At 73.1% G+C, this 40847-nt stretch carries 41 protein-coding genes and 1 pseudogene; 24 read left to right on the plus strand and 18 right to left on the minus strand.

The window, feature by feature from the left end; all coding sequences use genetic code 11:
- Window positions 1-245: DJ-1/PfpI family protein (locus J7F03_RS26050; RefSeq protein ID WP_214953554.1), on the minus strand; the 245-nt coding region annotated here is incomplete at its 3' end.
- 182 nt (window positions 246-427) lie between these two features.
- Between J7F03_RS26050 and J7F03_RS26055 the strand changes: the two genes are divergently transcribed.
- The 4 genes from J7F03_RS26055 (at window position 428) to J7F03_RS26070 (ending at window position 6172) form a co-directional block, all read left to right on the plus strand.
- On the plus strand, window positions 428-1780 hold the full coding sequence (locus J7F03_RS26055) for an aspartate aminotransferase family protein (protein ID WP_214953556.1): 1353 nt from the start codon (window positions 428-430) through the stop codon (window positions 1778-1780).
- A gap of 265 nt (window positions 1781-2045) precedes the next feature.
- On the plus strand, window positions 2046-2732 hold the full coding sequence (locus J7F03_RS26060; RefSeq protein ID WP_214953558.1) for a GntR family transcriptional regulator: 687 nt from the start codon (window positions 2046-2048) through the stop codon (window positions 2730-2732).
- Window positions 2729-5401, plus strand: coding sequence for a glycosyltransferase 87 family protein (locus tag J7F03_RS26065; protein WP_214953560.1), 2673 nt, complete (start codon window positions 2729-2731; stop codon window positions 5399-5401). The genes J7F03_RS26060 and J7F03_RS26065 overlap by 4 nt, the downstream gene beginning before the upstream one ends.
- A 120-nt stretch (window positions 5402-5521) precedes the next feature.
- Entirely contained in the window at window positions 5522-6172 is a 651-nt protein-coding gene (locus J7F03_RS26070) for a hypothetical protein (RefSeq protein ID WP_214953563.1), read from the plus strand.
- A gap of 72 nt (window positions 6173-6244) precedes the next feature.
- Here the strand turns inward: J7F03_RS26070 and J7F03_RS26075 are convergent, their stop codons facing one another.
- Window positions 6245-6970, minus strand: a complete 726-nt coding sequence (locus J7F03_RS26075; RefSeq protein ID WP_214953565.1) for an SLATT domain-containing protein — start codon at window positions 6968-6970, stop codon at window positions 6245-6247.
- A 276-nt stretch (window positions 6971-7246) separates the two neighbouring features.
- Here J7F03_RS26075 and J7F03_RS26080 point away from each other — a divergent pair, with 276 nt between their 5' ends.
- From J7F03_RS26080 to J7F03_RS26090, 3 genes are all read left to right on the plus strand, one after another.
- Entirely contained in the window at window positions 7247-7591 is a 345-nt protein-coding gene (locus J7F03_RS26080) for a YbaB/EbfC family nucleoid-associated protein (RefSeq protein WP_112450812.1), read from the plus strand.
- Window positions 7592-7666: 75 nt separating this feature from the next.
- A complete protein-coding gene (recR, locus tag J7F03_RS26085; protein WP_214953567.1) occupies window positions 7667-8266 on the plus strand; it encodes a recombination mediator RecR in 600 nt (199 codons plus the stop codon).
- The gene (locus J7F03_RS26090) at window positions 8259-8915 is read left to right on the plus strand and encodes a DUF5063 domain-containing protein (RefSeq protein WP_214953569.1); all 657 of its coding nucleotides are present in this window, start codon (window positions 8259-8261) and stop codon (window positions 8913-8915) included. The genes recR and J7F03_RS26090 overlap by 8 nt, the downstream gene beginning before the upstream one ends.
- Window positions 8916-8935: 20 nt before the next feature.
- On the opposite strand, the gene J7F03_RS26095 is transcribed toward J7F03_RS26090, so the two are convergent.
- Window positions 8936-9349, minus strand: coding sequence for a hypothetical protein (locus tag J7F03_RS26095; RefSeq protein ID WP_214953571.1), 414 nt, complete (start codon window positions 9347-9349; stop codon window positions 8936-8938).
- Between the two features lie 83 nt (window positions 9350-9432).
- Here J7F03_RS26095 and J7F03_RS26100 point away from each other — a divergent pair, with 83 nt between their 5' ends.
- The 8 genes from J7F03_RS26100 to J7F03_RS26135 all read left to right on the plus strand — a co-directional run bounded on the left by J7F03_RS26100 (window position 9433) and on the right by J7F03_RS26135 (window position 17064).
- A complete protein-coding gene (locus J7F03_RS26100; RefSeq protein ID WP_214953573.1) occupies window positions 9433-10248 on the plus strand; it encodes a helix-turn-helix transcriptional regulator in 816 nt (271 codons plus the stop codon).
- On the plus strand, window positions 10245-10493 hold the full coding sequence (locus J7F03_RS26105) for a DUF397 domain-containing protein (protein WP_214953575.1): 249 nt from the start codon (window positions 10245-10247) through the stop codon (window positions 10491-10493). The genes J7F03_RS26100 and J7F03_RS26105 overlap by 4 nt, the downstream gene beginning before the upstream one ends.
- 221 nt (window positions 10494-10714) lie before the next feature.
- Window positions 10715-11752: a hypothetical protein gene (locus J7F03_RS26110; protein ID WP_214953577.1), complete on the plus strand. Its 1038-nt coding sequence runs from the start codon at window positions 10715-10717 to the stop codon at window positions 11750-11752.
- Window positions 11749-12333, plus strand: a complete 585-nt coding sequence (locus tag J7F03_RS26115; RefSeq protein ID WP_214953579.1) for a Uma2 family endonuclease — start codon at window positions 11749-11751, stop codon at window positions 12331-12333. Before J7F03_RS26110 ends, J7F03_RS26115 begins: the two co-directional genes overlap by 4 nt.
- A 114-nt stretch (window positions 12334-12447) precedes the next feature.
- Complete coding sequence (locus J7F03_RS26120) at window positions 12448-13722, plus strand: aspartate kinase (RefSeq protein ID WP_214953581.1); 1275 nt, start codon at window positions 12448-12450, stop codon at window positions 13720-13722.
- Window positions 13719-14807, plus strand: a complete 1089-nt coding sequence (locus tag J7F03_RS26125) for an aspartate-semialdehyde dehydrogenase (protein ID WP_214953583.1) — start codon at window positions 13719-13721, stop codon at window positions 14805-14807. Before J7F03_RS26120 ends, J7F03_RS26125 begins: the two co-directional genes overlap by 4 nt.
- A gap of 209 nt (window positions 14808-15016) precedes the next feature.
- Complete coding sequence (locus J7F03_RS26130; RefSeq protein ID WP_214953619.1) at window positions 15017-15697, plus strand: SigE family RNA polymerase sigma factor; 681 nt, start codon at window positions 15017-15019, stop codon at window positions 15695-15697.
- Complete coding sequence (locus J7F03_RS26135; RefSeq protein WP_214953585.1) at window positions 15694-17064, plus strand: hypothetical protein; 1371 nt, start codon at window positions 15694-15696, stop codon at window positions 17062-17064. The genes J7F03_RS26130 and J7F03_RS26135 overlap by 4 nt, the downstream gene beginning before the upstream one ends.
- A 32-nt stretch (window positions 17065-17096) precedes the next feature.
- On the opposite strand, the gene J7F03_RS26140 is transcribed toward J7F03_RS26135, so the two are convergent.
- Together J7F03_RS26140 and J7F03_RS26145 are read right to left on the minus strand one after the other, a co-directional pair.
- The gene (locus J7F03_RS26140; protein WP_214953587.1) at window positions 17097-17891 is read right to left on the minus strand and encodes an SURF1 family protein; all 795 of its coding nucleotides are present in this window, start codon (window positions 17889-17891) and stop codon (window positions 17097-17099) included.
- Between the two features lie 95 nt (window positions 17892-17986).
- The gene (locus tag J7F03_RS26145) at window positions 17987-19819 is read right to left on the minus strand and encodes a prolyl oligopeptidase family serine peptidase (RefSeq protein ID WP_214953589.1); all 1833 of its coding nucleotides are present in this window, start codon (window positions 19817-19819) and stop codon (window positions 17987-17989) included.
- A gap of 211 nt (window positions 19820-20030) precedes the next feature.
- Between J7F03_RS26145 and J7F03_RS26150 the strand changes: the two genes are divergently transcribed.
- The 3 genes from J7F03_RS26150 (at window position 20031) to J7F03_RS26160 (ending at window position 22211) form a co-directional block, all read left to right on the plus strand.
- Entirely contained in the window at window positions 20031-20198 is a 168-nt protein-coding gene (locus tag J7F03_RS26150) for a hypothetical protein (RefSeq protein WP_214953591.1), read from the plus strand.
- Between the two features lie 99 nt (window positions 20199-20297).
- Window positions 20298-21605, plus strand: coding sequence for a cytosine deaminase (gene codA, locus J7F03_RS26155; RefSeq protein WP_251072505.1), 1308 nt, complete (start codon window positions 20298-20300; stop codon window positions 21603-21605).
- A 6-nt stretch (window positions 21606-21611) separates the two neighbouring features.
- Window positions 21612-22211: an HD domain-containing protein gene (locus J7F03_RS26160; RefSeq protein WP_214953593.1), complete on the plus strand. Its 600-nt coding sequence runs from the start codon at window positions 21612-21614 to the stop codon at window positions 22209-22211.
- Window positions 22212-22284: 73 nt separating this feature from the next.
- Here J7F03_RS26160 and J7F03_RS26165 read toward each other — a convergent pair whose 3' ends face one another.
- Window positions 22285-22731 carry a DoxX family membrane protein gene (locus J7F03_RS26165; protein WP_214953595.1) on the minus strand — a complete coding sequence of 149 codons (447 nt, stop codon included), beginning with the start codon at window positions 22729-22731 and terminating at the stop codon, window positions 22285-22287.
- A 99-nt stretch (window positions 22732-22830) separates the two neighbouring features.
- Window positions 22831-23931, minus strand: a complete 1101-nt coding sequence (locus J7F03_RS26170; RefSeq protein ID WP_214953597.1) for a sulfite oxidase — start codon at window positions 23929-23931, stop codon at window positions 22831-22833.
- Window positions 23932-24033: 102 nt separating this feature from the next.
- Here J7F03_RS26170 and J7F03_RS26175 point away from each other — a divergent pair, with 102 nt between their 5' ends.
- On the plus strand, window positions 24034-24432 hold the full coding sequence (locus J7F03_RS26175) for an SHOCT domain-containing protein (RefSeq protein ID WP_214953599.1): 399 nt from the start codon (window positions 24034-24036) through the stop codon (window positions 24430-24432).
- Window positions 24433-24513: 81 nt separating this feature from the next.
- On the opposite strand, the gene J7F03_RS26180 is transcribed toward J7F03_RS26175, so the two are convergent.
- Together J7F03_RS26180 and J7F03_RS26185 are read right to left on the minus strand one after the other, a co-directional pair.
- Window positions 24514-25167, minus strand: a complete 654-nt coding sequence (locus J7F03_RS26180; protein ID WP_214953601.1) for a sigma-70 family RNA polymerase sigma factor — start codon at window positions 25165-25167, stop codon at window positions 24514-24516.
- A gap of 144 nt (window positions 25168-25311) precedes the next feature.
- Window positions 25312-26148 carry a hypothetical protein gene (locus J7F03_RS26185; protein ID WP_251072506.1) on the minus strand — a complete coding sequence of 279 codons (837 nt, stop codon included), beginning with the start codon at window positions 26146-26148 and terminating at the stop codon, window positions 25312-25314.
- A gap of 304 nt (window positions 26149-26452) precedes the next feature.
- On the opposite strand from J7F03_RS26185, the gene J7F03_RS26190 reads away from it, so the two are divergent.
- Together J7F03_RS26190 and J7F03_RS41360 are read left to right on the plus strand one after the other, a co-directional pair.
- Window positions 26453-27607 carry a nitrate/nitrite transporter gene (locus J7F03_RS26190; protein WP_251072507.1) on the plus strand — a complete coding sequence of 385 codons (1155 nt, stop codon included), beginning with the start codon at window positions 26453-26455 and terminating at the stop codon, window positions 27605-27607.
- Window positions 27604-28833: a sugar ABC transporter permease gene (locus J7F03_RS41360; RefSeq protein WP_251072508.1), complete on the plus strand. Its 1230-nt coding sequence runs from the start codon at window positions 27604-27606 to the stop codon at window positions 28831-28833. Before J7F03_RS26190 ends, J7F03_RS41360 begins: the two co-directional genes overlap by 4 nt.
- An 88-nt stretch (window positions 28834-28921) precedes the next feature.
- Here the strand turns inward: J7F03_RS41360 and J7F03_RS26200 are convergent, their stop codons facing one another.
- Window positions 28922-30058 carry an acyl-CoA dehydrogenase family protein gene (locus J7F03_RS26200; RefSeq protein ID WP_308379968.1) on the minus strand — a complete coding sequence of 379 codons (1137 nt, stop codon included), beginning with the start codon at window positions 30056-30058 and terminating at the stop codon, window positions 28922-28924.
- A 277-nt stretch (window positions 30059-30335) separates the two neighbouring features.
- On the opposite strand from J7F03_RS26200, the gene J7F03_RS26205 reads away from it, so the two are divergent.
- Together J7F03_RS26205 and J7F03_RS26210 are read left to right on the plus strand one after the other, a co-directional pair.
- Window positions 30336-32198, plus strand: a complete 1863-nt coding sequence (locus J7F03_RS26205; RefSeq protein WP_214953605.1) for a CoA transferase — start codon at window positions 30336-30338, stop codon at window positions 32196-32198.
- Window positions 32195-33916, plus strand: a complete 1722-nt coding sequence (locus J7F03_RS26210; protein ID WP_214953607.1) for a class I adenylate-forming enzyme family protein — start codon at window positions 32195-32197, stop codon at window positions 33914-33916. Before J7F03_RS26205 ends, J7F03_RS26210 begins: the two co-directional genes overlap by 4 nt.
- A 78-nt stretch (window positions 33917-33994) precedes the next feature.
- Here the strand turns inward: J7F03_RS26210 and J7F03_RS26215 are convergent, their stop codons facing one another.
- From J7F03_RS26215 to J7F03_RS26235, 5 genes are all read right to left on the minus strand, one after another.
- Entirely contained in the window at window positions 33995-34813 is an 819-nt protein-coding gene (locus tag J7F03_RS26215) for a metal ABC transporter solute-binding protein, Zn/Mn family (RefSeq protein ID WP_214953609.1), read from the minus strand.
- Window positions 34768-35643 carry a metal ABC transporter permease gene (locus J7F03_RS26220; RefSeq protein WP_214953611.1) on the minus strand — a complete coding sequence of 292 codons (876 nt, stop codon included), beginning with the start codon at window positions 35641-35643 and terminating at the stop codon, window positions 34768-34770. Before J7F03_RS26220 ends, J7F03_RS26215 begins: the two co-directional genes overlap by 46 nt.
- Window positions 35640-36263 (minus strand): metal ABC transporter ATP-binding protein, encoded by a 624-nt coding sequence (locus tag J7F03_RS26225; RefSeq protein WP_214953627.1) that lies wholly within the window; start codon window positions 36261-36263, stop codon window positions 35640-35642. Before J7F03_RS26225 ends, J7F03_RS26220 begins: the two co-directional genes overlap by 4 nt.
- Window positions 36264-36361: 98 nt before the next feature.
- Window positions 36362-36832, minus strand: coding sequence for a DUF998 domain-containing protein (locus J7F03_RS41365; protein WP_374104392.1), 471 nt, complete (start codon window positions 36830-36832; stop codon window positions 36362-36364).
- Window positions 36833-36953: 121 nt separating this feature from the next.
- On the minus strand, window positions 36954-38468 hold the full coding sequence (locus tag J7F03_RS26235; RefSeq protein WP_214953613.1) for a SulP family inorganic anion transporter: 1515 nt from the start codon (window positions 38466-38468) through the stop codon (window positions 36954-36956).
- A gap of 440 nt (window positions 38469-38908) precedes the next feature.
- On the opposite strand from J7F03_RS26235, the gene J7F03_RS26240 reads away from it, so the two are divergent.
- Window positions 38909-39238 carry a hypothetical protein gene (locus J7F03_RS26240; RefSeq protein WP_214953615.1) on the plus strand — a complete coding sequence of 110 codons (330 nt, stop codon included), beginning with the start codon at window positions 38909-38911 and terminating at the stop codon, window positions 39236-39238.
- Between the two features lie 233 nt (window positions 39239-39471).
- On the opposite strand, the gene J7F03_RS42745 is transcribed toward J7F03_RS26240, so the two are convergent.
- The 3 genes and pseudogenes from J7F03_RS42745 to J7F03_RS26255 form a co-directional block, all read right to left on the minus strand.
- A complete protein-coding gene (locus J7F03_RS42745) occupies window positions 39472-39540 on the minus strand; it encodes a hypothetical protein (RefSeq protein WP_374104393.1) in 69 nt (22 codons plus the stop codon).
- A gap of 53 nt (window positions 39541-39593) precedes the next feature.
- A pseudogene (locus J7F03_RS26250) lies at window positions 39594-40124 on the minus strand (IS110 family transposase); the annotation flags it as partial.
- Window positions 40125-40175: 51 nt separating this feature from the next.
- A complete protein-coding gene (locus tag J7F03_RS26255) occupies window positions 40176-40724 on the minus strand; it encodes a hypothetical protein (RefSeq protein ID WP_214953617.1) in 549 nt (182 codons plus the stop codon).
- Window positions 40725-40847 lie beyond the last annotated feature (123 nt).

The following is a 40847-nucleotide window of genomic DNA, read 5'->3' on the forward strand; positions in this document are numbered from 1 at the left end:
GAGTCCTCGGGGCGCAGGTCGGACAGCGCCAGATCGGGCTGGACGCGCAAGCCGCCCATGGTGGTGACGGGCTCCTTGGCGGCGAGGCCGACCGTGCGGACCTCGTAGCCGCGCTGGGTGAGATGGGCGGTGGTGTGGCCCGTCTCCCAGTCGGCGTAGGTGTCGTAGACGGCCACGTGGACCCGCCCGCCGGTCCCGCCGGATCGCTGGGTTTCCGAATGGATTCCCGACTGGGTTTCGCTCATCGTGCTCACCTCCGGTGCTGTTCCCGTACCTCTTCTGGTCAAGCCCTATGACAGTAGGCTGACATAACGACAGTGTGCTGTCAATAGATCGCACCGCCCCATACAGACTGCCGAGACCCGCCCCCCACCCCCATACAGTCCGCCGATATCGCTCCCCACCTGCGCACTTCTAGCGTGACCGCATGACCCCTCACGTCACCTCGGGCGCCACCGTCAAGGCCGCCGACCGCGCTCACGTCTTCCACTCCTGGTCCGCCCAGGCCCTGATCGACCCGCTCGCCGTGGCCAAAGCCGAGGGGTCGCACTTCTGGGACTACGACGGCAAGCGCTATCTCGACTTCGCCTCCCAGCTGGTCAACACCAACATCGGCCACCAGCACCCCAAGGTCGTCGCCGCCATCCAGGAGCAGGCGGCCACGCTCTGCACCCTGGCCCCCGGTTTCGCCGTCGACGTCCGCTCCGAGGCCGCACGCCTCATCTCCCAGCGGACCCCCGGCGACCTCGACAAGATCTTCTTCACCAACGGCGGCGCCGAGGCCGTCGAGAACGCCGTCCGCATGGCCCGGCTGCACACCGGCCGGCAGAAGGTGCTCTCCACCTACCGCTCGTACCACGGCGCCACCGCCGCCGCGATCAACCTGACCGGCGACCCGCGCCGCTGGCCCTCGGACACGGCCGCCGCGGGCGTCGTGCACTTCTGGGGACCCTTCCTCTACCGCTCGCCCTTCCACGCGACGACCGAGGCCGAGGAGTGCGCGCGCGCCCTCACCCACCTCGCCGACACCATCGCCTTCGAGGGGCCGGCGACGATCGCCGCGATCATCCTGGAGTCCGTCCCCGGCACGGCCGGGATCATGACCCCGCCCCCCGGCTACCTGGCCGGCGTGCGCGAGCTCTGCGACCGCCACGGCATCGTCTTCATCCTGGACGAGGTCATGTCGGGATTCGGCCGGACCGGCAAGTGGTTCGCCGCCGAGCACTGGGACGTCACGCCCGACCTGATCACCTTCGCCAAGGGCGTCAACAGCGGCTACGTCCCGCTCGGCGGCGTCGCGATCTCCGCGGAGATCGCCGAGACCTTCGCCACGCGCCCCTACCCGGGCGGGCTCACCTACTCCGGCCACCCGCTGGCCTGCGCCGCGGCCGTCGCGACGATGACCGCCATGGACGAGGAGGGCATCGTCGAGCACTCCGCCCACCTCGGCGAGAACCTGATCGGCCCGGCCCTCGCCGAGATCGCGGAGCGTCACCCCTCCGTCGGCGAGGTGCGGGGCCTGGGCACCTTCTGGGCGCTCGAACTCGTACGGGACAAGGAGACGCGCGAGCCGCTCGTTCCCTACAACGCCGCGGGCGCGGACAACGCGCCGATGGCCGAATTCGCCGCCGCCTGCAAGACGTCCGGACTGTGGCCGTTCGTCAACATGAACCGGACGCACGTGGTCCCCCCGTGCAACATCACCGAGGCGGACGCCAAGGAGGGCCTGGCCCTGCTGGACGACGCCCTGACCGTCGCCGACCGGCACGTCCGCGCCTGACGTCCGCGCCTGACGCCCGCGCCTGACCGACCCGCATTGCGCAGCGGCCCTGCTCGTGTGACCCGAAAGGGTTCGAGCAGGGCCGCACGCGTGCGTACGGGTTCCCGCACGTCCGTGAGCAGCCCGTTCCGGGCCGGCCCGAGGGGTGAGCGTTCCACCGTCCGGATAACGAGCGCTAAATCCACATAGCGGCCACAGAACGATCAGTTTCAGCCGCGCCGCCTGGCCTAAGGTGTCCGAAGCCCACAGATGGAGACGGACCCCTATGTCAGGCAGCGGCGCTGTCACTCGCAACACACTTCGCCAGCAGATCGCGGACGCGCTGCGTGACGAGGTGCTCGCGGGACGTCTGCCGCCCGGCACGGAGTTCACCGTGAAGCAGATCGCCGAGCAGTACGAAGTCTCGGCGACCCCCGTCCGCGAGGCCCTGGTGGACCTCTCCGGACAGGGCCTGCTCGACTCCGTCCAGCACCGCGGCTTCCGCGTCCGAGTCTTCTCCGTGGATGATTTCCGGGGCATGATCGAGGCTCGTACGCTGATCGTGGAAGGAATCTTCCGCCAGCTCGTGGAACGCGGCACCGCTCCCGGCACAGGTGAGCGGCTGGTCTCGGTGCGCCGTCGGGCGGAGGAGGCGCGGCGGGCGTCGCTGACCGGCTCGCTCGAAGTGCTGATCGGCTACGACTTGCGCTTCTGGAGGGAGCTGAGCGGGCTGGTCGGCAACATCTACATCTCGGAGTTCCTGCACCGGCTCCGCGTGCAGTGCTGGGTCTTCGCGGTCCCCTACCTGAAGGCCGAGCCACACCTGCGCACCGACCTGTGGTCCGGCCACAACGAACTGATCGACGCGGTGACCCGCGCGGACGCCGAGGAGGTACGCCGCCTCGTGCACGCGTACAACCAGCACGGTCTGGACTGGGCCGCGGGCCTCGGGCCGAAGGCGGCCGGCCAGTGAGCCCGGAGAACGGCGCGAGCGCGAGCAGCGCGGCTCCGGCGGACCGGACGGCTCCGGCGGACCGGACGGCTCCGGCGGACCGGACGGCCCAGGCGGACCGGACGGCCCCGGCAGACCCGACGGCCCCGGCCGCGACGCCGTGGCTCGGTGCCGTCGGACTCTCCGTCGTCATCCCCGTCCTCGGCGGGGACGACCGCATCGGCGGGACGCTCGCCACCGCCCCCGGGCGGCTCGACGCCCTGCTCGGCGCCGGGCCCGGCGACTGGGAACTCGTCGTCGTCGGCGACGGCCCCGCCGATGCCGTCCTGGCGGCGGCCGCCGACGAGCCGCGGATCCGGCTGGTGCGCCTCGACTCGCACCCCGACGGGGAACCCGGAAACCACCGCCCCGGCAAGGGAGCCGCGCTGCGTGCCGGAGTGCTCGCGTCCGCCGGCCGGCGGGTGCTGATCACCGACGCCGGCCTCACCACGCCGCTCGACGAGCTGGCCCGTCTGGAGCGCGTCCTGGACCAAGCCGAGGAGCGGGCGCAGGCCCTCGACCCCGGCCCGGACCCGGCCGGTGGCCACACCTCGGTCCACACCTCGGTCCACACGCCGGTCCACACCTCGATCCACACCTCGATCCCCGCCGCGGTCCTCGGCCGGTCCGGGAACCGTCTGGTCCGCGCCATCGGCATCCCGGGCATACCGGGATTCCGCGCCGACACCTGCGGCTTCGCCCTCTTCGACGGCGACCGCGCCCGCGCCGCCTTCGGCGCCTCCACCCTCGACGGCCCCGCCATCGACGCCGAGGTCCTGCGCTGGATCCGCCGCCAGGGCTGGCACGTGGCCGAGGTCCCGCTGCACCGTGCCGCCCGCACCGCGGACAGCACGCGCACCGCAGGCCCCGTACGCCCGGCCCGCACCGGCCGTCCCCGCCGTCCCGCCGGCGAGCGCCGCCTCGCGCTCCGCGAGCTGCCGCGCCTGAACGCCGGCGGCCTCGCCGTCGCCGCCGCCTTCCTCGTGCTCTCCTTCTACGTCTTCCAAGGCCTGTGGGCGGACCTCGACGGCAGCTACCTCGCGGACGCGCTCCAGGACCAGAACCAGTGGGAGTGGTTCGTCGGAGTCACCACCGACAACATCACCCACCTGCGCAATCCGCTCTTCACCTTCGCCCAGGGCATGCCGGACGGCGTGAACCTCATGGCCAACGCCACGATGCTCGGCCTGAACGTCCCGCTCATCCCGGTCACCCTGCTCTTCGGCGCGACCGTCACCTTCGCGCTGGTCCTCACGCTGGGCATGGCCGCCAGCGCCTGGACCTGGTACTGGCTGATCCGCCGCCGGTTCGTGCGCAGCCGCTGGGCCGCCGCCGCGGGCGGGGCGCTCGCCGCTTTCGCGCCGCCGATGGTCTCGCACGCCAACGGCCACCCGAACTTCGTCGTCCTCTTCATGATCCCGCTGATCGTCGACCGGGCGATGCGCCTGTGCGAGGGCCGGAACGTGACGCGTGACGGGGTCCTGCTCGGGCTGTTCGCGACGTACCAGATCTTCATCGGCGAGGAGCCGCTGCTCATCGCCGCGCTCGGCATGGTGGTCTACTGCCTCGCCTGCCTGCTCGTGGACCGCCGCCGCGCCCTCGCGGCCGCGCGGCCGCTGGGAGCCGGCCTGGTCGTCGCCCTCGCCGTCTGCCTGCCGCTGGTGGCCGTCCCGCTGTTCTGGCAGTTCTTCGGCCCGCAGAGCTACCACGCGATCCTGCACGGGGACAACGCCGGGAACAGCCCGCGCGCCCTCATCGAGTACGCCGGGCGCTCGCTCTTCGGCGACCCCGAGACGGCCGCCCGCCTCTCCCTGAACACCACCGAGCAGAACGCCTTCTACGGCTGGCCCCTGCTGGCCTTCGGCGTCGCCGTCTGCGTGTGGCTGTGGCGCAGCAGGACCGTACGGGCCCTCGCGATCACCGGTTTCGTCACGCTGCTGCTGTCGCTGGGCCCGTGGGTGCCCGTACCGCGCACGGAGGTCGTGCTGCCGGGCCCCTGGCGGCTGATGATCGAGCTGCCGCTCTTCGAGTCGGTGATCGAGGGGCGCGTGGCCATGGTCTGCGCCCCCGTCCTCGGCATCCTGCTCGCCCTCGCGCTCGACCGGATCGTGCGGATGCGCACGCGCGAGCTGCGCACGCTCGGCCTGTTCGGGGCGGCGGCCGCGCTGATTCCGGTCCTGCCGCTGCCGCTGACCGTCCGGGACCGTGCGCCGGTTCCCGCCTTCATCACCTCCGGGTCGTGGAAGGACTACGTCAAGGACGGCGAGGCACTCGTTCCGGTACCGCTGCCGGACCCGGGCCAGGCGGACGCGCTGCACTGGCAGGTGGAGGCGGACTTCGGCTTCCGGCTGGCCGGCGGCTACTTCAACGGCCCGTGGGGACCCGACCGGATCGGCATCTACGGGGCCACCCCCAGGCACCTGTCGAACCTCCTGCGCGACGTCCGCTACGGCGCGCAGCCGCCCGAGGTCGACCCGGCCTGGCAGGCCCAGGCCCGCCAGGACCTGGAGTACTGGAAGGCGGGCGTGGTCGTCCTGCCCGTCCAGGAGCGGGACACCGAGCTGCGGGACCTGATCAGCGGGCTGCTGGGCCGGCCGCCGGAGAAGGTGCTGGACGCGTGGGTCTGGAGGGTGGGACCGGCGGCGCCGTAGCCCCCGTGGGAGCCGGTGGCGCGGCGCGGGCTCCGGTGCGAGGTTCTGCTCACCCCTTCGCGGAGCGTGTCCGGCGCACTACGCTGGCCCGATCGGCGAAATCGACTGATCGGAGGCCGAGTGGCCTGTGACCTGTGGCTGGTCCCCCTTGTCGACGTGCTGTGCCACAGCCCCGACAACCCCTTCGCGGAAGAGATCGCCTCGTACGACAAGGTGCTGGGCGAGGCCGGACTGCCGTCCGTGCCGGTGTTCGCGTACATGCCGGGGCTCTCCGGGGACGTCGCCCCGGTGGCCGGTTTCGACTACGACGCCCTGCACTTCCTGCGGCGGGCGTACCTGCTCCAGATCTGCGGGCTGCCGGTGACGCCGGTGGACGAGTTGGGCGGGGACTACGAGCAGCTGCTGGAGATGTTCGAGTCGACGGCCCAGCAGTCGCACCTGGTGTGGCACTACGACCACGCGGGGGCGTACGTCCCCGTGGACTTCGCGGTTCCGCTGGCCAACGAGGAGCTGCTGGCCGGCGGCGGCCCGCTGGGGTCGGCCCAGGGGCTGCTGAGGGAGCTGGCGGTGGTGGCTCCCGCGATCGGGATAGACCCCGGGAATCCGCCGGTGGCGCCCGCCCCGCCGGGGCGGCCGACGTCGCTGGAGGAGCCCGCGGGGCCGATCCCCTACGACGACAGCCCCTTCGCGCGCGAGCGGCACGTGTGGCTGGGTCTGCACGCGGCGGCGACCCGGAGCCTCGGACAGGGCTCGATGATCATCTTCAGCTGAGCCGGACTCGGCCCGGATTCCGCCCGGAGCCGGCTTCCCGGGGCCCAGCCCCGGGAGGCCCGGCCGTGGGTGTCAGCGCGGCTGCTCCGGCGGTCTCTGCCGGGGCATGTTCGGGCGGGTGCCCGGAGGGAGGGGGAAGCGGGCCGGAGGGACGTACGCGTCCGAGCGGGCCCCGCCCGCGCCCAGGGACTGCATCACCAGCGGCGCGGGGCCCGAGCTGAACTCCACCATCCACTCCGCGGTCTCGGAGCGCACCAGCTCCGTGACGTCCTCGGAGAACCGGCGCAGCACGGTGAGACATCGTTCCGCCGCCTCGCTCGCGGTGCCCTCCGTAGGGCCCAGGACCTCCCGTACGTTCTCCGAGGCCCAGTCGAACTGCAGGGTCTGCAGGCGCCGCTGCACGGCCTGCGCCGTCGCGACGTCCCGCATCCAGCCCGAGGTCATGCCGAAGAACCGGTCGCAGGCCAGGCAGGCCGCTCCCAGGAGGAGCGAGAGGTAGCCGTACGAGGCCGCACCGGGCGCCGAGCCGGTCAGCTCCAACAGCGGCATCGCGGCGCCCAGGACCGCGCCCACGGCCGCCCCGGCCCGCAGGACGCGGGCGCCCCGGCGCTTCCAGCCCCGGTCCGCGAGGTACCACTCGGCGGTGCGCAGCGCGTCGGCCTCGACCCGCCGGTAGAGCTCGTCGAGCCGCTCGGCGGGCTCGCCCCAGTCCCCGAGAGGGAACGGCCGGCCGGTAAGGTCGCCGTCCTCTGCGGGATCCCGGGGTGGCCCCTCGGGCTGCATCTCCGGCTGACTCACCCGGCACTCCCTCTGCCTGCGCTGACGTGTGGTGGTGCGCGTGTGCGCAATGGTGCGCATGCTCTTCCTACCTTCGAATGAGGCGCGATGGGCGACGATTCCCGGGATTTCCGCCCGCAAGGAGGGCCCCAGCAGGTACGCGCACGCCTCGTCTCTCACTCGAAAGAGTTGGTCCTCACGGCGTAGGGCGCGGTGCCCGGGGAGCACGTAGGCTCGGATTTGACCGAGCGGTCCGACGCCCGGGCCGACACGACGAAGTTACGGAGTGAGTGACCTGTGATTCCCGGTGGTGGTCAGCCCAACATGCAGCAGCTGCTCCAGCAGGCCCAGAAGATGCAGCAGGACCTCGCCGTGGCCCAGGAAGAGCTGGCGCAGGCCGAGGTCGAGGGCCAGGCCGGCGGCGGACTGGTCAAGGCGACCGTCACCGGTTCCGGTGAACTGCGCGCACTGGTGATCGACCCGAAGGCCGTGGACCCCGAGGACACGGAGACGCTCGCGGACCTGGTCGTCGCGGCGGTCCAGGCGGCCAATGAGAACGCGCAGGCGCTCCAGCAGCAGAAGCTGGGGCCGCTGGCCCAGGGGCTGGGCGGCGGCAGCGGTATCCCCGGCCTCCCGTTCTAGGCATTGCGGCACTAGGCCCGACCGCGAGCCCCGCACCCGCGGGTCCCGCACCCCATATCGAAAGAAGGCAGTCCGTTGTACGAAGGCGTGGTCCAGGACCTGATCGACGAACTGGGCAGGCTGCCCGGCGTCGGGCCCAAGAGCGCGCAGCGGATCGCTTTCCACATCCTGCAGGCCGAGCCCACCGACGTCCGCCGCCTCGCGCACGCGCTGCTCGAGGTCAAGGACAAGGTCCGGTTCTGCGCGGTGTGCGGGAACGTGGCGCAGGAGGAGCGGTGCAACATCTGCCGCGACCCGCGCCGCGACCTGTCGGTCATCTGTGTGGTCGAGGAGTCGAAGGACGTCGTCGCGATCGAGCGGACCCGCGAGTTCCGGGGCCGGTACCACGTCCTCGGCGGCGCGATCAGCCCGATCGAGGGCGTCGGCCCGGACGACCTGCGCATCCGGGAGCTCCTGGCGCGGCTCGCCGACGGCGCGGTCACCGAGCTGATCATCGCGACCGACCCGAACCTGGAGGGCGAGGCGACCGCCACCTACCTCGCCCGCATGATCAAGCCCATGGGCCTGAAGGTCACCCGCCTGGCCAGCGGGCTCCCCGTCGGGGGAGATCTGGAGTACGCGGACGAGGTCACGCTCGGGCGGGCCTTTGAAGGAAGGCGACTTCTCGATGTCTGACGCAACGCTGCACGCCCTGGGGCAGGATCCGGACGACTTCGCCGTCCAGATCTCGGACCAGATCGAGTCCTTCATCGTCGCGGTCACCGAGGTGGCCAAGGGCGAGGACCCGGACAGCGCGGTGCCCTTCCTCCTCCTGGAGGTCTCCCAGCTGCTGCTGGCGGGCGGCCGGCTCGGCGCGTACCAGGACGTCCTGCCCGACGAGCGCTACGAGCCCGACCTGGGCCCGGAGCCGGACGTGGACGACCTGCGCGAGCGGTTCGCGCTGATGCTGGAGCCGGTCGACGTCTACTCCGAGGTCTTCGACCCCTACGAGCCGCGCAAGGCCCCGGTCGCGCACCGGATCTCCGACGACCTGGCCGACGTGGTGGCGGACCTGCGGCACGGGCTCATCCACTACCAGGCGGGCCGGATCACCGAAGCCCTGTGGTGGTGGCAGTTCTCGTACTTCACCAACTGGGGGCCAACCGCCTCCGCCACGCTGCGCGCCCTGCAGTCGCTCGTGGCGCACGTACGGCTGGACCAGCCGCTGCAGGCCCTGGACGGGCTGGACACGGACGAGGACCTGGCCGAGGACGACCTCGCCGAGCAGGCGGGGCAGGTCATGGCCGAGGAGCTCGGCGGTCTCGGCCGCCACAGGCCCGCCTGACGCGGCCGCCCCCGGCCACGTCACGGGGGAGTGGAAACGCCGCCCTCCGGCGCCAGGACGGCGTGCAGGGCCCCCGGGTCCACGAAGGGCGCCACGGCGGACGGCGGCGACTGCCACATCAGCGGCCAGGTGTTGCCGTCCAGGGCCGGTACGCCGATGTAGGCGACGGTCCGCTGCCCGGCCCCGAAGCGCTGCACGCCCAGCGGCCAGGCGTACGCCCGGGAGGTCCCGGGCGGCAGCAGGAAGTACATCCACCGGAAGCCGCTGGCCTCGCACACGATCGGCCCGGCACGCCCGCCGGTCGCCTCGATCAGCCGCGCGGCCACCGCCTCCCCGCGTACGCCCTGGATGCGCACGGCGTCGAAGTGGATGCCGGTGCGGCGCAGGTGGTGGCCGAGGAGGGGGACCCAATCGGGCCGACGTGTCCGGTTCATGCCCGCAGCCTGGCGTGCCGGGTCTACGCTCGACAGTGACCGAGCGGATACAAAGCGTGTCGTAGCTGCCGGAGGTGGCCGCTGTGTCAGTCCCGAACCCCCCTGTACCTGCCTCCTGGCGCTACGCCGGGGACCAGCTCAAACGGTGGCGCATCAAGGCCGGCGTGACCCGCGAGGAACTGGGCACGGCCGCCAAGTACTCCCCGGACACCATCAAGGCGATGGAGCAGGGGGTGCGCATGCCGACACCGCAACTGCTGGACGCGGCAGACGCGTTGTTCCAGGCGGAGGGCCTGTTGAGCGCTGCGGCGGGGTATCTGCGGCGGGAGAAGTTCCCTGCGCGGGCGCAGGACTTCATGCAGCGGGAGAAGGGAGCGCGCAGTCTGTGGTCGTACGAAGTCACGCTCATCCCTGGGTTGTTGCAGACCGAGGATTATGCGCGGGCCTTGATGGCGAACCACTGGCCTCCCGTGGACGACGAGACGGTGGAACAGCGGGTCGCGGCCCGCCTGGAGCGGCAGGCGATCCTCACCGGGAAGCCCACGGTGGCCTTCAGCTTCGTCATCTTCGAGGCCGCTCTGCGCTGCCCGCTGGGTGGTCGCGACGTGCACCGCGAACAGCTTGTCAGCCTTATGTGGGCTGCCAAGTTGCGCAACGTCTCCCTCCAGGTGCTGCCCTTCGTCCGGGTCATGCCAGCGGCCACGATAGGACCCATGGTCCTGATGGAGTCCCACGAACACGAGTACTCCGCCTATTCGACTGGGCAGTCGCTGAGCCAGCTGACCTCCGATCCGGACATCGTGAGTACCCATACGGAGCGCCTTGGGATGATCCGTGCGACGGCCCTCGACCACAGGGGGTCGGTCGCCTTCATCAAACGGATGGTGGATGAGCTATGAGCCGCGCACTGCGATGGTCCAAGTCGAGCTACAGCGACTCGGAGGGTGACGCCTGCGTCGAAGTCGCCCTCGGTTGGCACAAGTCGAGCTACAGCGACTCCGAGGGCGACAACTGCGTCGAGGTCGCCGCCTGTCCCGCCGCCGTCCATGTCCGGGACTCCAAGGTCGCCGCCGGGCCGGAACTGACGTTCGGGGCTACCCCCTGGGCGGTGTTCCTCGCGTCTGGGGTGAGCTCCGAGCACTGAGCTCCGAGCCCCGAGCTCCTTTTGGTTATGCGGTTGGGTGGTTGGGTTAAAAACCAACCACCCAACCCAATGTCCGTTCACGACAACCGAGATGACTATTTGTGACCGGCTTGACACGTGGCGTGGTGAAGGGTCTAGCGTCCGTCACATAGAACGACCCCGACAGGTGCTGGAACACCGTGCCGGGGTCTGACCTTCAAGATCGGATCAGAGGCGATCTCGTGGCTGCTGTCGACTTTAGCCCTGTCATGTCCGCCGTCGCCCACCCGATGGCCAACCCCGGCTTCGGAAAGCGCGAGGCGCCCGGCCAACTGGCCCGCACGGCCGATGATTTCGGACACCTGAGCAAGCGTGACGCCGCGCTCGCCGTGTTTATCGACCGGTTGCCCGAGGGCGCCGCGATGGACCACAAGACGCTGGCCGCGCACCTCTCGGGGATGGGGCAGGCCGGTGCGCGGGGCGCGTTGGACCACCTCACAGCAGCCGGGCACCTGCGCAGGCTGAAAGAGCGGGTGGTCCGCGAGGGCAGCTCGCGCTGGGTGACGCGTACGTACTTCTCCCGGACCGCCCGGGACGACGCCTGGTGGCGGGCCTACTGCCGCTCCGTCGGTGCCCGGCTGGTGCCGGTGCCGGGGGTGGCGCCCGTGGAGCCGTCGGCGGGCGGTGAGGCCGCCGAGGCCGTCGACCCCGCTGCGGTCGCCGGGGCCGCCCAGGTCCTGCCGGTCGAGCGGACCACCGCCTACCGGGTCCTCGCCAAGCTCAAGGACACCGACCCCGCCGCGGTGCTGTCCGCCGCCGAGTGCGCCTCGCTGGCTCCGCTGGCCACGGCGTGGCTGGAGAGCGGGGTCGACGTGTGCCAGCTCACGTACGCCCTGACGAACGGGCTGCCCAAGCCGCTGCGCCATCCCGCAGCGCTCATCCGCAAGCGACTGGAGGAAAAGATGCCCCCGAAGCGCAGTATCGAGCCCGAGCCCGAGACGGTCGAGCAGGCCATGCTGATGTGCATGTACTGCGACGACACCGAGCAGACCGTCGAGATCGTCAACGGGGTCTGCCCGGACTGTGTGGTGGACGACAGTGAGATCGACTACACGGAGTTCGACGCGTGGCTCGAGACGCTGAACTTCGCAGAGGCCCCGGAGGCTCCCCCCGCCACCCCGCAGTCGGCCCCCCGCCCCGCCCCCGGGCCCGAGGAGGTCCAGGTCCTCGCCGACACCCTCCGCGAGGCCGCTGGCCTGCCCCCGAAGAGGCGCGGATGAGCGTGCAGCAGCCCACTGGCGCCCAGGCCCAGATGTCCACCGAGGAATTCGAAGAACTCGCCCGCAACGCGCCCGAGCTGGTGCGGCTGGAGTTCATCCAGGGAAGGGTGCAGGTCAAGCAGGCGCCGGACGGAAATCACCAGACGATCGTCATGTGGCTGCTGAAGCACTGCATGCAGCACCGGCCGGACCTGTCGCTCTATCCGGAGCATGGGCTGATGGTCGAGTCGTACCGCAAGGGTCGAGCGCGCCCCGATGCCGTTCTGGCGGCTTGCGGGTACCTCGGCGGGCGGGGCGAGTGGGCCGAACCGGACGGGGTCCTCATGGCCGTCGAGGTCACCTCGCACGATCGGGACACCAATGCGCGGGACCGGACGGAGAAGCCCGACGGATACGCGCAGGCGGGGATTCCCGTGTACCTGCTCATCGACCGGGAGAACCAATCGGTCGTCGTTCACGCGGAACCCGAAGGCGGGCGGTACCGCGCGATCACGACCCGGCCCTTCGGGGCCGTGATCGACTTGCCCGAGCCGGTCAAGGTCACGCTGGAGACCGAGAAGCTCAAGGAGTACGCCAACTGACCGTGATCATGAGATGAACGGAACGTCTCATGATGTGGTACGTCGCGGTCGGATGCCGGGCGCTCGCTAGACTGCGTCACTGACCGCAGTAACGGAAATGAGCGAGGAGCGCACGTGGGCCTTGTCGTGCAGAAGTACGGAGGCTCCTCCGTAGCCGATGCCGAGGGCATCAAGCGTGTCGCCAAGCGGATCGTGGACGCCAAGAAGAACGGCCACCAGGTGGTCGTCGTGGTTTCCGCGATGGGCGACACGACGGACGAGCTGATCGATCTCGCCGAGCAGGTGTCCCCGATGCCTGCCGGACGCGAATTCGACATGCTGCTGACCGCCGGGGAGCGGATCTCCATGGCCCTGCTGGCCATGGCGATCAGAAGCCTGGGCCACGAGGCCCAGTCGTTCACCGGTAGCCAGGCAGGCGTCATCACCGACTCGGTCCACAACAAAGCGCGCATCATCGATGTCACGCCGGGCCGTATCCGCACCGCGCTGAACGAGGGCAACATCGCCATCGTCGCGGGCTTCCAGGGCGTGTCGGCGGACAGCAAGGACATCACCACCCTCGGCCGAGGCGGCTCGGACACGACCGCCGTCGCGCTGGCCGCCGCGCTGGACGCCGAGGTCTGCGAGATCTACACCGACGTCGACGGCGTCTTCACCGCGGACCCCCGCGTCGTGAAGAAGGCCAAGAAGATCGAATGGATCTCCTCCGAGGACATGCTGGAGCTCGCGGCCTCCGGTTCCAAGGTGCTGCTGCACCGCTGCGTCGAGTACGCGCGCCGCTACGACATCCCGATCCACGTCCGCTCGTCCTTCTCGGGACTGCCGGGCACCTGGGTCAGCAACGAGAATCCGCAAGGAGACGAGCCGGTGGAGCACGCCATCATCTCCGGAGTCGCCCACGACGTCTCCGAAGCCAAGATCACGGTCGTCGGCGTCCCGGACAAGCCGGGCGAGGCCGCGGCGATCTTCCGCGCCATCGCGGACGCCGAGATCAACATCGACATGATCGTGCAGAACGTGTCCGCCGCCTCCACGGGCCTGACGGACATCTCCTTCACCCTCCCCAAGGCCGAGGGCCACAAGGCCATCGACGCCCTGGAGAAGGCGAAGGCCACGATCGGCTTCGACTCCCTGCGCTACGACGACCAGATCGGCAAGATCTCCCTGGTCGGCGCCGGCATGAAGACGAACCCGGGCGTCACCGCCTCGTTCTTCCAGGCGCTGTCCGACGCGGGCGTCAACATCGAGCTGATCTCCACCTCCGAGATCCGCATCTCGGTCGTCACCCGCCAGGACGACGTCAACGAGGCCGTCCGCGCCGTGCACACGGCCTTCGGCCTCGACTCCGACAGCGACGAAGCCGTCGTCTACGGAGGCACCGGACGATGACCGTCACCCGGTCGGCCTCGGCACCGGCACTCGCCGTGGTCGGGGCGACCGGAGCGGTCGGCTCCGTCCTGCTCCAGATCCTGTCCCAGCGGGCGGACGTCTGGGGCGACATACGCCTGATCGCCTCGTCGCGCTCGGCCGGCCGACGGCTGACCGTGCGCGCCGAGGAGACCGAGGTGCTCGCCCTCACCGAGGACGCCTTCGACGGCCTCGGGCCGGGCGACATCGCACTCTTCCTGACCCCCGCCGAGGTCTCGGCCCGGTGGGCTCCCGTCGTCACCGCGCGCGGCGCCGTCGTCGTCGACCAGTCCGCGGCCTTCCGCGAGGACCCCGAGGTGCCGCTCGTGGTGCCGGAGGTGAACGGGCACGCGGCCCGGATCCGCCCGCGCGGGATCGTCGCCGGACCCGACTGCGTGACCGCCGCGATGATCGCGGCGCTGGGCGCGCTGCACGCCGAGTACGCGCTGGCCGAGCTGGCCGTCTCCTCGTACCAGGCCGCGAGCGCGGCCGGACGGGCCGGCTCCGAGGCGCTGCGCCGCCAGCTGTCCCAGGTCGCCGGAACCTCCCTGGGGGAGCTCCCCGGGGACGTACGCCGTGCCGTGGGCGAGGACGCGGGCCCCTTCGCGGCTCCGCTCGCGCTCAACGTCGTGCCGTGGTCCGGTGAGCTCCGCGAGGACGGCTGGTCCTCGCACGAGCTGGCCGTACGGGCGCAGACGCGCCGGATCCTGGACCTGGCGGAGCTGCCGGTCTCGGTGACCTGCGTACAGGTGCCCGTGCTCACCGGGCACTCACTGACCGTACGGGCCCGCTTCGAGGCCGCCGTCGACGCCGTGCACGCCCGGGAGATCCTGGACGCGGCGCCCGGTGTGGTCCTCGTGGACGACCCGGCGGCGGGCGAGTTCCCGACTCCTTCGGACGCCGCGGGGACGGATCCGGCCTGGGTGGGACGGGTGCGGGGCTCCCTCGACGACCCGGCCTCCCTGGAGTTCTTCGTCTGCGCGGACAACCTGCGCCAGGGCGCGGCGTTGAACGCCACACAGACCGCGGAGCTCGTCGCGGGTGAGTTTGGGTATTTCACTTTGTAGGATCATCGGTGATCCCTTGATCAAGGTGATGGCCCGCCGGCCGCCGTCGTACGACGGGAACGGCGGGGAGAGCGGCTACGCATGAGGGCAATGGGAACCACGCCGATGAGTCTGCCTCGCGCGTACAACCCTGACGGGGGGACGCGTGTCCAACTGGCGTGGCTGAAGCATTGTTGGACTTCCCCGTCATATCGGTGCGCACCGGGACGATCCCGTCGCGCCTGCGCTCCCGCGCGCCCGGCGGTCTCCCGGTGATCGTTCCCGTCCCGTCGGCCACGACGACTCCCGCGGCTCCCGCCCTGCCCACGGTCATACCGAACCTGAGCGGCCGCGTGCCCGGGCCCCGCGACAGCGCGGAGGCCTCCGGGAGCACAGAGACGGCCGAAGTGGTGGCGGGGACCACCGTCGACCACCTCACCGAGACCTACCAGGCCCACTACCGCTCGCTCCTCGGTCTCGCCGCGCTCCTCCTCGACGACACCGCCTCCTGCGAAGACGTGGTCCAGGAGGCTTTCATCCGCGTCCACTCGGCCCGGAGCCGGGTCCGCGACCGGGACAAGACCCTGGCCTACCTGCGCCAGACCGTCGTCAACCTCTCGCGCTCCGCCCTGCGCCGCCGCATCCTCGGCCTCAAGCTGCTGTCGAAGCCGATGCCGGACATGGCGAGCGCCGAGGAAGGCGCCTACGACCTGCTGGAACGGGACGATCTCATCAAGTCGATGCGCGGTCTGCAGCGCCGCCAGCGCGAGGTGCTGGTGCTGCGCTACTTCGCGGACATGACGGAAGTCCAGGTCGCCGAGACGCTCGGCATATCGCTCGGTTCGGTCAAGGCGTACGGATCGCGGGGCATTGCCGCGCTGCGTGTGGCGATGGAGGCGGCGCAGTCATGAACGAGGACCGCAAGGTGAGCGAGGAAAAGGCACTGCGGAGCCTGCGGGGCGGAGCCTCCGGCGAGGACCGCGGCCTGCACGGGCTGACGCGCGGATCCGCCGGCGAGGGCCAGGCGGCGCTGCGGGAGCTGATGCGCGGAGCGGCGGGCGCCGGCCTGAACCCCGCCGGTAGGGAGGCCGCCGGTGCGGAAGCCGCCGGCGCGAAGCCCGTCGGCGCGCAGTCCGTGGGCCGCGAGCCCGGCGGTGAGGAGCAGGCGCTCCGGGACCTGATGCGCGGCGCCGTCCTGGGACTCGAACCCTCCGGCGACGCGCTGGAGCGGCTGCGGCACGCCGTCCCCCTGCGCCGGACCCGCAAGCGGCAGGCGCTCGTCGCCGCCGCGGCGGCCGCGCTGCTGGTGGGCACCGGGATCCCGGCCGCCCTGCGGATGACCGGGGCGCAGGGCGACTCCACCGACCACTCCGCCATGGCGGGCCACGGCCAGCAGGGCGGGAACAAGGACAACGGGGTCTCCGACCCGCACCAGAACGGCAACGGCGCCGCCCCGAAGCCCACCAGGCCCACCCCCGGTCCGGGGCAGGGCGCGGGCGGTGCCACCGGCGCGGCGCCGACCCCGTCCACCGGCGGCCTGCCTCCGGTCGTGCCGAACACCAACCCGACGGGCGCCACCGGCGTCCTGCCCGGCGGCTCCGCCGCGGCCGGCACCGTCCTGCTGCCCCCGCCGGCGGCTCCGGGCGTGCCCGGCTGCAGCGCGGAGCAGCTCGGGGTGGCGGGCAGCGCCCGGCCCCGGGAGGCCGACGGCAAGGTCTACGGCAGCTTCAAGGTCACCAACGTCTCGGGGCGGGGCTGTACCGTCCTCGGCCCGGACACGGTCACCGCCGCCCCGGCGAGCGGCCCCGCGCCCGGCCAGGGCGGGTCCGGGGTGGCCGTCGTCGGCCACACCGCGGGCGACCCGGCGACCGGACTGCCCGACCCGTCGGCCGAGGTCCCGCTGATGATGCTCGCGCCGAACGCCGCGTACGAGGTCCGCTTCGCGTGGGTGCCGCCGGTGCAGGCCTGTACGGCCGCGGGAGCCACCGAGGGCTCCAAGCCCCCGGAGGGCGGCTCCACGGACCCCGGGCAGGGTTCCTACGCGGACACGGGCACGGGCACGGGCTCGGGCACGGGCACGGGCTCGGGCTCGCAGACGGGCGAGACGGATCAGCAGACGGCTCCCCCGGCGCCGAGCACCACGGGCGTGGCGGTGTCCCACACGCCGAACACGCCGCTGTCGGTCGCCCCGACGACACAGACGACCATCCCCGACGCGTGCGGCGGGACGGTCTACCGGACGGGTGCGATCCCGCTGGCGGAGTCGCCGAAGCCGTAAGGGGACGACGGCTCGCCTCAGGTCCGGCCGGCTCAGGCCGAGCCGGCCGGGGCGGCGGCCGTGGCCGTCTCCGGCTCCGGCAGGAGGCCCGCCTCCTCGTCGCGCAGGGTCTCCACCTCGCGCCGGTAGAGCCGGAACCACATGAACAGCACGAACGCGGCGAAGACGAACCACTCGCCGGTGTAGCCGAGGTTCTGGAAGGCCTTGAGGTCGAGCCCGGTGTTGACCGGAGCCTGCGCCGGGACCGGGGTCATCCCGTCGGCCGGGGTCTGCACGGTCAGCCAGGCGTCGTACAGGCCGTACGGCACGATGTTGACGAGCGAGGCCGCTCCGATGACGCCGAGCTGCCCGGCCGGCAGGCCGCCCGAGGAGTAGACGCCCTTGCCGCTGGAGCTCTCCGATGCCTGCAGCGCGCCCGTCACCTCGACCCGCCCGGTCGGTGCGGCCGGAGCCCGGCCCGCGTCCGCGCCACCCGGCAGCCAGCCCCGGACCACGGGGACGGCCTTGCCGGTGTCGGTCTTGAGCAGGGTCAGGACGTAGAAACCGGTCTTCCCGTCGAGTCGCCGCTCCGGGACGAGCAGCTGGTCGGCGTACTCCCCGGAGACGGAGGCGAGCCGTCCGGAGGTCTCCTTGTCCACCGGGAGCAGCGAGTCCAGCGGCGCGGCCGCCTGGTCGGCGGGGCGCGCGGCGGAGGCCTCCTTGTGGCTGTCGACGCGGTCCTCGAACCGACCGAGCTGCCAGGTCCCCATGAACAGGCAGAAGGGAACGCCGAGCGCGACGAAGACGTTGATCCCCCACCAGCGCGGGGTCAGGAGAAACCGGTGCACCCCACCACCGTACGGGGGGTGCACCGCTTCCCGGCCGCCGGGGCGGCCGGGACGGCTCCGCGGCAGGTGCGGCTACGCGTGCGGGCGCCGGTGCCTCATGCCCGCGGCGGCAGGTGCTTCAGCGCGAAGTCCAGTTCCATCCGGACCTGCTTGATCCGCTCCTCCACGACGAGCGAGCCGTGCCCGGCGTCGTACCGGTACACCTCGTGCTCCGCCCCGCGCGCCGCCAGCCGGTCCACGTAGTTCTCGATCTGCCGGATCGGGCAGCGCGGGTCGTTGACGCCCGCCGCGATGTGGACCGGCGCCTTCACCGCGTCCACGTACGTCAGCGGCGAGGAGGCCTCGAAGCGGTCCGGGACCTCCTCCGGCGTACCGCCGAAGAGCGTGCGGTCCAGGGACTTCAGCGCCTCCATCTCGTCGTGGTACGCCGTCACGTAGTCGGCGACCGGTACGGCGGCCAGGCCCACGGCCCATGCGTCCGGCTGCGTGCCGAGGCCCAGCAGCGTCAGGTAGCCGCCCCAGGAGCCGCCCGACAGGACCAGGCGCGCCGGGTCGGAGAGGCCGCAGGCCACCGCCCACTCGCGCACGGCGTCGATGTCCTCCAGCTCGATCAGGCCGACCCGGTGCTTGAGGGCGTCGGTCCACTCGCGGCCGTAGCCGGTGGAGCCGCGGTAGTTGACCCGTACGACCGCGAAACCGTGGTCGAGCCAGGCCGCGGGGGTCGCCGCGAAGGCGTCGCTGTCGTGCCAGGTGGGCCCGCCGTGGATCTCGAAGACCGTCGGGAAGGGGCCGTCGCCGTGGCCCGCCGGGCGCTGCGCGAGGGCGTGGATCCGCCCGCCGGGGCCCTCGACCCACACGTCCTCGACCGGCACGGAGCCCGGCGGCCGGAAACCGGGAGGGTCGAGGACGACCCCGCCCGCCGTGGACCGCACGGCCGAGGGCTCGGCCGCCGAGGACCACTGGTACTCCACCGACCCGTCGGGCCGTGCCGTCGCGCCCGACACCGTCCCCGGCGGCGTGTCCAGCCGCAGCAGCTCCCGCGCGGCCAGGTCGTAGCGCAGCAGCTCGCTGCGGGCCTCGTGGCTGTGCTCGATCAGCAGCGCGGACCCGTCCGGGTACCACTCGGCGCCGACGTCGCCCGGCAGCTCGATGTCCAGCTCCTCTTCGGTGCCCGCGGCCACGTCCCACACCATCGGCTCCCAGCGGCCGCGCCGCTGGTGGCCGATCAACAGCCGGGTGTCGCCCGCGACGGGAGCGAAACCGAGGACCGTGAGGCCGAGCTCCAGCGTCCCGCCCTTGGAGTCGTCCAGCTCGGCGACGGTCTCCCCGTCGAGCGTGATCACGCGCAGCGAGGAGTGCATCGCGTCGCCGTGCTCGGTGTGCTCGACGGCCAGCAGGGTCCCGTCGCGGGACAGGTCGCCGACCCCGGCCGACTCGCGGTGCCGGTAGACGACGGACGGCGCCGAGCCGTCGGCCCGTACGACGTGGATCGTGCTCCCGTCCTCGTCGGTGGAGCGCCCGACGACGGTCGTCCCGTCGCGCCCGATGGCCAGACCGGCGGGGTACGAGGGCTCCAGCCCGGGGGTGGCCGGCTCGTCGGGGCCGCCGGCGAAGGGCTGGCGGACCCAGGTGCCGAACTCGTCGCCGTCGGTGTCGGAGAACCACCAGATCCACTCTCCGTCGGGGGAGAGGGTGCCGTCGGTCGTCCCGTTGGGCCGGTCGGTGGCCTGCCGCTGCGTGCCGGTGGCGCGGTCCCAGGCGTACAGCTCGTAGGTACCGGTCGCGTTGGAGACGAAGAGCGAGCGGTCGGGCGCGTCCTCGGCCCAGTCGGGCAGCCCCACCCGCGGGGCCCGGAAACGCTTCTCCCAGTCGGGCATGGCGGCGAGTGCGTCGGCGTTGGCGGTGGCATCGGCGGTGGCGTCAGTCATGCCTCCATCCTCCCCGGACGCGGGGCCGGGTGGGAATGCGATCCCCGGCCCGGAGGCGCGAAGGGCACCGGCCGGTGGTCGGCAGGCTCAAAACCGTCAGTGCGGGGAGGAGCCACGTAACCCGATCGCCCGAGATGCCGACTGGGCCGAACGGGCGCAAGGTGGTCTGCGTACGAAGTTCCGTCCCGTTCCCGTCGGAGGAGCAGAGGTCATGGCGAAGAAGGCGCGTACCGGTCAGCACGGCCACCAGGATTCCGAGCGTGCGATGGCGAAGAACACGGCGGCCGAGGCGCGCGCCAAGGCCGCCGTCAGAGACGTGCAGTCGCTCTCCGCGAAGACGCGGGGCATGCAGCAGAAGGCGCAGGCCAAGCGCGGCTGACGAGCGGCCGGCGAGCGGCTGACGAGCGGGCGGCGAGCGGGCGGCTCACGAGTGGGCGGCGCGCGGGCCGGTGCCGTGCGGCGTGCGTAGGCTGGCGCCATGCGGATGATCGTCCGGGGCGCCCGGCTGCTGCACAGCGAAGGCCTGCACGACGTCGAGGTCGCGGAGGACGGCCGGATCGCGCGCGTGATCCCGTACGACGATCAGAAGGAACCACCGGCGACGGGGGTGCTGATCGAGGCCCACGGCGGTGTCCTCAGCGCCCCCTTCGTCGAACCGCACATCCACCTCGACACCGCCCTGACGGCCGGCGAGCCGCGCCCGAACGCCTCCGGGACCCTCTGGGAGGGCATCGCCTGCTGGAGCGAGCGCAAGCGGACCCTGACTCGCGAGGACGCCGTCGCGCGGGCCACCGAGGTGCTGCGCTGGCAGGCGGCGCAGGGCGTCCTGCACGTCCGCACCCACTGCGACGTCACCGACCCGGCGCTGACCGCGCTCGACGCGCTGCTGGAGGTGCGCGACCGGGTCCGGGACGTCATGACCCTGCAGATCGTCGCCTTCCCGCAGGAGGGCATCGTCTCCTTCCCCGACGGCGAGGCGCTGCTGCGCGAGGCGGTCCGGCGCGGGGCCGACGTCGTCGGCGCGATCCCGCACTTCGAGGACACCCGGGAGGACGGGGTGGCCTCGCTGTCGATCGCCTTCGCGCTGGCCGAGGAGCACGGACTGCGGATCGACGCGCACTGCGACGAGATCGACGACGAGCAGTCGCGCTTCGTGGAGGTGCTGGCCGCGCTCGCGCTGCGCTCGGGGCTGCGCGAGCGCGCGACGGCCTCGCACACGACGGCGATGGGCTCCTACGGCGGCGCGTACAGCTTCAAACTCCAGCGGCTGCTGGCGCGTTCCGGGATCAACCTCGTCTCGAACCCCTTCGCCAACCTGGGCCTCCAGGGCCGCTTCGACGCCTACCCCAAGCGGCGCGGCCTCACCCAGGTCAAGGAGATGCTGGGCGCCGGCGTGAACGTGGCCTTCGGCCACGACGACGTGATGGACCCCTGGAACGCGCTCGGGACCGGCAACCCGCTGCAGACCGCCCTCGTCGGGATCTACGCCGCCCAGCTCACGGGAGCGGACGAGGTCCCGGTGGCCTTCGAGATGGTGACCGAGCGTGCGGCGCGCGTCCTCGGCCTGTCCGCGGCGGAGTACGGCATCACCGAGGGCGCGGCGGCCTCCTTCGTCCTGCTGCCGGCCGAGACGCCCGCCGAGGCGGTCCGGCGCCAGGTCCGCCCCCGCTACGTCGTCTCGCGCGGCACCGTCCTCGCCGAGACCCCGGCGGCTCCGGCCCGGCTGCTGGCCTGGCCGGGGGAGGCGGGCCCCTCGGAGGTGGACTTCACCCGCCGCCTACGCTGACCCGCCATGACCCTTGTGACATGGACTCTTGACACTCCGTCGGCCCGCGCCGCGCTGGAGATCGCCGCCGAGTACACGGACGCGGCGCTGCTGAACCACTCCGTCCGCTCCTACGCCTTCGCCGCCGAGTACGCGGACCGGCACGGGCTCTCGTACGACCGCGAACTCCTCTACGTCAGCGCGCTGGTGCACGATCTCGGGCTGACCGCGCCCTTCGACAGCCACACCCTGCCCTTCGAGGAGGCGGGCGGGCACGTCGCCCGGGTGCTGACGGCGGGCCTGGGCTGGCCGGCGGAGCGGCGGGCGCGCGCCGAGCGGGTCATCGTGCTGCACATGCGCGACGACGTGACGGCGGCCGAGGACGTCGAGAGCCACCTGCTCCAGGTCGGCACGACCGCGGACGTCTCCGGGACCGGTGTCGGCGACGCCGACCCGGTCTTCACGGCCGCGCTCCTCGCGGAGTACCCGCGGCTCGGCTTCGGCGAGGCCTTCTTCGCGCTCGTCTCGGACCAGGCCGCGCGCAAGCCGCAGTGTGCGGCGGCGGCCTACGTGGCGAGCGGCGCGCGGGCCCGCATTGCGGCGAACCCGCTGGACCGGCAGGGCTGACAGGGCCGACAGGGATGACAAGGCGGCCGGCGGTGCCGCTCGCGCAGGCACCGCCGCCCGGTGCGGGGGAGGGTCAGAACAGCCCCAGCAGGTTGTCCAGGGACCAGACCTGCCACCCCATCGCGAAGAAGGCGACCGCGGAGATCAGGGCCATCATCAGGTTCTGCCCCTGCTCGCCCCAGTCGTGGATCATCAGCACCAGGTAGACCAGGTTGAGCAGCAGCCCGGCGATCAGGGCTATCGGGGTCAGGAACCCGGCGATGAGGCCGAGCCCGAGCGCCAGTTCCGCGTAGGCGACGAGGTAGGCCATGAAGCGCGGGTACGGCTTCACGACGAGGTCGAAGCCGCGTGTGACGAAGCCCCAGCGGTGCTCGGCGGCCACCCCGGCCGCCCAGCGGATGCCGCCTCCGCCGAACCAGTCCTTCTTGTCCTTGTGCCGCCAGCTCTCCAGCCACCACAGCCCGAGCCCGATCCGCAGAACGGCGACCCACTCGGGTCCGCCGAGCCAGATGGTCTGCATCCTCGGTTCCTTCCCTCGCAACGATCTGACGATGTGTCAGTTTCGAGGGAAGGGGACCCGCGTGGCAAGGGGTGGGCCGGGTGGGCCGGTCGGGTGGGCTCAGCAGCACTCGACGGAGACGGCCTGAACGAGGTTGTTGCCGAAGCCGCCCCGGTTCCACGGTTGTTCGAGCGGCTGGGTGCGGCCCGAGGCGTCGGTGGCGCGGACCAGGAGGGTGTGGCTGCCCGGGGCCGCCGTCCAGTCGGCGTGCCAGCCCTGCCAGGCGTACGGATGCTCCCCCGGCGACCGCACCTCGGCGTCGGCCCAGCCGCCGCCCCCGTCGGCGCTGAACTCCACGCGCACGACCGCCCCGTAGCCCGACCACGCGCGCCCGGCCAGCCGCACCGGACCCGGGCGCACGACGCGGGTGCGCGACATGAAGTCGGGGAAGCCGGGCGGGACCAGCAGGGCGCGCGGCGCGATGCGGGTGACCGGCTCGCCGGACTCCTCCGCGCTCTGCCTGAACCGGTAGGCGACGGCCTGCTGGAACCCGCCGAAGGCCGCGTCGACGAGCTCGATGTCCCGCAGCCACTTCACGTGGGCCATCCCGTACCAGCCGGGCACGACCAGCCGCAGCGGATGCCCGTGCTGCGGGGGCAGCGGCCCGCCGTTCATCGTGTGGGCGAGCAGGACGTCCGCGTCGACGGGCAACGGCAGGCTGCGCCGGTAGTCCTGCTCGACACCCCGCTCCACCCCGTGGTCGGCGCCGGTGAACACCGCCTCGACGGCGTCCGGCGCCACCCCCGCCTCGGCGAGCACCGCGCGCAGCGGCACGCCCGTCCAGTCGGCGGTGCCCACCGCCTCCAGCAGCCACGGCTGGCTCACCGGGCGAGGGGAGAGCCGGGCCCGCCCGTTGCCCGCGCACTCCATGGTGACCCGGCGGGTGACGGCGGGGAGTGCCCGCAGGTCCCGCAGGCCCAGCTCCAAGGGGTGCTCGAGGCGCCCGTGGACGGCGAGCCGCCAGCTGTCGGCCTCGCCCTCGGGGATGTCGTAGTGCGTCAGCACGTAGTGCAGGCCCGGGGGTGTGACCTCGTAGCGCATGGCCTCCAGGGGCATTCCGTGGTTGCGCGCGGCGAGCGCCAGCTCGTCCTGGCCGATGCCCTCCCCGACGCCGGCGACCCGCCCCGGCGCGCTGATCCCGCCGGGGAAGCGCTCCTCCATGCGTCCATGCTCCCGCGCGGCCGCCGGACCGGCTACTCGGCGTGCGGATCACTCGAACGGACGGTATGAATTGATCTGTCCCTTATGTGATCGGAGTGACGCATGGACGACTATCCGCTGCTCAACCTGTTCTGGACGATGCTCTGGCTCTTCCTGTGGGTGATGTGGTTCTTCCTGCTGTTCAAGGTGATCACGGACATCTTCCGCGACCACGACCTGCACGGCTGGGGCAAGGCGGGATGGCTGGTCCTGGTGCTCCTGCTGCCCTACCTCGGAGTCTTCGTCTACCTGATCGTGCGCGGCCACGGCATGGGCAAGCGGGACGTGAAGCAGGCCGAGGAGAGCGAGAGGGCCTTCCAGGACTACGTCCGGAAGGCGGCGGGCGGCTCCGGGCCCGGCCACAGCCCGATCGAGGAGCTCGCGAAACTGTCCTCCCTCAAGGAGAAGGGCGACATCACTCCGGAGGAGTTCGCCAAGGCCAAGGAGAAGCTCCTCGCCTGACCGCCTCCTCTCACCCGAGTACCCGCGCCAGGGGCCGGACCGCGTGCGGTCCGGCCCCCGCGTGCGGGTGCTCTTCGCCGGTCAGGCGGCGAGCGGGGTCTCGGCGTCCGCCAGCAGGTCGATCAGGGACGAGCGCGCGCGGGCCACGCGGGAGCGGACCGTGCCGATCGGGCAGCCGAGCATGAGGGCCGCCTCGGCGTACGGGAGCCCGAGGAGCTGGGTGAGGACGAAGACCTCGCGCCGCTCCGCGGGGATCTCCGCCAGGAGTTCCGCGAGGGCGACCCCGTCCTCGAAGCCCGGCAGACCGCGTGGCTGGGTCTGCTCGGCGGCCGTCTGCCAGTCGTCTCTGTCGGCGATCCTGGGGCGGGCCGCCTTGTGGCGGAGGCTGTCCACCACGGTGCGCCGGGCGATGGAGAGCAGCCACGTACGGGCGGAGGAGCGGCCCTCGAAGCGGTGCAGGCTGCCCAGGGCGCGCAGGAAGGTCTCCTGGGTGAGGTCTTCGGCGGACTGCGGGTCGGCGCTGAGGTAGGCGACGTAGCGGCGTACGTCGCGCTGCACGGCGCGTACGAACCGGTCCACGGCGGCGGGGTCGCCGTCGCGGGCGGCCAGCGCGAGCAGGGTGACCGCCTCGTCGGGGCCGGCGGCGTGGCGTGCGGGGGCCGGGGTCGTACCGGGGGCCGTGGTGGCGGTGGCGGCGGCGTGAGCGGTCGGGCGGGTGAGCAGGGCAGGGGTCATCGCCTGATGTCCTTCTGGGAATCCGGGATCCGGTGCCGCATGCGGGGGCACGGCGGAGCCCGCGAACGGGTACGGCCCGCCGAATGGCATGGCCGATGCCCGAGGCGCGGGGCGGTGGCCCGTCGCGCGTCGGGGAGCCGGCTGTCAGATGACAGCGGTCCCGAGAGGCGGACCCCGTGAGGTGAGGGCGTCGGCGAGCAGGAGGCTGCGCAGCGTCCGGGCCCGGTGGTCCCGGCGGCAGCGGACGCGGGGACGGTGCGCGGGCGCGGGGAGGCGGAAGGACAGGCGCAGCGGTACGAGGAGCCAGCCGGCGAAGGCGCGCAGGACGCGGAAGGCGCCCCGCTCCCCGTACGCGAGCCAGAGGCCGCAGACCAGGGCGGCGAGGAGGTGGCCGGCGAGCATGCCGAGCGGTGACATGGAGCCGGTGCCGTGTCCGGCGCCCATCGACATCGGCATCGACAGCGACGCCGACAGCGACGCCGGCATCGACGCCGGCATCGGCATCGGCATCGGCATCGACATGGGCATCGACGCCGCGCCGTCGGTCAGCGCGTGCACGGCGTGCATGGCGTGCTGGACATGGCCGCCCGCGGCCCCGCCCGTGTCCGTCAACGGCGACGGCGATTGCGGGGGGAGCGCGGGCGGGGAGCACAGCAGGTACCGGACCCACCGGTGGGCGAGCGCGCCCACGGAGTCCGGGGCCCCTAAGGAGCGGGAGGCCGACGCCGCGGCGCCGTGTGCCGTCGCGGCCGGAAGACGGTCCACCACCGCCTGAGCCAGCGAGAACCCGCTGTGCAGCGCGGCTTGGACGGCGACGGTCGCGGCGGTGACGGCCGCCAGGCCGCGCTCGCGGCCGGCGAGGACCCAGCCCACCCCGGCGCTGACGGCGACCGCCGCCGCCATCGCCCGCCACGGGACGGAAGCCCCCGACATGAGGACGTGCCCGAGGGCCGAGAGCAGCACGCAGGTGGCCGCGAACATCGCAGCCCGTACCGCGCGACAACATCGACCCGGAGTCATGGCGGGGTCATCGTTGCACCGACCCGGTGGCGGCGACAGTGGGTATCAGGCTTTCTCATGCAGCGCTCGAGCGGCATGTGTCGCACACCACAACGGACCCTGGGAACTCGGCTGTTCGCCCGTCCGACCCCTGTTCCGGACCGGAGATCCGGCAGCGGGAACGGGGTGCGCGGTGGGGGAGCGGAGTGTGTGGGCGGGGGCGGCACCCGGCGTGTCCGAGGCGGCGGCCGCGGCGTCCGACGGACCCGGGGCGAGGGCGGGCGGCATGTTGACCGCGCTGCTCACCAGCGCCATGGCCTTCTCGATGCTGCAGCTGTTCCTCTTCGGCGCGCTCGGTCCGAGGCTGGTGGCCGAGTCGGGCGTCTCGCCGGCCGTACTCGGTCTGACGACGACGGTCGGATTCGGTACGGCGGCCGTGCTGTCGCCCTTCGGCGGCCGGCTGGTGGACCGGATCGGGCCGCGGCGCTCCCTCGTCCTCCTGCTGTCGGTGTCCGCCGCGACACTCGCGCTGATCGGCGCCGCACCCGGCCCCGGCTTCCTCCTCGCCGCCGTAGCGCTGGGCGGAGTGCCCCAGGCCCTGGCCAACCCGGCGACCAACAAGGCGATCCTCGCCGCCGTCGCCCCCGCCCGGCGCGCGCAGGTGACCGGCGTGAAGCAGTCCGGCGTCCAGCTGGGGGCCTTCGCGGCCGGGCTGCCGCTCACGGCGCTGGCCGCCGCGGCCGGCTGGCGCGGGGCGGTGTGGACGGCGGCCGCCGCCGCCGCGGTGGCGGCGCTGTGGGCGCTGCGCGCCCTGCCCGCCGACCCTCCGGGTAGGCCAGCGCCGCCGCGCTCCTCGCTCGTACCCCGTGGCGACATCGCCTGGCTGGCGGTGTTCTCGCTGTTCCTGGGCTGCGGGATCGCCTCGGTCAATACGTACGTGGCCCTGTTCGGCGCACAGCGTCTCGGCATGGGCCCCACCGCGGCCGGCGCCCTGGTCGCGGTGCTCGGCGTCGCGGGCATCGGCGGCAGGGTGGGCTGGTCGAAGGCGGCCCGGCCGGGGCGCGCGCGGTGGCTTCCGGGCGGGCTGGCGGCCGGTGCGGTGGGGGCGGCCGCGCTGCTGGCGGCGGCGCTCGTCGCGGGGCCGCTGGTCTGGGCGGGCGCGGTGGCCGTCGGGGTGTTCGCCGTGTCGGCCAACGCCGTCTCGATGGTGCTGGTGATGCAGCGCTCCGCCCCCGGCCGGGCCGGGCAGGACTCCGGGCTCGTGGCCGCCGGGTTCTTCGCCGGATTCGCGCTCGGGCCACCGCTGTTCGGGCCGCTCGCGGACGCGGGGCGGTACGGGCCGGGCTGGCTGCTGGTCGCGGCCGAGTTCGCGCTGGCCTGCGCCGTCGCGACGGCGTGGGCGCTGCGGGAGCGGCGCGCGCGAGCCGTGGCCGCGGCATGAGCGGGCCGCGGTGGGCGCGGTCGGCGCTGGCGGACGTCCTCGACCGGGTCGCCGTCGGCGCGGCCGAAGCCGGGGACCGCTTCCCGCTGTACGCCGACCCGGAGACGGGACGCTGGACGACCACCGGTCGCGGATCGTGGGCCGGCGGCTTCTGGGCCGGGCTGCTGTGGCTGCGGGCCCGGCACACCGGCGCCGCGGCCGACCGGGCCGCCGCCTCCGCGTGCACCGCGCGACTGGCCGACTGGGTGGACGCGGACACCTCCACGCGCGGGCTGATCCTCTGGTACGGCACCGCGCTCGCCGCCGGTGACACCGCCGCGCGCGAGCTCCGCACGCGGGCGGCCGAAGCCTGCCTGGCGGCGATGGACGCCGAACTGGGCCTGGTGCCCTGGGGTTCGGCCTTCGGCGGCCCCCGACTCCTGGCCCGTGTGGACGGCGTCCCGGGCATGATCCCCCTCCTGGCCTCGGCGGGCCCCCGGGGCGCGACAGCAGCGGCCTCCCACCTGACCCGCCACCTGACCCTGTGCCTCCCCGCACCCGCCCCGGCCCCCGTCCCGCACCCCACGTCCGACCCCGCCCCCGCTCCCGGCCTCGGCCCCGGCCCCGTCCCGGCCTCCGGCCCTGAACAGGCCTCCGGCTTGGCCCTGGGCTCAGCCTCCGCCCCGGGCGTGGTTTCCGGGCCCGTCCCTGGCCCGGACCCGGCCTCCCGGCCCGGTCTCGTGCCGGCCTGGGGCTTCGTGGCAGGGGCGGGGTGGCGGCCATGTGGGGATCCGCCCGATGGGTGGAGTCGGGGCCGGGCCTGGCTGCTGCTCGCGCTGGCCGACGTACTGCACCGGCCCGACGTCGCCGGGCGGCTGGCGGACGGTCCGCAAGCGCCGGCGGAGCGGTTGGCCGACGTGTGGGCGGGGCCGGGCGCGGCGCTCGTCCCGCTGGCCGACGAGGCGTGGCCCGACGGCCCGTTGGACACCTCCGCCGCCGCCGTCACGGCCGTCGCGCTGCTGAAACTCGCCCGCGTCCCGGGCCCCGGCGCCGCGCGGTACGGGGCTCGCGCGGCAGCGATCCTGGAGCGGCTGGCCGACGCGCACCTGTCACGGGGCAGGTTGCTGGACGGCTGCTACGACGCCGGGAAGGGCATCGCGGTCCGGCACGAACTGGTCTGGGGCACCTTCTTCCTGGCGCTCGGGCTGGCCGAACTGACCGGGCTGCTCGACATCCGCGACATCTGACTGCCCCGCCCGCTGCCGCTGCCCCGCCCGCTGCCGCTGCCGCGCCCGCCCGCTGCCGCGCGTACCCGCGCCGCCGGCCCTGCCCCCGCTACCCCCCGTACCCCCGCAAGACCCGCCGCGCCACCCCCGTGATGTGGAGTTCGTCCGGGCCGTCGAGGATGCGGGCGGTGCGGCCCGAGCGGTAGAGGGCGGGCAGGGCGGTGTCCGGGCCGAGGCCGGCCGCGCCGTGGATCTGGATCGCGGAGTCCGTCACCTGCTGGAGCATGCGCGCGGCGGCCACCTTGGCCAACCCCACCTCGACGTGCGCGTCCAGCCCGGCGTCGATCCTGGCCACGGCCTCGTGGACGATCGGGCGCGTGGTGCGCAGGGCGAGGAGCGCCTCGAAGACGTGCTGCTGGACGAGCTGGTGGCCGCCGAGCGGCCCGCGCGAGCCCGTACGGGAGCTCGCGCGCTCGCACATGAGGTCGAAGGCGCGCTGCGCCTGCCCGAGCCAGCGCAGGCAGCGCAGCGTACGGCCCAGTTGGAGCCGTTCCCCGGCGATGTCGAGGGCCCGGCCGCGTTCGCCGAGGAGGTGGTCGGCGGGCACCGGGACCCGGTCGAACTCGATCTCCCACTGCCCGGACGCGCCGAACACGGGCAGCTCGCGCACCACCCGGAACCCGGGCGCGGAGGTGGGGACGACGAGCAGGGAGAGCCCGGTGCGGTCGGCCGGCTCCCCGTCGGTGCGGACGAGGACGGTGACCAGGCCGGCTTCGGCGGCGTGCGAGGTGAACCACTTGCGACCGCTCACCGTCCAGCTCCCGTCGGCCTGTTCGACGGCCCGGGTGGCGGTGAGGAACGGGTCGCTGCCCGGTACGTCCGGCTCCGTCATGGCGTAGCAGGCGCGCAGCTCCCCGGCCGTCAGCCGCCGCGGGTACAGGGCGCGCACCCGTTCGCTGCCGTGGCGCAGCAGCATCGTGGCGTCCAGCAGGGGAGCCGATCCCAGCGCGGCCGGTCCGTGGTCGCTCGCCCCCTCGGCCTCGGCGAGCTGCGCGTACGCGGCCAGTCCGAGCCCCTGGCCGCCCAGTTCGGCGGGGAGCGGCAGTGCCCACAGGCCCGCCGCCTTCGCCTCGCCCTGAACCTCCCGCAGGGCGGTCGCCGCCGCCGGGCCGCCCGCGTCGAGCACGGGCTCGCGGGGCATGACCCGCTCCCGCACGAAGGCCGCCACCCGGTCCCTCAACTCCACTGCGGAGGAAAGTGGTTCGCCACGGTCACGCCCCGCACCCGATCGGTATTCCGCGACTCCGGTCCGCGCCACTCCGGTCCGCGCCACTCCGATCCCCGCGACTCCGATCTCCGCCACTCGGTTCTCCACCACTTTCCTCCAGCCCGCCGGGAACCCGTGGGAACGGCAGTGCGACTGCCTCCCCGAGGAACTGGTCGGGTGCGCCCGCCCCTTGGTTCCCGCGTACGGATCAGCAGCGGCGCCGGCCCACCGCCGGGGCCCGGAGCAGAGGAGAGGCATGGCGTCACCAGTCGTCATCCGGACCGCTCGGCCGCTCGACGGCCTGCACTTCACCGCCTCGGGGCCGGCCGCCCTCACCGGCCCGGTTGCCGAGCACCTGAAGCTGCTGGGAGCCGCCGCCGGTACGGGTCCGGCCGCGCGGGGCGACGACAGGGCGGGCCGGATCACCCTGGGCGGCAGCGGCAGCGGCAGCGGCCTCGGCCCCGACCCACAGGCCACCGCCCACGCCACCGCCACCATCGCCTGGTCCGCGGCCCCGGACACCGCGAACACCCCGTCGGGCACGGGCGTCACCGACGAGGCGACCGCGCAGGCCGCCACCGGCATCATGGCCGTCCACGGCCGCCGCGACGGCGCCCCCCGCGGCCTCGCGGTCGACTACGCCCTCACCGCCACGTCCGTCCTCACCACGCAGGGCCTGCTCGCCGGACTGCTCGCCCGGGCCAGGGGCGGCTCGCCCGCCGGCGTGGACACGTGCGTCGACCGGGCCGGGCTGCTGGTCGTCTCCCAGTACCTCGCGGCGGCCGGAGCGGACGAGGGCGAAGCCGCCGAACTGGCCGCGGGCGGGCCGCCCTTCACGGCCGCCGACGGCACCCTCTTCGAGCTGGAGACCCTCGACCCGGGTGCCTGGGCCGGATTCTGGCGGGCCCTGGAGGCCCCCGCCGACGCGATACGGGCCGGCTGGCGGCCCTTCCAGTTCCGTTACGCCACCGCCTGCGCGCCCTTCCCCGACGCACTGCACGCCACCACCCGCGCACACGGCTGGCAGCGGATCCGCGACGCGGCGGCAGCCTCGGGAGCCGAGGTCTGCCGGCTGCGGAGCCTGGCCGAGCGGGCCGCCGAACACGACGGCGCGGCCCCCTGGACCCTGGCCCCCTACGCCTGCGGCCCCCGCCTCCCCGACGCAGCCCCCACCGCGCCCACGCCCGCCGCCCCCCTGGCCGGCCTGACCGTGCTGGAGGCGGGCCGCCGCATCCAGGCGCCGCTCGCGGCCCATCTGCTCGGGCTGCTCGGCGCCGAGATCGTCCGGATCGAGCCGCCGGGCGGTGACCCGCTGCGCGGCATGCCGCCCGCCTGCTCGGGCGTCTCCGCCCGCTGGCTGGCGCTGAACCGGGGCAAGCGGGCCGTGGAGATCGACATCAAGTCGCCCGGGGACCGGCTCCGGCTCCGGGAGCTGGCGGCCGGCGCCGACGTCTTCCTGCACAACTGGGCCCCGGGCAAGGCGGCCGAGCTGGGCCTCGACCACGACGACCTCGCGGCGGCCAACCCCGCGCTCGTGTACGCGTACACCGGCGGCTGGGGGACGGGCCGGATCGCCGACGCCCCGATGGGCACCGACTTCATGGTGCAGGCCCGCACCGGAGTCGGGGAGGCCGCCCGCCCCGAAGGCGAGGTGCCCGCGCCCTCCCTGATGACCCTGCTCGACGTACTGGGCGGGCTGCTCGGAACCGAGGCCGTCCTCGCGGGGCTGCTGCTGCGCGAGCGCACCGGGCGAGGCGTGCGCGTCGACTCCTCGCTGCTGGGAGCCGCCGACGTCCTCACCCTCCCGGCCCTGCGCCGGTCCGGGCGCGGGGAGAACCCCCGCCGCTCCGCCGGATTCCGTACGCCCCTGGCGACCGCTGACGGCTGGATCGCCCCCGCCGACGCGGACGCCGGCGCCTGCGCGGCGGCAGCCGCCGCCCTCGGACTCGCCGGCCTGTCCACCGAGGACGCCCTGCGCACGCTGCGCGGGCGCGGCCTGGCGGCGACCGCCGTCACCACCGACCTGGCCGACCTGCATCACGACCCGCGCTTCGCCGGCTCGATCAGCCGCGACGCGCACGGTGCCCCCGCCGTTCCCGACCCCTGGAGCTTCCGATGACCGTCGCCCTGCACGACCTGCTGCCCGCCGGCCTGCGCCGCTCCTGGGCGGTCGACGGGACGTGTCCCGACCTCGACCTCTACAGCCTCTTCCGGGCCCGCCAGATCGCCGACCTGCACCACACCGCGGTCATCGATGCCAAGGGCAAGCTCTGCTACACGGCGCTGGACCGCAAGGTGCGCTGTCTGGCCACCGGGCTGGGGGAGCTCGGCATAGGGCCGGGGGACGTGGTCGGGGTGCAGCTGCCCAGCGGACGCAACGCGGTCATCGCGGACCTGGCCCTGGCCGCCCTCGGCGCGGTGGCCCTGCCCTTCCCCGTCGGCCGCGGCAGCACGGAGGCCCGGTGCCTGCTGCGCCGGGCCGAGGCCGTCGCGGTCATCGCCGCCGTGGAGCACCGGGGCAACCGGCACGCCGCCGAGCTGCGGGACCTGGCGGCGGAACTGCCCGCGCTGCGCCACGTCATCGCCGCCGGACCGGCGGGCAGCGCCCCTGAAGGAACGATTCAGCTCGCCACGCTGCTGCGCTCCGACCCGGCCGCCTTCGTTCCCGCCCGGCCCGACCCCGACAGCGCCGCCCGCATCCTCGTCTCGTCCGGCTCGGAGGCGGAGCCGAAGATGATCGCGTACTCCCACAACGCGCTCGCCGGAGGACGCGGCAACTTCCTCGCCGCGCTGATGCCCGACGGCACGCCGCCCCGCTGCCTCTTCCTCGTACCGCTCGCCTCCGCCTTCGGCTCCAACGGCACCGCCGTCACCCTCGCCCGGCACGGCGGAACGCTCATCCTGCTCGACCACTTCACCCCCGAGGCGGCCCTCGCGGCGGTGCGCGAGCACCGGCCCACCCACATCCTCGGCGTGCCGACGATGATCCGCATGATGCTCGACCGCCTGGAGGCGGAGGCCGCGGAGAGGGGCGCGTCCGCCACCGGCACCGGACACGGCGCGGCCGCCGGTGCCGCCGAACTGCCGGCCCCCACCGCCGTGATCGTCGGCGGCGCCCCCCTCGACGAGACCACGGCCGAGCAGGCGAGCCGCGTCTTCGGCTGTCCGGTGGTCAACCTCTACGGCTCGGCCGACGGAGTCAACTGCCACACCGGCCTCGGGGCGGCCACCCCGGAAGCCGAGTCCGAGGGCGCGGGCGTCGCCGCCGGCCGGCCCGACCCCCGGGTCGCCGACATCCGCATCGCCGACACCCGGACGCACGAACCGCTCCCGGACGGCGAGGTCGGCGAGATCATCGCGCGCGGCCCCATGACCCCCATGTGCTACGTCGCCTCGCCCGACCTGGACGCCCGGTACCGCACGTCCGAGGGCTGGGTGCGCACCGGAGACCTCGGGCTCATCGACAAGGACGGCGTCCTGCACGTGGTCGGCCGGCTCAAGGACATCGTCATCCGCGGCGGCGCCAACATCAGCCCCGCCGAGGTCGAACGGGAGCTGTCCTCCCACGCCCAGGTACGGGACATCGTGTGCGTCGGCGTACCGGACGAGGTGATGGGCGAGCGGCTCGCCGCATGCGTCGTACCGCGCGGCCCGCGGACCCCCACCCTCGGCTCGCTGGGCGAACACCTCACGCTGCGCGGCCTGGAGCGGCGCAAGCACCCCGAACGCCTCCTGGTGGTGGCGGAGCTGCCGCTGACCCCGGCGGGCAAACCCGACCGGGCGGCCCTGCGCGAGCGCCTGGCGAAGGCCGGGGCGGGGGCCGGGGCGCGGGCATAGCAGAGGGCGGGGCGGTCCCGGAAGGACCGCCCCGCCCTTGACGCGCCGTGAGCTACCGCCCCGGCGTCGCCGCGCGCGTCAGGCGGCCGACCCGCCCATGGCCTTCTTCAGCTCGGCGGCCGCGTTGCGGTAGACCGGCAGCAAGTCGAGGTCCGGGCCCGGGTAGTTGACGATCTCCACCTGCCTCGCGCCCGAGTCGGGCAGGACGGTCCCGGTCGACATGTGGGCGTTGTCCAGCACCAGTGCCGGCTTCTTCGCGGACAGCTCGGCCAGCTGCACCGGGGTGACCGCCTCGGGGCCGTAGGTGCCGACCGGGGTGGCGCCGGCCAGCTTCGCGGACCAGGTCGAGAAGACCTGGCTCACGACCGCCGGGCTCTTCCCACCGGGCCACGAGGCCTGGACCTCCTTCGAGACCCGCCCGTACTCGGCTTCGAAGGCCGCCGTCCACCGTGCGGCGGCGTCCTCGGTGCCGAACAGCGCGCCCAGCCGGGCGACTTCGGACCTGACCTTGTCGGCGTCGTTGTCGAGGTTCACCTCCACCAGCTCGGCCTTCGAACCGGCGGCCTCCTTGATCTTCGCGGCGTACGGCTCGAACGGCGCGTACAGCACGAAGTCGGCCTTGGCGACGGCGGCGAGATCGGAGGGCTTGGGGTCGTAGTCCGGGGCGTGGTGCACGGACTGCGGCACGATCACCTTGACGTCCTCCGCTCCGGCGGCCTTGGCGAAGGCGCCCTCCCAGGTGGTGGTCACGACGACGACGGGCTTGCCGCCCTTGGCGGCGCCTGCGTCACCACCGCTGTCGCTGTCGCCGCAGCCGGTCACCAGGGCCAGTGCCAGGCCCAGTGCCGTGCTCAGTGCGAGGAGGGAAGTGCTGCGGACGCGGGTTCGCGGCGCCATGAGCTGATTCTCCGTTCGGGAACGAGATGGACCGCGAGGACGAGGATCCCCGCGGTGAGGACGAGGACCGGCCCGGGAGGCCAGTCCAGCCAGAGGGCGATGAGGAAGCCGGTCAGATTCACGAGGACGCCGATCGCGACCGCCCACCCCGTGATCGACCTCAGCGAGGTGCCCAGCCGGCGCGCGGCCAGGGCGGGCAGCAGGGTCAGGGCGTCGACGAGCAGGGCCCCGGTGAGCTTGATGGCCCCGGCGACCGCGACCGCGACGAGCACCAGCAGTACGGCGGTCAGCGCCCGCACCGGCACGCCCGAACACTGCGCGAGCTCACGGTCGTACAGCAGCAGCGCCACATCGCGCCGCCGCCACCAGAACAGTCCGGGTACGAGGACGGCCAGCACCCCGAGCACCACGAGGTCGGCCGTGCCGACGGACAGGATCGACCCCCACAGCAGGGCGAAAGCGCCCGAGGCGTTCACCCCGGAGACCGCCAGGACCAGGAGCGCGGCGGCGATCGCGAGGCTCATCAGCAACCCCATCGCCCCGGACAGCCCGTCCGGTGTCCGGGCCAGCGGCGCGACGCCGGCGCCGGCCAGTGCGCAGGCCACCAGCGCGCACAGCATGGGGTCCAGACCGATGAGCAGGCCGACGGCGATGCCCAGCAGCGCGACGTGCATCATCGCGAACCGCACCGGCATGATGTCCAGCCCGACGATGACCACGCCGATCACGGGCAGCCCGACGGCGGCCAGCAGCAGGGCGAAGCCCGCCCTCTGTACGGGGACCAGCTGCAGCAGGGTGCCGAGGTCGGCGCCGGCCAGGGTGGTGCTCACCGAGCCTCCCGCAGCCGGCCGGCGGCCATCTCCAGTACGCGGTCGCAGCGCTCCGCGAGCGCCCGGTCGTGGGTGACGACGACGAGGGTCACGGGCAGCGCGGTCAGTACGTCGGCCGCCTCGTCCTGACCCGCGAAGTCGAGGGCGGCGGTCGGCTCGTCGGCGAGCAGTACGCCGGCCCCCGCGGCCACGCAGCCGATGGCCCGGGCCAGGTACATCCGCTGCAACTGCCCGCCGGACAGGGTGTGCAGCGGCCGCCCGGTCAGCGGACCCACGCCCAGCCGGTCCGCGGCCTCGGCGGCCGCGCGGGGGTCACCGCTGCTGGCGAGCAGCTCGCCGCCCAGCAGGGGGAAGCGCCCGGCGGCGGGCTTCTGCGGGATCCACGCGCACGCCCGCCGCCGCCAGGCCGCGTCGGTGCGCCGGCCGCCGACCAGGATCGAGCCGCTGACCTGCCGGTGCAGTCCCAGTACGGCGCGCAGCAGGGTGGTCTTGCCCGAGCCGTTGGTCCCGGTCAGGGCGACGCGCTCGCCGGCCGCGATCTCCAGATCGACGTCGGCCACGGCCTCGACCCGCCCGTGCCGGCACCCCACCCCCTCCATCCGCACGTCCAGCCCGCCCATCCCGTACCCCTCCGCTTCCGCCTGCGCCGTGTCGTGCACGCAGGTAGTCGCGCGACGGACGGCCCGGGTTCCGGCGGTACGGGACTTCATTCGCGGGGTCAAAGACCGCGGCGGTACCGGAAGGCGGTCGCGGAGATCCGCGCCATCGCGGTGATCACACCGATGGCCAGGGTCAGGGTGCCCGCCTCGCCACCGCTCATCGCCCAGCCGTTGCCGAGCAGCGGCGCGGTGCCGGCGACGCGGGAGGTGAGGGCGCGGCCGCGGTTCCCGGCGCGGCCGAAGTGGCGGCCCAGCACGTAGCAGGCGGCGATCAGCGCGGTGAAGGTGACCGAGCCGGCGGCGAAGTGGGCGTAGCTGTGCCGGCTGAGCGAGGCGGGCATCCCGTACGGGGTGCCGACGGGGAAGCCGTCCGCCGGGTCCATCACGAAGGCTCCCGCGGCGATCATCCCGATGCGACCCGCCCCCGGGCGCGGCCGCTCCGCCGCCCCGGCCCCGCCCGCACCCCCGCGGCGGCCGACCTGTGCCCGGACACGGGCCGTCGCCGCCTGTCCTACGAGAGGGCCGAACACCTCTTCAAGCAGGCCACCAAAACCCTGGACCCCACGAACACCGGCTACACCCTGCGCCGGCTGAAGCCCGCCCGCTGACCACGGGGGACGGGCGCCCGCGCGGGCGCCGGGCGGCAGATCCTCAGTTCCCGCCGGCGAGTTCGCCGCTGAGCGTCCCGTGCAGGCGGGCGCTGGGTCCGTTCAGGCCGGTGATCTCCACGCTCTTGCCGCGCCCGGCGTAGCGGTGCTCGATCGCGTCGAGGGCGGCGACCGAGGAGGCGTCCCAGATGTGGGCGGCGGAGAGGTCGATGACCACCTTGTCCGGGTCGCCGGCGTAGTCGAACTGCTCGACCAGGTCGTTCGAGGAGGCGAAGAACAGCTCGCCGGTCACGCAGTAGACGACCTGGCCGCCGTCCGGGTCGAGGACGGCGGTGACGTTCGCCAGGTGCGCGACGCGCCTGGCGAAGATCACCATGGCGGTGACGGACCCCACGACGACGCCCACGGCCAGGTTGTGGCTGACGACCACGCACACGACGGTGACGACCATGACGGCGATCTCGCCGACGGGCATCCGCTTGAGGGTCTTCGGCGCGATGGAGTGCCAGTCGAAGGTCGCGAAGCAGACCATGACCATGACGGCGACGAGCGCCGCCATCGGGATGTCGGAGACCACCGGCCCGAAGACGATGCACAGCACCATCAGGAAGACGCCGGCGAGGAAGGTCGACAGCCGCGTCCGGGCGCCCGACACCTTCACGTTGATCATCGTCTGGCCGATCATCGCGCAGCCGCCCATGCCGCCGAAGAACCCGGTGACGATGTTCGCGATGCCTTGCCCGATGGACTCCCGCGTCTTCGAGGACCGCGTGTCGGTGATCTCGTCGACGAGCTTCGCCGTCATCAGCGACTCCATCAGCCCGACGAGCGCCATGGCCAGCGCGTACGGGGCGATGAGGGTGAGGGTGTCCAGGGTGAGCGGCACGTCCGGCAGGCCCGGCACCGGCAGCGCGGACGGCAGCGCGCCCTTGTCGCCGACGGTCGGGACCGCGATGCCCGCGGCCACGGTGATCACGGTGAGGATGACGATGGACACGAGCGGAGCCGGGACCGCCTTCGTGACCTTCGGGAAGAACACCATCAGCGCCAGCCCGGCCGCCATCAGCGGGTAGACGGCCCAGGGAACGCCGAGCAGCTCGGGGACCTGGGCCATGAAGACCAGGATGGCCAGCGAGTTGACGAAGCCGACCATCACGGAGCGCGGGATGAACCGCAGCAGCTTCGCCACGCCGAGCGCGCCGAGCACGATCTGGAAGACGCCGGCCAGGATCACCGCGGCGATCAGGTAGCCCAGCCCGTGCTCCCGGTTCAGCGGAGCGATCACGAGGGCCACGGCGCCCGTCGCGGCGGAGATCATCGCCGGACGCCCGCCGACGAACGCGATCACGACGGCCATCGTGAACGAGGCGAACAGACCGATCGCCGGATCCACCCCGGCGATGATCGAGAACGAGATCGCCTCGGGGATCAGCGCCAGCGCGACGACCAGCCCGGCGAGGACCTCGGTCCGCAAGACCTTCGGCGAGAGCCAGGCCGGCCGCGCCGGACGAAGGAAGCCGGGCAGCCGGGCGGATATGGAATCACTGGAAGAAGGCACGGGCGCACAGACCTAGGGGCTCGGGCACGCCCCAACCGGCAGGCGGGCGTGCGGAGAAGACCATCTCCGGAGACGCAGGAAGGGCCTGATCCACTGAGTGGATCAGGCCCTTGACCTGGTCTTACGAAGTCGGGGTGGCGGGATTTGAACCCACGACCTCTTCGTCCCGAATGAGGTCCCCACAAGAGTACCACCTGCGCGAACGACGTTTCCCCTGGTCAGCGCCTTGGCATCGGATGGTCTGGGGGAGTCTCAGAGGGGCTCGGGGAGCGAATCGGCTCCCAGCTGGCTCCCCGCAGCACGGCTTGCCCGGGTCCCCCTCAGGGGTGGTGTTCGGCTCTGCCGTGAACCGGCGAAGCCGCGCATGACGTGTTCTGGGCCGACACCGGCTGTGCTGGTCGTTGCTTCCCGGTCGCATCGCCTCCCCATGGAGGACTCACATGACGCGCGAGATCGGCACCACAGGCTCCAGGGACACGGAGGAAGAGTGCGTTCAGGAGGTGCCTGCACGTCCCGTAGTCTCCGCGGACACCGAGGACGGGCGCGGCCTCGTCATCATCTCGCCGTCGGAGTACGAGCGGATCCAGGCCGCCGCCGAGCTCTACGTCTTCGCCGAGCGGCGGGGGCTGCGGCTCGTACGTGCCGACGGCCCCAACGGACACCTGTTGTCGCAGGCGCTGGTGCTCGACAACGTTCTGCTGCTCCCGCCTGGCCGCCACCCGAGGGATGTGCTGCGCGACGTCGGCGCCGACTCAGTGGTGAGCCACTGATCAAGATCTGCCGAGGCACCGGCGTACACGGCAAGCCGAAGAGGCGGGAGCTGCGGCCTGAAGATCTCACCCGTCGCCGAGACTTGCTGCCAATCGTGGTCCTCGCTGCGGTCGCCACCCCCGGATGAGGGTGTTCCCGAGTGGGCAATTCAGGCCGCGTGCCTCGGCCGGATGGATCCGCTTGCCTGAACTGCATGGGCCCATGGCGTTTCTTGTCCTCGCGACTGCTCACGTCATGCCAGGTCGCCCCGGCGTACTGCTTCGACGAGGGAAGACCATGCGGCGGACGGGAAAACGATCACCGTGCCATCGGTGCGTTTCGAGTCCCGGACAGGAGCTTGGCCCGGTGGGGGGGCCTCTGTGCCATGCGCGGGGCCTTGGGGCGGATGAGTTCGACGAGTCTGCGGCGGCCGGCTTTTCGCAGGGCGGCGGGGGATCCGTGACGTTCGAGGAGCCAGGTGACGGCGGGGTGGTCCAGACGTGGCCCGAGGACTCGTTCGAGGCTGGGGTGGAACTGTGTGAGAAGGCCGCGTATCCGGTTGCTCGTGCGGGTGGCCTCGGCTGCGAGGTCCTGGTCGAAGCCGGTCAGGACGGTCAGTTCGGCGGTGATCTCGTCGGTCAGTTCCAGCGAGCGCAGGGTGTGGGGCATCGTGCGGGCGGCGTCTGCGATGACCGCGGCGTCCTTGGCGTCGGTTTTCGCCTCCCCGGGGTAGAGGTCGGCGATCCGTCGCATCGCGAGTCCGGGCAGGTAGGCGACCTGGCAGCCCGCGTCGCGGGCCACCGTCAGCGGCAGGGCACCGATCGAGGCCGGTTGGTCGACGATCACCAACACCGTGCCGAACCTCGCCCTCAGTTTCTCGAATACGGCCCGCAGTCTCGGTTCGCTCCCGGCTGTCGCGCCCCCTTGGAGCAGGGCGCGACGCCGACCGGACGGCCCTCAGGCCTGAGGCAGCACCCGCATTGCGAGTACGGAGCCGTCCTGATGGACGGAGACAGGCCCGTCCCACTCCGAATCCCAGGCGAGGAGCGGCCAGCTCCTCCGCCGGGCGTGGACCTCGGCGCGGTACTGCTCCACGCGGCCTTCTTCGAGATGGCGGAAGAGGTCCTTCGCGACGCCGGAGAATGCCTCGACCCGGGTCCTGTTGAGGCGGAAGACATGGTCGGTGCCGACGAAGTCGATGTCGAGGAGTCGCTCGTTCGCGTCCTGGACGCTGTCGGTAGCGGAGTGGGTGAGACCGGTGAAGTGCCGTTGGCCCTGCCGTTTGGTCAGGTACTGGGCCGTAGCCGCACCGTCGCCGGCGAATGCCGTCAGCCCGGCCGCGGTGGTTCGGGCGAGAACCTGCCGGAACCACGCATAGTGCTCGGGCTGCACGTGGAAGCCGGGCTGGGGCTCCGGGGTCTCCTCGCCCTCGGCGGGCGGCTGGATGCCCGGGTAGATGTTCTCGTCCTCGATGCGATGGTCAAGGCCGTCGCCAGGGGCGTCCATCCGCTGATCTTCGCTGGGTACCCCTGGCTTCAGCCAGGGGGTGAAAGTGATCCTTGGGCCGGAGGCGCGGAGCGCCGGAGTTCTCTGCGTTGTCAGTGGCCCGCACTAGACGAGTCTTTCCGA

Source organism: Streptomyces sp. ISL-43 (assembly GCF_018614195.1).
Lineage (GTDB): Bacteria > Actinomycetota > Actinomycetes > Streptomycetales > Streptomycetaceae > Streptomyces.

Coding starts and splice junctions, on each gene's coding strand:
- J7F03_RS26055 (WP_214953556.1), top strand. CDS start 428: ATGACCCCTCACGTCACCTCGGGCGCCACCGTCAAGGCCGCCGACCGC.
- J7F03_RS26060 (WP_214953558.1), top strand. CDS start 2,046: ATGTCAGGCAGCGGCGCTGTCACTCGCAACACACTTCGCCAGCAGATC.
- J7F03_RS26090 (WP_214953569.1), top strand. CDS start 8,259: ATGTCTGACGCAACGCTGCACGCCCTGGGGCAGGATCCGGACGACTTC.
- J7F03_RS26095 (WP_214953571.1), bottom strand. CDS start 9,349: ATGAACCGGACACGTCGGCCCGATTGGGTCCCCCTCCTCGGCCACCAC.
- J7F03_RS26105 (WP_214953575.1), top strand. CDS start 10,245: ATGAGCCGCGCACTGCGATGGTCCAAGTCGAGCTACAGCGACTCGGAG.
- J7F03_RS26115 (WP_214953579.1), top strand. CDS start 11,749: ATGAGCGTGCAGCAGCCCACTGGCGCCCAGGCCCAGATGTCCACCGAG.
- J7F03_RS26125 (WP_214953583.1), top strand. CDS start 13,719: ATGACCGTCACCCGGTCGGCCTCGGCACCGGCACTCGCCGTGGTCGGG.
- J7F03_RS26135 (WP_214953585.1), top strand. CDS start 15,694: ATGAACGAGGACCGCAAGGTGAGCGAGGAAAAGGCACTGCGGAGCCTG.
- J7F03_RS26145 (WP_214953589.1), bottom strand. CDS start 19,819: ATGACTGACGCCACCGCCGATGCCACCGCCAACGCCGACGCACTCGCC.
- J7F03_RS26150 (WP_214953591.1), top strand. CDS start 20,031: ATGGCGAAGAAGGCGCGTACCGGTCAGCACGGCCACCAGGATTCCGAG.
- codA (WP_251072505.1), top strand. CDS start 20,298: ATGCGGATGATCGTCCGGGGCGCCCGGCTGCTGCACAGCGAAGGCCTG.
- J7F03_RS26160 (WP_214953593.1), top strand. CDS start 21,612: ATGACCCTTGTGACATGGACTCTTGACACTCCGTCGGCCCGCGCCGCG.
- J7F03_RS26165 (WP_214953595.1), bottom strand. CDS start 22,731: ATGCAGACCATCTGGCTCGGCGGACCCGAGTGGGTCGCCGTTCTGCGG.
- J7F03_RS26170 (WP_214953597.1), bottom strand. CDS start 23,931: ATGGAGGAGCGCTTCCCCGGCGGGATCAGCGCGCCGGGGCGGGTCGCC.
- J7F03_RS26175 (WP_214953599.1), top strand. CDS start 24,034: ATGGACGACTATCCGCTGCTCAACCTGTTCTGGACGATGCTCTGGCTC.
- J7F03_RS26180 (WP_214953601.1), bottom strand. CDS start 25,167: ATGACCCCTGCCCTGCTCACCCGCCCGACCGCTCACGCCGCCGCCACC.
- J7F03_RS26185 (WP_251072506.1), bottom strand. CDS start 26,148: ATGTTCGCGGCCACCTGCGTGCTGCTCTCGGCCCTCGGGCACGTCCTC.
- J7F03_RS26190 (WP_251072507.1), top strand. CDS start 26,453: ATGTTGACCGCGCTGCTCACCAGCGCCATGGCCTTCTCGATGCTGCAG.
- J7F03_RS41360 (WP_251072508.1), top strand. CDS start 27,604: ATGAGCGGGCCGCGGTGGGCGCGGTCGGCGCTGGCGGACGTCCTCGAC.
- J7F03_RS26205 (WP_214953605.1), top strand. CDS start 30,336: ATGGCGTCACCAGTCGTCATCCGGACCGCTCGGCCGCTCGACGGCCTG.
- J7F03_RS26210 (WP_214953607.1), top strand. CDS start 32,195: ATGACCGTCGCCCTGCACGACCTGCTGCCCGCCGGCCTGCGCCGCTCC.
- J7F03_RS26215 (WP_214953609.1), bottom strand. CDS start 34,813: ATGGCGCCGCGAACCCGCGTCCGCAGCACTTCCCTCCTCGCACTGAGC.
- J7F03_RS26225 (WP_214953627.1), bottom strand. CDS start 36,263: ATGGGCGGGCTGGACGTGCGGATGGAGGGGGTGGGGTGCCGGCACGGG.
- J7F03_RS26240 (WP_214953615.1), top strand. CDS start 38,909: ATGACGCGCGAGATCGGCACCACAGGCTCCAGGGACACGGAGGAAGAG.
- J7F03_RS26255 (WP_214953617.1), bottom strand. CDS start 40,724: ATGGACGCCCCTGGCGACGGCCTTGACCATCGCATCGAGGACGAGAAC.